Source organism: Halomonas sp. (assembly GCF_033549285.1).
Taxonomy (GTDB): domain Bacteria; phylum Pseudomonadota; class Gammaproteobacteria; order Pseudomonadales; family Halomonadaceae; genus Halomonas.
On the sequence record NZ_JAWSUJ010000017.1, the window covers coordinates 1 to 52,063 of the forward strand.

Genomic DNA, 52,063 nt, shown 5'->3' on the forward strand with positions numbered 1-52,063 from the left:
CAGCTCGACGACGTGATCGAGCCGCTGATCCACGAGTACCAGGCCGAGCAGCTGGCGGCCCTCCAGCAGGACGCCGGATGACCCTCGACGCCCTGCTCGCCCGAGCCGCCCGGCGCCTCCTCGAGGCCGGCTCGCCGAGCGCGCGGCTCGATGCCGAGGTGCTGCTCTGCCACGTGCTGGGCGTCGATCGCACCTGGCTTTACACCTGGGGCGACCGCGAGGCGCCGCCTATCGAGCGGGCCCGCTTCGAGGCGCTGCTGGCGGCGCGCGCCGCCGGCCAGCCGGTGGCCTACCTGACCGGTGAGCGCGAGTTCTGGGGGCTGCGGCTTGCCACCTCGCCGCACACCCTGATTCCCCGTCCCGATACCGAGCGGCTGGTCGAGGCGGCCCTGGCGCATGGCGCGTCGCCGCGGGGCCGGCTGCTGGACCTCGGCACCGGCACCGGCGCCATCGCCCTGGCCTTCGCCAGCGAGCGACCCGGCTGGTCGGTGGTCGGCATCGACCTGAGCCAGGAGGCGGTGGCCCTGGCCCGGCACAATGCCGAGCGCCTCGCCATCGGCAACGTCGACTTCCGCCAGGGCGACTGGTTCACGGCGCTGGGCCACGAGGACGGCGGCGCGCGCTTCGACCTCATCGTCTCGAACCCGCCCTATATCGCCGCGGACGACCCGCACCTGCGGAAGGGTGACCTGCGCTTCGAGCCGCACAGCGCCCTGGTGGCCGCCGAACAGGGGCTTGCTGACCTGCGCCACCTGGTGGTCGAGGCCCGTGGCCACCTGGTGCCCGGGGGCTGGCTGCTGCTCGAGCATGGCCATGGCCAGGGGAAGGCGGTGCGCGATGCTCTCGCCGATGCCGGCTACGGGGAGGTCGCCACGCTTCGCGACCTCGGCGGCAACGACAGGGTCAGCCTGGGACGCCACGTTGAGGGCGGGACTGGAGGGGGGCGGTCGTGATGTGGTACATCTTGGTCAGCAAAAAACGCCACGTCTCGTCGCCTTTGCATTCGTGAAACCCACCGGGGTGCCATTGGTGGGGTGATTTTCAGGTGATCGTGCTGTCGCGACGACGTGAATGGCCCATTCCTATCGGCACGCCCACGACCATGAAAGCCAAGACCCGCTCGCTCGACCGCATCGACCTCAAGATCCTGCGCTGCCTGCAGGAGAACGCCCGCATCTCCTATGTCGACCTGGCCTCCCGGGTCGGCCTCTCCACCACTCCCTGCCTGGAGCGCGTCAAGCGCCTGGAGCGCGCTGGCATCATCCGCGGCTACAAGGCGCTGCTCGACCCCCGGGCACTCAAGGCCAACCTGCTGGTGTTCGTCGAGATCAGCCTGGAGACCCAGTCGCCGGCGGTGTTCGACGAGTTCCGTCGCGCCGTGGCCAAGCTGCCTCAGATCCAGGAGTGCCACCTGGTCTCGGGGCAGTTCGACTACATCCTCAAGTGCCGGATTCCCGAGATGTCCGCCTACCGCCAGCTGCTCGGCGACGTGGTGCTCACCCTGCCCGGCGTGAAGGAGTCCAAGAGCTATGTGGTCATGGAGGAGGTCAAGGAGGACTTCAGCCTCCATGTGCCCGAGATCGAGGAGTTCGAGGAGAAGTGAGCCCCGCGATGGATGACCAGGCCCTGCTGCGCTACAGCCGCCAGATCATGCTCGACCAGGTCGACATCGACGGCCAGGAGCGGCTGCTGGCCGGCCACGCCCTGGTGGTCGGCGCCGGCGGGCTGGGCTCGCCGGTGGCCCTCTACCTGGCGGCCGCGGGCCTCGGCCGGCTGACCCTGGCCGATGCCGACGTGGTCGAGCTCTCCAACCTGCAGCGCCAGATTGCCCACGCCACCGCCGACCTCGGTCGCAACAAGGCCGAGTCGGCCCGGGAGGCGGCACTCGCCCTCAACCCCGGCTGCACGATTCAAGCGATCACCGAGCATCTCGACGGCGCGGCACTGGCGCGGGCGGTCGCCGCGGCGGACGTGGTGCTCGACTGCACCGACCGCTTCTCCAGCCGCTATGCCATCAACGCCGCCTGCCGCACGGCGCGGGTGCCGCTGGTCTCCGGGGCGGCCATCCGCTTCTCCGGCCAGCTCGCCGTCTTCGATGCCCGCGACCCCGACTCGCCCTGCTATGCCTGCCTCTATCCGCCTGGGGGAGGGGAGAGCGGCGAGGGCGACGAGGCGCTCAGCTGCGCCGAGAGCGGCGTGGTGGCACCCCTGGTGGGGCTGATCGGCAGCTTCCAGGCCCTGGAGGCGATCAAGCTGGTCAGCGGCGCCGGCAGGCCCCATCGCGGGCTTTCCACCTTCGATGGCCTGGGCGGCCAGTGGCGCCACTTCCGGGTGCCCCGCGACCCCGCCTGCCCGGTCTGCGGGCCGTCCTGAGGAGGGGGCCGTGAGCGACCACCCGGTAGCCCCCCTGGGCCAGGTCAGCGACTTCGACATCCGCCTGATCCGTGTCTTCAAGGCGGTGGTGGAGTGCGGCGGCTTCTCCGCCGCCGAGGGGGTGCTCGGCGTCGGCCGCTCGGCCATCAGCCTGCACATGAACGACCTGGAGCGTCGCCTGGGGCTGCGGCTCTGCCAGCGAGGCCGCGGCGGCTTCTCGCTCACCGAGGAGGGGCGCCAGGTGTACGAGGCGGGGCTCACCCTGCTGGCCTCCCTGGAGACCTTTCGCACCGAGGTGAACGGCCTGCACGAGAGCCTGCGGGGCGAGCTCAACATCGGCATCACCGACAACCTGGTCAGCATGCCCGAGATGCACATCACCCACGCCCTGGCCGAGCTCAAGGCGCGGGGCCCGGAGGTGCGCATCAATATCGCCATGGAGGCGCCCGACAGCATCGCCCGGGGCGTGGTGGACGGCCGGCTTCACGTGGGGGTCGTGCCCGAGGTCAACCTGCCGTCGAGCCTGGCGAGCGAGGCGCTCTACGACGAACGCTCCCTGCTCTACTGTGCCGACAGCCATCCGCTCTTCGCCGAGGCGGTGACCGACCCGCAGCGCGTGGCGGCCCACGAGGCAGTGGTGCCCGGCTACCCGCTGCCGGAAGCCGCCCGGGCGGCCCATGCGCGGCTGCACGGGGCCGCCATGGCATCGGATCGCGAGGGCGCGGCCTTCCTGATCCTCACCGGCTGCTACATCGGCTACCTGCCCGACCACCTGGCGGCGCCCTGGGTGGCGGCCGGCCGGCTGCGGGCGCTGTGCCCCGACGCCTGCCGCTACCGCATCCCGCTGGTGGCGATCACCCAGCGCGACCGGCGCCCCCATCGCGTGCTGGAGGCCTTCCTGGCCGCGCTCGGCTAGGCGACGATGCGCGTCACGCCAGCCGGTCCAGGGTGGTGGCCACGGCATCGAAGAGCCGCTCGAGCTCCGCCTCCGTGCTGGCGAAGGGCGGGCCGAACTGCAGGGTGTCGCCGCCGTAGCGCACGTAGAACCCCGCCTCCCAGAGCGCCAGGTGGGCATCCCGGGGGCGGATGGTCGGATCCCCGTCGCGGGGCGCCAGCTGGATCGCACCGGCCAGGCCGTGGTTGCGGATATCCACCACATGGGGGCGGCCCCTGAGGGCGTGGAGCTTCGCCTCGAACGCCGGGGCGATGGTCCGCACCTGCGCCGGGAAGTCCTCGCGCTCGAAGAGGTCCAGCGTCGCCAGTGCGGCGGCGCACGCCACGGGATGGGCGCTGTAGGTATAGCCGTGGGGGAACTCGATGGCGTGCGTCGGCCCGCCCCCCGCCATGAAGGTGTCGAAGATCTCCCGGGAGGCGATCACGGCCCCCATGGGCACCGCGCCGTTGGTGAGTTGCTTGGCCACGTTCATGATGTCCGGGGTGACCCCGAAGGCCTCGGCCCCGGTGCGCGCACCGGCGCGGCCGAAGGCGGTGATCACCTCGTCGAAGATCAGCAGGATGTCGTGGGCGGAGCAGATCTCGCGCAGCCGCTCCAGGTAGCCCCTCGGCGGCACGATGACCCCGCCCGAACCGGACATGGGCTCGACGATCACCGCGGCGATGCTGGAGGCGTCGTGCAGGGCGATCTGGTCGAGCAGGGCGTCGGCGAGCTCCGCGCCGCTCTCGGCCTGGCCGCGGGTGAAGGCGAGGGTCGGCTGGAGGGTGTGGGGCAGGTGGGTGACGTCCAGCAGCTGGCCATAGTGCTTGCGGTTGCCGCCGATCCCGCCGAGGCTGGTGCCGCCCACGTTGACGCCGTGGTAGCCCTTGGCGCGGCCGATCAGCCGGGTCTTCTCCGGACGCCCCTGGAGGCGCCAGTAGGCGCGCGCCATCTTCACCGCGGTATCGGCGGACTCGGAGCCGGAGTCGGTGAAGAAGACGTAGTCCAGCCCCGGCGGGGTGAGTGCCGCCACCCGTTCGGCCAGCTCGAAGGCAAGCGGGTGGGCGACCTGGAAGCCCGGGGCATAGTCCAGCCGGCCCAGCTGGGCCGACACCGCCTGCTGGATCTTGGCGCGGTTGTGGCCGGCGCCGCAGGTCCAGAGGCCGGAGAGGGAGTCGAACAGTCGCCGGCCGCGGTCGTCGATGAAGTAGCGTCCCTCGGCGGCGGCGATCACCCGCGGATGGGCATGGAAGTCGCGGTTGGCGCTGAACGGCATCCAGTAGTGGTGGTTGAGCGGGCTGTTGGCCTTGCCGTACTCGACGGCATGGGGGGCAGGGGCAGTCGGCGCCGTCATGGGGATCTCCTCGGTCGGGGCGTGGTCCTCACTGGAGCATGGGGGGTGTCTCGGGTCGTTAAAAGGCTCACCTGCTGACCCTTGCGTGAGTGAACCCTGACGTGAAGGCAGGGTCTCTCATCGTCTCATCCGGGTGGGTGATGGTGATTAATTGACGAGATCTGCCCGGAGTTTCGGGTGCCCGCCTGACCGTCATCGTCCTGTCTGCATCCATGGATGTCTTTTAAAACAGGCTTCTGTATCGGCATGGAGCAATATCGGGCGGAGCCATCGTCAAAGCCACTCGCCAGCAAGGTATTAAATACTTGACAGGTCTTGCGGTGCTGGTGTCAAACTGAAGTGACCTGCCCGGGCGGTTTCACCGGGCGAGGAAGCCAACAACAACCAGCGCACCGCGCATCACAAGACAGGTGTCCCGCATGACGACCCCGCCGCTGGCGCCGCCCGCCTCCTGGTACCGCGATTCCATTGCCGTCGAGCTCGGCGACTGCCCCCCGCTCGAGGGCGAGGTGCGGGCCGATGTCTGCGTGGTCGGCGGCGGCATCACCGGCTGCTCGGCGGCGCTGCACCTGGCCGAGCGGGGCTACTCGGTGGTGCTGCTGGAGGCCGGGGAGATCGGGCATGGCGCCTCCGGGCGCAGCGGGGGCCAGATCCTGCCGGGGCTGGGCACCGACATCGCCACCGTGGAGAAGGCCCTGGGTCGGGAGCGGGCCCGGGATATCTGGGAGATGAGCCGCGAGGCGGTGCGCCTCACCGCCGAGCTGGTCGAGCGCCACGCCATCCCCTGCGAGCTGGCCTGGGGCTACCTGCATGCCGCGGTCAAGCCACGCCACGTGCGCGAACTCGAGGCCTTCCGCGAGCGCATGGCGCGCGACTACGGCTACCCGGCGCTCACCATGCTCCAGGGGGAGGCCCTGCGCGAGCACGTGGTGACCGATGCCTACCCGGCGGCCCTGCACGATGCCGAGGGCGGCCACCTGCACCCCCTCAACTATACCCTGGGCCTGGCCCGGGCGGCCCGCCGCGCCGGGGTGGCGATCCACGAGCAGAGTGGCGTCGTGGAGGTCCGCCATGGCCAGCCGGCCAGCGTGCTCACCGCCGCCGGCCGGGTCACCGCCGACTTCGTGGTGCTGGGCACCAACGCCTACCAGGCCGGCCTCGTGCCCGAACTCTCCGGTCGCATCATGCGCGCCGCCAACTACATGATCGCCACCGAGCCGCTCTCGGCCGAGCGGGCGGCCCGGGTGCTGCCGCACAACGATGCCCTCTCCGATGCCAACTTCGTGCTCGACTACTATCGGCTCTCCGCCGACCGGCGCCTGATCTATGGCGGCGAGGTCAGCTACGATGGCCGGGAGCCGCGGGGCCTCGAGGCGCGCATGGATGCCAAGATCGCGCGGATCTTCCCGGTGCTCGAGGGCGTGCGCATCGACTACCGCTGGGGCGGGGACGTGGCCATCACCCTCGACCGGGCGCCGGACTTCGGCCGGCTCGGCAGCAACGTCTACTATGCCCAGGGCTATTCCGGGCACGGCATGGCCCTGTCGGGGCTGGCCGGCAAGCTGCTGGCCGAGGCCATCGCCGGGCAGAGCGAACGCTTCGACGTCTTTGCCGCCATGCCCCATCGCCACTTCCCGGGCGGCGCCCTGCTGCGCAAGCCGCTGCTGGTGCTGGCCACCAACTTCTACAAACTGCGGGACCGGCTGTGAACCGGGCCATCGAGAACCGAGAGGGCACCCCCATGAACGACACCATCACGGCGGAAGCCATCGAGTCACCGGGCGCGCGACCGGCCGGGGAGGCGACGCAGGGCGAGGTGGCCCGGGAGGCCTCCTCCATCGAGATGCGGGGGCTTCACAAGCGTTTCGGCCGCGATACCGTGGCCCTGGACGGTGTCGACCTGACCATCGAGGGCGGCGAGTTCTTCACCCTACTCGGCCCCTCGGGCTGCGGCAAGACCACCCTGCTGCGCATCCTCGCCGGCCTCGAGGAGGCCGACGACGGCCGCCTGGCCATCGGCGGCAAGGACATCACCGAGGTGCCGCCCCACAAGCGCAGCGTCAATACCGTCTTCCAGTCCTATGCGCTCTTTCCGCACCTCTCGGTGCGCGAGAACCTGGCCTTTGGGCTCAAGATGCGCGGCCTGCCCCTCGAGGAACGCGAGGCCCGGGTGGCGAAGATCGCCGAGTTCATCAAGTTGGGCGATCTGGTGGACCGCCGCGTCGACCAGCTCTCCGGCGGCCAGCGCCAGCGCATCGCCCTGGCCCGGGCCCTGGTCAACGAGCCCGACGTGCTGCTGCTCGATGAGCCGCTTTCGGCACTGGACGCCGGCCTGCGTAGTCAGCTGCAGGTGGAATTGCTGCGGGTGCAGAAGCGCCTCGGCATGACCTTCGTCTTCGTCACCCATGATCAGCAGGAGGCCATGGTGATGTCCGACCGCATTGCCGTGCTCAACGGCGGGGTGATCCAGCAGGTGGGGCCGCCCCGCGAGGTCTACGAGCACCCGGTCAACGCCTTCGTCGCCCGCTTCATGGGCCACGACAATCTCTATCCGGTCACCGCCCGGCAGGGAGGGCGCCTGACCACGCCGCTCGGCGAGCTCACCGCCGAGGACGCCGGGGAGGGCGGCCTGCTCTTGATCCGTCCCGAGACCCTGGATCTGCTGCCCGGCGAGGTGGCCGGTGACAATCATCTGCCGGCCGTGGTGAGCGAACGGCTCTACCGCGGCAGCCATGCCGAGTATCGCCTCGAGATCGGCTCGAGCACCCTGCAGGCGACCCTCAACAACCGGGGCAGGCACCTGCCCGAGGTGGGGGACCGGGTCACGGTATCGGTGGCCCCCGAAGACCTGGTCACCCTGAGCGAGTGAGGAGACGCACATGGCCTACACCGGCGTAACGCCCTCCGCCCGCAGCCGCGGCATGGTGCGCGAGGCGCGGCACCTGCTGTTCACCGTGGCTCCCGGGGCCACCTGGATCGTGATCTTCCTGGTGCTGCCCAGCGCCTACCTGATGGCCGTGGCCTTCATGTCCAACGGGCCCTATGGCCTGCCGGAGATGCCGCTGTCGCTGGAGTCGTTCCGGCGCCTGGCCGGCTTCGGCTTCCTGGGCTGGAGCCCCGGCAACCTCTACACCCTGCTGCGCTCGCTGTGGCAGACGCTGGTCTCCACCGGCCTGGTGGTGATCGTCGCCTATCCCATCGCCTACTACATCAGCACCTGTCGGGCGAAGTGGCGGCCGATCATGCTGCTGCTGGTGGTGGTGCCGAGCTGGACCAACCAGGTGATCCGCACCTTCGGCTGGATGAACCTGCTGGCGCCGGGCACGCCACTCTCCAACCTGGCCGAGGGCCTCGGGTTCATTGCCCCCAACATGGGGCTCTATCCGTCGAACTTCGCGGTGACCCTGGGCCTGGTCTACAACTTCCTGCCGTTCATGGTGCTGCCGCTCTACGCCGCCTTCGAGAAGCTCGACACCGCCCAGGTGGAGGCCGCCCAGGACCTCTTCGCCTCGCCGGTGCGGGCCTTCTGGCACGCCGTCTTCCCCCAGACTCTGCCGGGGCTGCTGGCCGGCATCGTGCTGGTGGCGATCCCCGCCTTCGGCATGTACGTGATCCCCGAGCTGCTCGGCGGCGGCAAGGGCATGATGCTCGGCAACCTGGTGGCCAACCAGTTCGCCGGCGGGGCCAACTGGCCGCTGGGAGCGGCCGGCGCGATCCTGATGCTGATCGCCACCTTCATCGGGCTCTTCGCCATGCGTCGCATCGGCAAGCGCCTGGGTGGCGGCGAGGAGGTGGTGATATGAGAAAGCGCACGCTCAAGCGCGGCCTGACCGGCTTCTGGTGGTTCACCCTGGCCTTCCTCTACCTGCCGCTTGCCGTGGTGGTGCTGTTCTCCTTCAATGCCTCCAACAGTGCGGCCACCTTCACCGGCATCTCGCTGCGCTGGTATGGCCGACTGATGGGCAACGAGGAGATCCTCTCGGCCTTTTCCAACAGCATGATCCTGGCCATCACCTCCTCGGTGATCGCGCTGGGGATCGGCTGTTTGATCGGCTACGGCATGTACCGCCATCGCCACCGCAAGCTGGGCTGGCTGATCGTGCTGATCTACCTGCCCATCGTGCTGCCGGACATCGTCTTCGGCATCTCGGAGATGGCCTTCTTCGTGCAGGTCCATCGCCTCACCGGGCTGTTGCAGCCGGGACTGGTGACCATGATCATCGCCCACGTCACCTTCCAGATCCCCTTCGTGGCGCTGATCGTCTACTCGCGCTTCGTGGGCCTGGACCCCACGCTCTTCGAGGCCGCCAAGGACCTCTATGCCACCCCGATCAAGCGGGTGGTCCACTTCATGCTCCCGACCATCAAGCCGGCGTTGATCTCGGCGTTCTTCCTCTCCTTTACACTGTCGGTGGATGACTTCGTGATCAGCTTCTTCACCGCCGGACCGGAGAGCGCGACCCTGCCCATCTACATCTGGGGAGCGATCAAGAAGGGGGTATCGCCCGAGATCAATGCCATCGCCACCCTGATGATCGGTGCGGTGGCCATCGCCGCCATCATCAGCCTGGTGTTCAGCCGTCGCCGGCAGGCATGAGCCGGCCAAGCCTTCCCTAGGGGAAACGAGGAGAGTCCGAGATGACAATCAACAAGACCGCACTTGCCCTGTCCGTCGGCGCCGCGCTGCTGGCCGGCAGCGTCCAGGCCCAGGAGAACAAGCTCTACCTGTTCAACTGGACCGAGTACATGGACCCCGAGATCATCGAGGCCTTCGAGGAGAAGTACGACGTCGACGTCGTGCAGAACTACTTCAACTCGCTGCCCGAGATGTTCGCCAAGCTCAATGCCGGCGGGGTCTCGCAATACGACATCATCGTGCCGTCCAACTACTACGTGCCGCGGCTGATCCAGACCGGCCTGGTGCAGAAGCTCGACAAGTCGAAGCTTGCGAACCTCGACAATGTCATGGCGCAGTTCCAGGATCCGGCCTACGACCCGGGGGCCGAGTACAGCGCGCCCTACCAGTGGGGCACCACCGGTATCGTCTACAACACCGAGACCTTTCCGGATGCCCCCAAGAGCTGGTCGCTGCTGTTCGACCCCGAGGTCAATCCCGACCACCCCTTCGCCCTGATGGGCGATGGCCAGGTCAGCATGGGGGGCGCCTGCGCCTATCTGGGCCACGGCTACGACTGCACCGACATGAATGCCTGGAAGGAGGCCGCCCGGCTGCTGATCGACACCAAGGGGCGCGACACCTTCAGCGGCTTCTCCGACGGCACGCCGGCGCTGCAGCAGCTGGCCCGCGGCGTCACCCACGTGGGGCTCTCCTACAACGGCGACTACCTCTTCTTCAAGGACGAGGACCCGGAGACCTTCGAGACCCTGGACTTCATGATCCCCGACGAGGGTGCCGAGATGTGGGTGGATGCGATGCTGATCCCCTCCGAGGCCCCCAACCCGGACATGGCGCACAAGTTCATCGACTTCATCCTCGATGCCGAGGTCGGTGCCCAGCTCTCCAACTACAACTACTACGCCAGCCCCAATGCGGCCGCCGAGCCCTACCTGGACGCGGTACTGACCGAACCGCCCGTCCAGCCCAGCGAGGCGGACATGGAGCGACTGCGCTTCACCCCGAGCCTGGAAGGCGATGCCCTGCAGACCTTCCAGCAGCTCTGGTCCGAGGTCCAGTCTCGCTGAGCGCAGGGCCCCCGGCATCGGGCCGGGGGCCCGCCATTCCGAGCAAGGAAATTCCCATGAGTAACCGACAGGAGCAGCCGCTCCTCAACGACTGGTTCCAGAATCACGGCATCACCGAGGTCGAGTGCCTGGTCAGTGACCTGACCGGCATCCTCAAGGGCAAGATCATGCCCGCCGGCAAGTACCTCAACGGCGGGCGTCCGCGCCTGCCCGACTCGATCTTCATCCAGACCGTCACCGGCGGCTATCCCGACGACGAGGATATCCGCTTCTGGAATCCCGCCGAGCGGGACATGGAGCTGGTACCGGACGCGAACGCCATCTACCTGGTGCCCTGGGCCGAGGACCCCACGGCGCAGATCATCCACGACTGCTTCTACCTGACCGGCGAGCCGGTGGAGCTGGCGCCACGCTACGTGCTCAAGCGGGTGCTGGAGCTCTACGCCGCCCGCGGCTGGACCCCGGTGATCGCCCCGGAGGTGGAGTTCTACCTGGTCAAGACCAACACCGACTCCGACTACCCCCTGGAGCCGCCGATCGGTCGCACCGGCCGGCAGGAGAGCAGCCGCCAGTCCTTCTCCATCGACGCGGTGAACGAGTTCGACCCGCTGTTCGAGGAGATGTACGACTACTGCGAGGCCATGAACCTGGACCTGGACACCCTGATCCACGAGGAGGGGGCCGGCCAGATGGAGGTCAACTTCCAGCATGGCGATCCCTTGACCCTCGCCGACCAGGTGGTGATGTTCAAGCGCACCCTGCGCGAGACCGCGCTGCGCCATGGCATGTATGCCACCTTCATGGCCAAGCCCATGGCCAACGAGCCGGGCAGCTCCATGCACATCCACCAGAGCCTGCTCGATGCCAAGGAGGGGCACAACGTCTTCGCCGACGCGGACGGCCAGCCCAGCAAGCTGTTCCACCACTTCATCGGCGGCCTGCAGCGCTACCTGCCCTCGGTGATGCCGCTGCTGGCGCCCAACGTCAACTCCTATCGCCGGCTGATGCGCACCGAGACCAGCGGCTCGGCGCCGATCAACGTGGAGTGGGGCATGGACAACCGCACCGTGGGACTGCGCGTGCCGGTCTCCTCCCCCGAGGCGACGCGGGTCGAGAACCGCCTGGCGGGCGCCGATGCCAATCCCTACCTGGTGATGGCGGCGTCCCTGGCCTGCGGCTACCTGGGCCTGCTGGGACGCCTCGAGCCGCGCCCGCCGATGGTCGGCTCCGCCTGGTCCGGCGGCAACAAGCTGCCCGACGACATCGGCCCGGCGCTGGACCTGCTGCACGACTGCCAGCCCCTGGCCGACATCCTGGGCGAACGCTTCACCCACAGCTACCTGGCGGTCAAGCGCGCCGAGCATCGCGCCTACTTCCAGGTGATCAGCTCCTGGGAACGCGAGCACCTGCTGTTGCGGGTATAGTGCCGGGACGGGGTACGGCCCCGACTCGAGGTTAACCATCATCAGGGAGGGGACGTGATGCTGCTGCGACAGTGGGCCCGGCTGACGGGCCTGGGCCTGGTGGCCGTCAGCCTGGCGGCGACGGCCGAGGAGGGCAAGCTCCGGCTGTTCAACTGGTCGGACTACATGGATCCGGCCATCATCGACGACTTCGAGACGGAAACGGGCATCGAGGTGGTGCAGAACTACTACAACTCGAACGCCGAGCTCTTCTCCAAGCTCACCGCCGGGGGGGATGCCCAGTACGACCTGATCGTGCCTTCGGACTACTTCGTGCCGCGGCTGATCGACGCCGGCCTGATCCGGCCGCTCGCCGCCGAGGGCGAGGGGCTCGAGGGCCACGACAATATCCTCGCCGAGTTCCGAGCGCCGAGCTACGACCCCGAGGGTGACTACACCGTGCCCTACCTGTGGGGTGTGACCGGGGTGGTCTACAACCGGGAGACCTGGCCGGCACCCGAGCCCAGCTGGGGGCTGCTCTACGATCCCGAGGTCAACGCCGACTACCCCTTCGCGCTGCTCAAGGGGGATGCCCAGTTCACCTTCGGCACCCTCTGCGCCTTCCAGGGGCAGGGCTTCGATTGCGTGGGTGAGGCCCCCTGGGTGGAGGCGGCCCGCGGCGTGATCGAGACCCGCCAGCGGGACAACTTCGTCGGCTTCGTGGATGCCACGGCGGCCATCGAACAGGTGGCCAACGGGGTGATCCATGCCGGCATCGCCTACAACGGCGACCTGGCCGGCAAGCGCGCCGAGGATCCCGAGACCTATGGCAAGCTGGGCTTCTTCATCCCCGAGGAGGGCTCCCAGCGCTGGGTGGACGTGCTGGCGATCCCGGCGCGAGCGCCGAACCCGGAGGCCGCGCGGGCCTTCATCGAGTACCTGCTGCGTCCCGAGGTTGCCGCCCGGCTGGCCGACTACAACTTCTACACCACCCCCAACGAGGCGGCCCTGCCGCTGGTCAACGATGCCCTGCGCGAACCGCCAGTGATGCCGGATGCCGCCGCCCGCGAACGGCTCCACTTCACCCCCTCGGTGAGCGGCGAGGAGCTCGAGCTGCTCCAGGAGCTGTGGAGCGAGGCGCGCAGTCGCTGATCCCGGCACCCCTGGGTCGACGCCGCCGGAGGGGCTCCCCTCCGGCGGTTTTTTTTGGTGATTATCCCATAGCGTTTCATTGCCATCTTCGAGATATTACGCCTAATATGGGGTATTAATGTTGAATAAAATTGCCATCAAGGGGGGTCCCATGTCTGTCCCATTCGAGCGCGACCACGCCGCGTCCTGGTACGCCGCCACCGCCAACGACGCCCCCGAGCGTGCCGCCCTCGCGGGCGAGGTGAGCTGTGACGTCTGCGTGGTAGGGGCGGGGTTTACCGGCATCTCCGCCGCCCTGCACCTGGCCGAGCGCGGTTTCTCGGTGGTGGTGCTGGAGGCGGTGAGGGTCGGCTATGGCGCCTCGGGTCGCAATGGCGGCCAGATCGTCAACAGCTACAGCCGCGACATGGACGTCATCGAGGAGCAGTACGGCGCCGATACTGCCCGCGCCCTGGGCGACATGGCCTTCGAGGGCAACCGCATCATCCGCGAGCGCGTCGAGCGCTACGCCATCGACTGCGACCTCAGGGACGGCAACCTCTTCGCCGCCTGCAATGCCAGGCAGATGCAGGGGCTGCGCGAGCACAAGGCGCTGTGGGAGCGCTATGGCTATCGGGAGCTCGAGCTGCTCGAAGGGCAGGCCGTGAACCGCGAGGTCGATACCGAGCGCTACACCGGCGCCCTGGTGGACCACGGCGGCGGTCACCTGCACCCGCTCAACCTGGTGCTGGGCCAGGCCGCCGCCGTCGAGTCGCTGGGCGGGCGCATCTATGAGTACTCGCCGGTCACCGGTGTGGCGCACGGCGAGCCGGTGGTGGTTCGCACCGCCGGCGGGAGCGTGCGGGCCGACCGGGTGGTGATGGCCGGCAATGCCTACCTCAAGGACGTGCTGCCCGAGATCGAGGGCAAGTCGATGCCCTGCGGCACCCAGATCATCACCACCGAGCCGCTGGACGAGGCGCGGGCCCGTGCCCTGATCCCCAATGGCCTGGCGGTGGAGGACTGCAACTACCTGCTGGACTACTACCGTCTGACCCGCGACAACCGCCTGCTGTATGGCGGCGGCGTCAACTACGGCGGCAGCGACCCCGCCGACATCGAGAGCGTTATCCGGCCCAAGATGCTCACGACCTTTCCGTCACTCGACGACGTCAAGGTGGACTACGCCTGGAGCGGCACCTTCCTGATGACGCTCAACCGCCTGCCGCAGTTCGGGGTGGTCAACGACAACGTCTACTATGCCCAGGGCTACTCGGGGCATGGCGTCACCTGTACCCACCTGGCCGGGCGGCTGATCGCCGAGGTGATGACGGGCCGCGAGGAGCGCTTCGATGCCTTCGCCGGCCTGCCCCACCTGCCGTTTCCCGGCGGCCGCCTGCTGCGGGTGCCGCTGTCGGCCATCGGCGCCTGGTACTACGCCATCCGCGATCGCCTGGGCTTCTAGGAAACACTGATTTATTGCTGCGCTCGATATCTTGGCCGCCGCCGGAGCACAGAAACCGGCGGCGGCCAACCTCTCTTCGCTCGCGACATAAATCAGCTGTTCCCCAGCCTCAGTAGAGGCCGACTGTCTCGCCATCCTCGTCGATATCCAGCCGCGTGGCGGCCGGCGAGGGGCCGAGCCCGGGCAGGGTGCGGATGTCGCCGGCCAGGGCGTAGACGAAACCGGCGCCGGCGGAGAGGCGCACCTCGCGCACCGGCAGCCGCCAGCCCGTGGGGGCGCCGATCAGGCTCGCATCGTGGGAGAGCGACATGTGGGTCTTGGCGATGCACACCGGAAAGGCCCCGTGGCCCTGGCACTGCCAGGTCTCCAGTCGCTCGCGGACCCCCGGGGCGAAGTCGACCCCCTCGGCGCCGTAGAGGCGCGTGGCGATGCGCTCGATCTTCTCCGCCAACGGCAAGTCGGCGGGGTAGAGGAAGTGGAAGCCGCTCCCGGCCTCGTCGGCCTCGTCGATCGTCTCGACCAGCGCCTGTGCCAGGCCCAGAGCGCCCTCGCCGCCGTCGCGCACGTGGCTGGAGACCTCGGCGCGCACGCCCACCGAGGCGCACAGCTCGCGGATGGCGCTATGCTCGCTTTGATGGTCGCCGGGGAAGGCATTGATCGCCACCACGGGGGTGAGGCCGTGGGCGCGCACGTTGTCGATCTGCTTGAGCAGGTTGGCCCCGCCTTCCCGGACCTCGTCGGGGGCCTCCCCCAGCAGCGAGGCGGGCAGCGGCTGGCCGGCCACCACCCGGTGACGGCCGCTGTGGTACTTCAGGGCGCGCACCGTGACCACCAGCACCGCGGCGTCCGGGACGAGCCCCGAGGCCCGGCACTTGATATTGAAGAAGCGCTCGGCGCCCATGTCGGCACCGAAGCCCGCCTCGGTGACCAGGAAGTCGCCGGCGTGCAGGCCGATACGGTCGGCGACGATCGAGGAGTTGCCGTGGGCGATGTTGCCGAAGGGGCCGGCATGGATCAGCGCCGGGGCATGCTCCAGGGTCTGCAGCAGGTTGGGCTTGAGCGCCTCCTTGAGCAGCACCGTCATGGCGCCGGCGACGCCGATCTGCTCGGCGGTGACCGGCTCGCCGTCGCGGTCCAGCCCCACGATCAGCCGGCCCAGGCGTCGGCGCAGGTCGGCCAGGGAGTCGGCCAGCGCCAGCACCGCCATCACCTCCGAGGCGGCGGTGATCTCGAAGCCGCCCTGGCGGGGGAGTCCGTCGCCACGCCCGCCGAGGCCAAGGACCAGGTGCCTCAGGGCGCGGTCGTTGAGGTCGATGACACGCTGCCAGCGCACCTCGCGGGGATCCAGCTCGGGGGCCAGGCGATGGTGAAGGTGATTGTCGACCATGGCCGCCAGCAGGTTGTGGGCCGCTCCCACCGCGTGGATGTCGCCGGTGAGGTGAAGGTTGATGCGCTCCATGGGCAGCACCTGGCTGTAGCCGCCGCCGGTGGCGCCGCCCTTCAGCCCCAGGGTGGGGCCCATGGAGGGCTGGCGCAGGGCCACCGTGGCGGTGTGGCCGAGGCGCTGCAGGCCCTGCACCAGGCCGATGGCGGTGGTTGTCTTGCCCTCGCCGGGCGGGGTGGGGGTCATCGAGGTCACCACCACGTAGCGCCCCCGCGGGCGCTCGGCCAGGGGCGCCATGGCCGCCAGGTCGAGCTTGGCGATGCCTCGGCCATAGGGCTCCACCGCCTCGCCGGGCAGGCCCAGGCGATGGGCGATCTCCTCGATGGGCCAGAGGCGCACCGCGCGGGCGATGCTCAGGTTGTCGGCGGGCCGGGACGGGGCCTGTTCGGGCACTTGGGGGGCCATCGCTCTCTCCTCCTGGACGTCGGCGAGTCATGCGGTCCGTTCAGTATCGTGCGCCTTTCGCGGCACTCTTGCCTGCCGACGTCCGTGGCCTTGGGCGCAGCGACACGCCGCGCAAACTCGACGCCCTTGCCGAGAGTCGAAGGGATGGACTATCCCTGAGGACAACGTCGCCCGGCCGTGCGCCGGCTAGAAGGAGACGAGATGGAGGCTCCCGTACCGGCCAAGGACCACCATGACATCGGCTTTTTGCTGATGCCGGGCTTCTCCCAGCTCGCCTTCTCCGCGGCACTGGAACCGCTGCGCATGGCCAACCACCTGGCCGACCGCCCCCTCTACACCTGGCACCTGGTGAGCCGCGATGGTACCCCGGTGACGGCCAGCAGCGGCCTGCCCACGACGGTGGACCAGGCGCTTGAGCCCATGCCGCCACTGGACCTGCTGCTGGTGTGCGGTGGGGTGGACGTGCAGGCGCACTGCGATCGCGCGACCCTCATCTGGCTCCGGCGCCTGGCCGAACGGCGCATCCCCCTGGGCGCCGTGTGCACCGGGGGCTATGTGCTGGCCCGGGCGGGGCTGCTCGACGGCTATCGCTGCACCCTGCACTGGGAGCATATCGGCAGCCTCCACGAGGCGCGGCGCTTCCCCGAGGTGACCTTCACCTCCCAGCTGTTCGTCATGGATCGCGACCGCTACACCTGCTCGGGCGGCATCGCCCCCCTGGACATGATGCTCAACCTGATCGGTCGCCAGCAGGGGCTGGCTCTGGCCGAGGCGATCGCCGAGGAGTTCATCCACGAGCGCATCCGCGGCGTGGGCGATCGTCAGCGCAGCCCGCTGCGGGTGCGCCTGGGTCACAGCCATCCCAAGCTGGAGGAGGTGGCCACGCTGATGGAGGCCAACCTCCAGGAGCCCCTGGCGCTGGACGAGCTGGCCCGCTATGCCGGCCTGTCGCGGCGCCAGCTGGAGCGCCTCTTCCAGCGCTACGTGGGCTGCCCGCCGCTCAAGTACTACCTGGAGCTGCGCCTGGCCCGGGCGCGGCTGCTGCTGCAGCAGACGCGGATGCCGATCACCGAGGTGGCGCTGGCCTGCGGCTTCGTCTCGCCGCCCCACTTCACCAAGTGCTACCACGACCACTTCGGCCACTCGCCGAGCGGCGAGCGCAAGCACCGGCAGCAGCGGCAGGCCGAGCTGGCACTGCCGGACGACCGGCTGCCTTGAGGCTGAGGCCTCAGCCTCGCGGCCGGGCGTTCTCCGGGTCATAGAGGGCTCGGTAGCCGACGGCGGCCACCCGCATCGGGTAGTGCTCGGCGAAGTACTCCAGCAGCAGGGTACGCCCCTCCACGGCGTAGCCAGCGGGCAGGTAGGCCAGGGCAATGTTGCACCCGAGTGAGGGCCCAAAGGCGATGCTGGTCACGTAGGAGCGCCGGCCCAGGGCATCCACCGGCACCTCGCCGCTCTCGGGGTCGAGCAGCGGCGACTGGCCGACCGGGAATCGCGGGGTGCCGGCGGCGTCGTGGTGTGCCTCCATCACCAGGGTGCAGAGCGTGGCCGGCTGGCAGTGCCGTTCGCGCTGCTCCAGGTAGGCGGCCTTGCCGTGGAAGTCCGCGGCCTTGACCCTGGGCCTTGCCAGGCCCGCCTCGTAAAGGTTGTAGTCGGTGAGCAGGTCGACATTCTGCAGCCGCAGGCTCTTCTCCAGGCGGCGGCTGTTGGCGTAGGTCTCGATGCCCACCGGCGTCACCCCGGCGTCGAACAGCCGGTCCCAGAGCGCCAGGCCGTAGCTGAAGGGCACATAGAGCTCCCAGCCCTGCTCGCCCACGTAGGAGATGCGAAAGGCCCACACCGGCAGCCCCTGGATGCGGATCTCGCGGGCGGTGGCGAAGGGGAAGCGGGCGTCGGAAAGGCCCTCGGGATCATCCGCCAGGGCCTGCAGAGTACGCCGGGCGTTGGGGCCCCACAGGCCGAGGGTGGCCAGGCCGTCGCTGCGATCCTCCAGGTGCCAGCGGGTCAGGCCGGCCGCCTCGGCGCGGCGGGTGATCCACATCAGGTCGCGGTGGCCGGTGTCGCCGCCGCAGATGACCCGCCAGGCGTTCGTGGCCAGGCGCACGATGGTGAGGTCCGAGTGGACGCCGCCGGCGGCATCCAGGAAGTGGGTATAGACCCCCTTGCCGACGGGGGTGTCGCCGCCGATCTTGGCCACCGAGAGCCACTCCAGCAGCGCCTCGGCATCGCGGCCCGAGATATCATAGATGGCGAAGTGGGAGAGGTTGATCATGCCCACGTCGTCGGACAGTGCCAGGTGCTCGGCATTGGAGACCCGCCAGAAGTGGCGGGCGTCCCACTCGGCTGGACGCTCGGGCACCCGCTCGCCGTAGCGCTCCAGCAGCGCCTCGTTGGTGGCGTAGCCGTGGGCGCGCTCCCAGCCGGCGGCCTCCATGAAGAAGCCGCCGAGCTCCTTCTCGCGGGGCCAGAAGGGACCACGGCGCAGGTCGCGGCCGCTCTCGAAGGGCTCGCGGGGGTGCACCGGCGGGTCATAGATCTTGCGGGCGATCTCCCGGCAGCGACCCTCGACGTGGTGGGGTGTCTTCTGCACCGGGTAGAAGCGCGCGATGTCGATGCCGCAGGGGTCGGGCTCGGCGCGTCCATGGGTCAGCCACTCGGCGAGCAGCTTGCCCATGCCGGGGCCGTCCTTGACCCAGACGGCCTCGCAGAACCACAGGCCGCGGGTCTCCGGCGACTCGCCCACCAGGGAGCCGCCGTCCGAGGTGACCGAGAGCAGGCCGTTGAAGGAGTGCTTCTCGTCCCACCCCAGCTCGCCGAGCACGGGGGCGAGGTCGATGGCCCGCTCGAAGGCCTCGGCCACCTGGTCCAGCTCCAGGTCGCGCATGGAGGGCGAGAGGCGCGCCCGGTCGCGCGGGAGGATGGCGCGAGGGTTCACCAGCCGCGGCTCGCGGGACTCGTAGTAGCCCCACTCCAGCAGGCCGCCCTCGGTGCTGGTCGGGTCGCCGGTATCGCGCATGTAGGCGGAGTTGCCCTGGTCGCGCAGCAGCGGGTAGCCGATCTCCTTGCCGGTACCGGCGAAGGTCTCGAAGGGGCCGAAGAACAGCAGCGGATGCTCCACCGGCATCAGCGGCAGGGCCGCGTCGCCCATGGCGGCGGGGATCGGGCCCCAGATGCCCGAGGTGACGATCACCAGCGGGGTGGCAACGTAGCCCCTGGGCGTCTCGACGCCGCATACCCGGCCGTCCCGGACGTCGATATCCAGCGCCGGGGTCTCGGCGAAGGCGCGCAGGTGACCGCTTGTCACGGCGCGCTCGATCAGTTCGCCGGCCACCCGCTGGGAGCGCGGGATCACCAGGCCGGCGTCGGGGTCCCACATGCCGCCCAGCACCTGGTCGCGCTCCAGCAGCGGGAAGCGCGCCACCACCTCGTCGGCGTCCACCATGCGGACCTTGGTGCCGAAGGCCTTGCCCGAGGCGACCTTGCGCTGCAACTCGGCGAGCCGCGCCTCGTCGCCGACCCGGGCGATCTCCAGGCCGCCGACCTTGTGGTAGTGCCCCATCGCCTCGTAGAAGCGCTGGCTGTAGGTGGTGGTGTAGCAGGAGAGCCGGTCATGTGAGGTCATGAAGCAGAAGTCGGAGGCGTGGGCGGTGGAGCCGATGTCCGAGGGGAGGGCGGACGTCTCGAGCCCCACCAGGTTCGTCCAGCCCTGCTCGATCAAGTGATGGGCCACCGAGGCGCCGACGATGCCGCCCAGGCCGATGATCACCGCGTCTGCCTGCGAGGGGAGTGTCGCCATGGTCGTCCTCCTCACGTCGAGGGTTTCCCGCAGGATAAGGCAGGCCTCGGGCGGCACGCTGTCCCGCGGCGACGCCCCCTTGCCTGGCGGCGACAGGCCGCGGCCGGCCCTGTCGCCCACGCCAAAGAGCTCGACGCCCACAGCGAGATCAGCGCTCGGCCCAGGGGCTAGTGTCCAAGGCAAGGGCGGCCGGCGGGTGCCGGTCCCCCGGCACAATGACAGTGGAGGGAGGCGGTCATGTCCCAGGCCATCGAGAACATCCAGAGCTCTCAGAACACCCCATCGGCGCCGGAGATCCTGCTCTATCCGCGTATCCGCAAGTCACCGTTCTTCTACGCCTCGCGGCGGCACGGGGTGCGCAAGTACAGCGTCTATAACCACCACTACCATCCGCGCCTCTACACCGACCCGGTGGACGAGTACTGGGCCCTGGTGCAGGGCGTGACCCTGTGGGACGTCGGCGTCGAGCGCCAGATCGAGATCGCAGGCCCCGACGCCTTCGCCTTCACCCAGCGCCTGGTCCCCCGCGACATGCGCCACTGCCAGGTGGGGCAGTGCAAGTACGTCTTCGTCACCGCCCCCGACGGCGGCATCCTCAACGACCCGGTGCTGCTGCGCGTCGAGGAGAACCGCTTCTGGCTGTCGCTCGCTGACAGCGACATCCTGCTGTGGTGTCAGGGGCTCGCCGTCAATGCCGGGCTCGACGTGACCATCAAGGAGGTGGACGTGGCGCCGGTACAGGTCCAGGGGCCGAAGGCCAAGGCGGTGATGGTGGACCTGTTCGGCGAGGCGGTGCTGGGCATGCCCTACTACCACCTGATGGAGGCCGAACTCGACGGCATGTCCGTGGTGATCTCGCGTACCGGCTACTCCGGGGAGATCGGCTACGAGATCTACCTGCGCGAGGCCAGTCGCTTCGGCGAGGCGCTCTGGCAGCGGGTCTTCGAGGCCGGCCGGCCCCACGGCATGCAGGTGATCGGCCCCTGCCACATCCGCCGCATCGAGGGCGGCATCCTCGCCTTCGGCTGCGACATCTGGTACGACACCAACCCCTTCGAGGTGGGCATGGGCTACGACTGGATGGTGGACCTGCGCGGCGACGACGACTTCATCGGCCGCGCCGCCCTGGAGCGCATCAAGGCCGAGGGCGTGTCGCGCAAGCTGGTGGGGGTGGAGATCGACGGCCCGAGCGTCGGCTACTTTACCGACGGCGCGATGATCGACGTCTTCCCGGTGTTCGACGCGGGGGGCGCGCCTATCGGCAAGGTGACCTCGTCCACCCGCTCGCCGCGCCAGGAGCGCAACATCGGCTACGCCATGGTGCCGGTCGAATATGCCGAGATGTGCACGGCGCTGCGCATCGAGGCCAATACCGGCCTGCAGGAGGCCAGGGTGGTGGAGAAGCCCTTCCACGACCCCAGCAAGGAAATACCCAAGGGGTGAGAAGGATGACGGCGACCCGCTTCGAACTGCTGCCTATCGCGGGCCTGAAGGAGGCGGCCCGGGAGCTGCCGCCCGGCGCCGTGGTGACAGTGACCTGCTCGCCGCGCCACGGGCTGGAGCGCACCCTGGAGGCCAGCGAGTGGCTGGTCGGAGAGGGCTTGCGGGTGGTGCCGCACCTCGCCGCCCGGCTGGTGCACGACCGCGCCCACCTGGCGCAGGTGCTGGGGCGCCTCGCGGCGCTGGGTATCGACGATGCCTTCGTGGTGGGCGGGGATGCCGAGCGCCCGGTGGGGGCCTATCCCCACGGACGGGCGCTGCTCGAGGCCATGGCCGGGCTCGAGCAGCGCCCGGCGCGCCTCGGCGTGCCGGCCTATCCGGAAGGCCATCCGTGGCTGACGGAGGCGGAGCTGCAGCGCGACCTGGAGGCCAAGGCGGCGCTGGCCGACTACGCCGTTACCCAGCTGTGCTTCGAGGCGACCCCGCTGCTGACCTGGCGCGAGCGGCAGCGGCGGCTCGGCCTGACGCTGCCGGTGCTTGCCGGCACTCCCGGGGTGATGGAGCCCAGGCGACTGCTCGCCATCGCCCTGCGCCTGGGGCTGGGGCCGTCGGTGCGCGCCCTGCGCCGCCAGTCGGGCTGGTGGGCACGGCTGCTGCGGCCTGGGGCCTACTGCCCCGATGCCCTCCTGGAGGGGCTGGGGCCAATGCTGGGCGACCCCGCTGCCGGCTTCGCCGGCCTGCATCTATTCACCTTCAACCGGGTCGCCGACACCCGCCGCTGGCTGGAGTCGCGTCAGCACCCGATGGTCGAACGGCCAGCGGGCGACTCGCCGGAGGCCCCGCTCGTCATCTCCGCCGGCGAGCCCCTGGCCTGAGCGCCTGGATCGTCGCCATTCGGTGACAACAGGTCAGCAAATGTGAAACCCGCGGAATCCCCCTGATGTCCTGCATCGCGAGGCTTATACTGGGGGCGATTCCCGAGAGGCGCAGGATGCGCCCTCACCATCGCCCCTTTTCCGTCACGCATCTCCCGGAGCCTCGTGATCATGAAGAGGCGCGGCAGCGTCCCCCAGGAGGTGCAAGATGAGCAAGTCGATCGTGATAGGTTCCACCCTGGCCGTGCTGGGGCTGGGCGGGCTGGCCTTCGGTGCCTGGCAGATCCAGGACCAGCAGCGCGGCCCCGAATACGCCCAGATCACCAACGTCGAGACTCTGACGCGCACGGTGGAGACCCCCCGCGAGGTCTGCGAGGAGGTGGTCGTGCAGCTGCCGCCGGAAGCCCCGACGGGGCAGGGCGCCAGCCGTGATCCCCATCGTGTGGTAGGCACCGCGGCTGGGGCCATCGTCGGCGGCCTGCTCGGCAACCAGGTCGGCGGCGGCAGCGGCAAGAAGATCGCCACGGTGGCCGGTGCCATCGGCGGCGGCCTGGCCGGGCGCGAGGTCCAGGAGCGCGTGGAGGCGCGCCAGCATGCCCAGGCGGCGCAGTCCCAGCCGCGCACCACCACCCGCCAGGAGTGCCGCACCGTGGTCGACACCCGCCAGGAGACCGAGGGCTACGAGGTCACCTGGCGCCACGGCGAGACGGTGGAGACCAGTCGCCTGGACAGCCCGCCCCAAGGCGACCGGGTCCTGCTCGAGGAGGGGCAGCCGCAGTGGAATGCCGTCTCCTCGCAAGGTGGCTGAGCAAGCTTCATCTCGTCATGAAAGACAGCGCCCCGGCCATTAGTGGCCGGGGCGCTGTCGTCGAGGGTGTGCGATCGGCTCAGGTCAGCAGGTAGCCCAGTGCCAGGAAGCCCGTTGCAGTGATGCCAGCCCCCATCAGGGCGTAGGGGAACTGTGTCAGGGCGTGCTGCATCGGCTGGCAGCCGCTGCCCTGGGAGGAGAGGACCGAGGAGTCGGAGAAGAAGCAGGCATGGCTGCCGAAGCTTGAGGCAGAGAGCAGTGCACCAACGACCAGCGGCATCGGAGCTCCCATGCTCTGCGCGATGGGTACCACGATGGGGATCGAGATCACGAACACCCCCCAGGATGAGCCGGTTGCAAAGACCACCACGGCCATGGAGAGGAACACGATGGCCGGCAGCAGAGCGACCGTCAGGTAGGGCGTCAGAGCGTCGATCATGAAGGCGGTCATGCCCAGCTGGTCATTGATCTCGCGTAGCACGAAGCCCACCGCGACGATGGCCAGCGGCAGCATCATGGTGCGAAAGCCGTCCATGATGGCATCCATCAGGGTGGCAAAGGTGGCCAGGCGCTGTATCAGGTAGAGCAGGATGGTGAACATGACCGCCACGATCACCCCCTTGAGCAGGTCGATCTCGAACCAGGCACTGGCGCCAATGAGTACAGCCATAGGCGCCAGGAAGTTGACCACGCCGACCCTGGATTGGGTACGAGGGACATCGTCCTCGCCGAGCTCGATATCGGGTGCTCCGTCGGGGACCGGCTGGCCGCCCCGGGCGCGGGCTTCGGCGGCCTTCATCGGTCCGATGTCCGGCATGATCCCGCTGGCCACCAGGAGGACCAGGCCCATGGCCACCCAGCCATAGAGCATGAAGGGAATCGACTGGATGTAGAGCCACATGCCTGATGTCTCGGTGGCTCCGTTTGTCTCGAGCAGCTCGGCGAAGTAGACCGCCCAGGTGGAGAGCGGCACCAGAATGCAGATCGGGGCCGCCGTGGAGTCGACGATGTAGGCGAGCTTCTCGCGTGAGACGCCGAAGCGGTCGGTGAGACGCTTCATGGCTGCCGAGGTGGCAAGGGCGTTGAGGTAGTCATCGATGAAGATCAGCACTCCCAAGGCGGCGGTGCTCAGCAGCGACTGGCGGCGTGTCCTCACCAGGCGGGTCATGAAGTGGCTGAAGCTCAGGGTACAGCCCGATTTCTCCAGCATGGCGATGAAGCCGCCCATCAGCCCGCAGACCAGGATCAGCCAGGCAATGGTCTCGTCCATCATCACCGTCAGCGAGATGTCGGCCAGCTCGCCGACGAAGTCCTGGGGCTGGAGCAGGATCAGGCCAGAGATCGCGCCGATCGCCAGGGCCTCGAGGGTGCGGTGGGTGGCGATGGCCACTACCAGCACGATCAACGAGGGGACTAGGCTGATCCAGCCATAGTCGCTTTCGGCAGGATGGGTGAGGGTCAGGCCGACGACCGTGGTCATGATCAGGCTGAACAGCAGCAGGGTGCGTCCCGAACCGCGCCGGTCCGGAAGCGAGGGGGCAAAGGGATGGGCAGGATGGCTCATGCTTGGCTTCCTTGGAGGTCTTGTTGGAAGTCTGGGGAGTCAGGTGGGGGCCTTGTACGGAGAGGGCCCCGTGTGGTCCGTTCACACGTGGCGCAGGTACCAGTCGTACTCGAGCTTGCTGACCGCCTGCATGGCCTGGTCCCGCTCGGCACGGCGGTTGGCCAGGAACACCGCGAGGAAGTCCGCGCCCAGTGCCGCGGCCAAAGGCTCGCTCTGTTCCAGCAGGTCCAGGGCCTGGCACCAGCTGTTGGTCAGGCTGGGCGCGACCTGGTCATAGGCGTTGCCGGTGATGGCGGGCGGTGGCGTCAGCTGCCGCCGTAGCCCGTGGTCGATGGCGCCGAGCAGGGTCGCCAGCAGCAGGTAGGGATTGACGTCGGCGCCGGCCACCCGGTGCTCGATGCGCCGCGCCGCATTGGGCCCGGAAGGGATGCGCAGCGCCACCGAGCGGTTGTCGTAGCCCCAGGTCGGGGCCATGGGCACATAGAGCCCGGGCTGGAAGCGACGGAAGGAGTTGAGGTTGGGGGCGAAGAGCGCCATCGAGGCCGGCATCAGCTCGAGCAGCCCGGCCACGGCGTGCTGCATCCGCGGCGTGCCGAGCGGGGCGCCGTCCTCGGCCGCGAAGACGTTGTTCCCCGCCTCGTCGAGCAGGCTGATATGGACATGGGTGCCGTTGCCGGCCTCCTGCCCATAGGGCTTGGCCATGAAGGTGGCTTCGAAACCATGGTGCAGGGCCACGCCCTTGATCAGCCGCTTGAGCAGCACCGCGCTGTCGCAGGCCGCGAGGGCATCATCGCAGTGGATCAGGTTGATCTCGAACTGTCCCGGGGCGCACTCCTTGAGGGCAGTGTCCAGCGGCAGCCGCTGGGTCCGGGCGGCGGCATGGATCTCCTCGAGCAGTTCGGCATACTCGTCGAGCTCGTTGATCGAGTAGAGCTGGCTCTGCGCGGCGCGCTCGCCGGTCGCCGGCGAGCAGGGCGGCTGGACCATGCCCAGGGCGTCCCGGCGGCGGTCGACCAGGCTGAACTCCATCTCCACGGCCACCACCGGCGTCAGCCCGGCGCGACGCAAGCGCTCCAGCACCCGGGCAAGCACCTGGCGGGGGTCGGCGAAGAAGGGCGCCCCGTCGGCCTCGGTCATGGTCATCAGCAGCTGCGCCTGGCGGGCATCGCGCAGCCAGGGGCTCGGCATCAGGCTGCCCGCCACCGGGCGGCATACCCGGTCGCTGTCGCCGATCGAGAGGCCCAGGCCCGTGGACTCGATGGTGTTGCCCAGGATATCCAGGGCGAACACCGAGGCCGGCAGGTTGACCCCGTCCCGGTAGGCCTTCTCGAGGTTGTCTCGGGGGATGCGCTTGCCGCGCAGCACCCCGTTCAGGTCGCTGATCAGCAGGTCGACGCTGTCGACGTCGGGATGGCGGTCGAGGAAGTCGCGGGCTTCGTCGGCTGGGGAGGGCATGGGGCCACCTATCGGCTTCGGTTCATTGTTCGATGGCTGTCATCTTTGAAGCACACACCCATGTTGTCAAATCTTTTACGTATTTCGCCAGCTGCTGGTGGCCATTGATATCTTGTTGGTTCAATTTTATTCAATTATTACAGATGTCTGGGGAGTAATGGCGGTGGCGGGGTGTCGATGGGGGTTGGCAAGGTTAATCAACGGCGATATGTTGAGCAAAGCATAACAATCATCCTGCTTTCCAAGGAGACCGCCATGCGCACCCGACCCCTGGTAGGCGTGATCGCCTGCCGGCGCGAGGTGGAAGGCCACCCCGCTCACATGGTCACCGACAAGTACCTCTCCGCCCTGCGCGACTATGGCCTGGCGCCGGTGATCCTGCCGGTGTGGGAGGACGCGGTGGAGAGCGAGCTGCTGGCGTCGCTCGACGGCCTGCTGCTCACCGGCAGCTACACCAACGTCGAGCCGCAGCGTTACGGTGCCGAACGTGCTCCGGAGAACACCCGGGATGACCCCCATCGCGATGCCGCGGCGCTGGGCTGGATTCCCGCCGCCCTGGACCTGGGGCTGCCGCTGCTGGGCATCTGTCGCGGCTTCCAGGAGCTCAACGTGGCCTTCGGCGGCACCCTGCACCAGGCGGTGCAGCGGGTGCCGGGCATTTTCGACCATCGTGAGCCGGAGGGCGACCGCGAGGCCAAGTATGCGCCGAGCCACGACATCACCCTGGTGCCCGGCGGACGGCTCGCCGCGCTCCATCCCGAGCCGGCGTCCCGGGTCAATTCGCTGCACCAGCAGGGCATCGCCGAGCTGGGACCGGGGCTCGTCGCTGAGGCCCTGGCCCCGGACGGGCTCGTCGAGGCGATCTCGGTCGCCGGTGCCCCTGGCTTCGCCCTGGCGGTGCAGTGGCATCCCGAATGGAAGCCCCGCGAGCACCCGCTCTACGACGCCCTGTTCCGGGCCTTCGCCGCGGCCTGCCAGGCCCATCGCGGTGCCCGCATCCCGTCACCCGCCGTCGACGCCTGAGGCCGTCGCCCCACCCGGAGGAGCATCATGTCGCATTCGCTTCAGGCATTGGACCGTGCTCACCACCTGCACCCCTTCACCGACTTCAAGGCGCTGGGCGAGGAGGGTAGCCGCATCATCGAGCGTGCCGAGGGGGTCTACATCTTCGACGCCGAGGGCAACCGGATCCTCGACGGCATGGCGGGCCTGTGGTGCGTCAACCTGGGCTACGGTCGTGAGGAGCTGGTCACGGCCGCCGCCGAGCAGATGCGCCAGCTGCCCTACTACAACAACTTCTTCAAGACCACGCACCCGCCGGCAGTGAAGCTCGCCGAGAAGCTCTGCGCGCTGGCGCCGGCGCACCTCAACCACGTCTTCTTCACCGGCTCCGGTTCCGAGGCCAACGACACCGTGCTGCGCATGGTGCGCCGCTACTGGGCGCTCAAGGGCAGGCCCGAGAAGCAGTGGGTGATCGGCCGCGAGAACGGCTACCACGGCTCCACCGTGGCCGGCATGAGCCTTGGCGGCATGGCGCCCATGCACGACCAGGGCGGGCCCTGCGTGCCGGGCATCACCCATGTGCGTCAGCCCTGGTGGTTCGGCGAGGGGCGCGATCAGGATCCCGAGGCCTTCGGCCGAAAGTGCGCGACTGCCATCGAGGAGAGGATCCTGGAACTGGGCGAGGAGAAGGTCGCGGCCTTCATCGCCGAGCCGGTGCAGGGCGCCGGCGGCGCCATCATGCCGCCGGAAAGCTACTGGCCGGCGGTCAAGGCGGTGCTGGCCAAGTACGATATCCTGCTGGTGGTGGACGAGGTGATCTGCGGCTTCGGCCGCCTGGGCGAGTGGTTCGGCAGCGTCCACTATGATCTCGCCCCCGACCTGGTGCCCATCGCCAAGGGGCTCTCCTCCGGCTACCTGCCGATCGGCGGGGTGCTGGTCGGCGACCGGGTCGCCGACACCCTGGTCGAGGAGGGCGGCGAGTTCTTCCACGGCTTCACCTACTCCGGCCACCCGGTATGCGCCGCGGTGGCGCTGAAGAATCTGGAGCTCATGGAAGCCGAGGGCGTGGTCGAGCGGGTCCGCGACGAGCTGGGGCCCTACCTGGCGCGCCGCTGGGCCACGCTTTCCGACCATCCCCTCGTCGGCGAGGCCCGCTCGCTGGGGCTGATGGGCGCCCTGGAGCTCATCGACCCCGCCAGCGGCGAGCGCTTCGACAAGGCCCTGGCCGCCGGCAACCTGTGCCGCGACATCAGCTTCCGCCGTGGCCTGGTGATGCGCTCGGTGGGTGATACGATGATCATCGCCCCGCCCCTGGTGATCACCCGCGAGCAGATCGATGAACTGGTGACCCTGGCCCGCGAGGCGCTGGACGAGACCGCCCGTCGCCTGGCGCCGAGGGTCGCCGACGAACCGCAACCCGAGGAGAGACCCGAATGAGCCGTCCCGTACCACCCAAGACCCTGGCCGACTGGCAGGCCCTGGCCGCCGGCCTGACCCTCGAGTCGCGCGCCTTCATCGACGACGCCTTCGTCGAGGCCGCCAGCGGCGAGACCTTCGACACCCTAAACCCGGCCACCGGCGAGCGCCTGGCCCGGGTCGCCAGCTGCGATGCCGCCGACGCCGAGATCGCCGTGGGCCATGCCCGGTCGGCCTTCGACGGCGGCGCCTGGTCGCGCCTGGCGCCGGGGCGGCGCAAGAAGGTGCTGCTGCGCCTGGCCGACCTGATGGAGGCCAACAAGCACGAGCTGGCGCTGCTCGACACCCTGGACATGGGCAAGCCGGTGAATAGCTCGCTGGGCGACATGGCCGGGGCCATCGGCTGCATCCGCTACCAGGCGGAGTGCATCGACAAGCTCTACGGCGAGGTGGCGCCCACCGGGGAGGAGACCCTGGCGCTGGTGCTGCGCGAACCGCTGGGCGTGGTGGCCTCCATCGTGCCCTGGAACTTCCCGCTGATGATGACCGCCTGGAAGATCGCCCCGGCGCTGGCCGCCGGCAACAGCGTCATCTTGAAGCCCTCGGAGAAGTCGCCGCTCTCGGCGCTGCGCCTGGCCCAGCTGGCCCGCGAGGCGGGGCTGCCCCGCGGCGTCTTCCAGGTGCTGCCGGGCTTCGGCCACACCGTGGGCAAGGCGCTGGCGCTCTCCATGCAGGTCGACTGCCTGGCCTTCACCGGCTCCACCGGCGTGGGCAAGCAGCTGATGCAGTATGCCGGCCAGTCCAACCTCAAGCGCCTCTACCTGGAGTGCGGCGGCAAGAGCCCCAACCTGGTCTTCGCCGACTGCAAGGACCTGGACAGGGTCGCCCGCCATGCTGCCGAGGCGATCTTCCACAACCAGGGCGAGGTGTGCATCGCCGGATCCCGCCTGCTGGTGGAGAACTCGATTCGTGAGGCCTTCGTCGACAAGGTGCTGGCCGCCGCCGAGGAGATGCAGCCCGGCGACCCGCTCGACCCCGAGAGCTTCATGGGGGCGATCGTCGACGAGACCCAGCATCGGCGGATCCTCGACTATATCCGCCAGGGCGTCGAGGAGGGGGCCAGGCTGCGTTGCGGGGGCGAGGCCCTGGAGGGCCAGGGGCTCTTCATCCCGCCCACGGTGTTCGACGGCGTGACCCCGGCGATGGCCATCGGCCGCGAGGAGGTCTTCGGCCCGGTGCTCTCGGTGTTCGGCTTCGACCGCGAGGAGGAGGCCATCGCCATGGCCAACGACAGCGACTTCGGCCTGGCAGCGGGCCTGTGGAGCCAGGATATCGACCGCATCATGCGCGTGACGCGTCGGCTGGCCTCCGGCCAGGTGTTCGTCAACAACTGGGCCGGCGGCGACCAGACCATGCCCTTCGGCGGGGTCAAGCAGTCCGGCAATGGCCGCGACAAGTCCCACCACTCCCTGGAGGAGTACTCCGACCTCAAGAGCGTGTGGATGTCGCTCGCCACCTGACCCGCGCTCATCGGCATGAAAGCGGTGAGGCCGGCACCCCGGGGGTGCCGGCCTCGTTTTTTTGTACTGTTTTAAATAATTGTACAGTTATTGCATAGCATTCTGCCCGCCGGGCGAGTAGCCTGAGGGGACATTCCCGGCAGGAGACAGCGCCATGTTCGGACTCTTCAAGAGCGACCCGTCGAAGAAGCTGCAGAAGGCCTACGAGCATAAGCTCGAGCAGGCCATGCTGGCCGCCCGCAACGGCGACATGCGCGCCAACGCCTCCCTGACCGAGGAGGCGGAGGCACTGCGCGAGGAGATCGAGAAGCTCAAGGCGTCCTGAAACGCCGGGTCAGAAGGTCCGCGCCGGGGTCGCGCAGCTGACCAGCCGGCAGGGCTCGCGGCCGGGGTTGCGGAAGCGGTGGGGCACGTTGGTCTCGAAGTAGTAGGCCTCGCCGGCGCCCAGCACCCGGGAGTCGGCGCCAATGGTGATCTCGATCTCGCCCTCCAGCACCACCCCGGCCTCCTCGCCCTGGTGGGCAATCATCTCGCGGCCGGTGTCGGCCCCGGGCGGATAGGTCTCGATCATGAAGGCCAGGGCGCGATCGCGGCGGTCGGCGCCCACCAGCTTGTAGATGACGTCGCCCGAGCCCACGTCGGCCAGCTCATCGGCCGAGTAGAACACCCGCCGGCCGTTCTCCAGGTCCATGGTGAAGAAGTCCCCGACGCTCATGGGAATGGCGTCGAGGATCTTCTTCAGCGAACTGACCGAGGGGCTCACCTTGCCCTGCTCGATCAGCGACAGGCTGGAGTGGGTGACCCCGCAGCGCTTGGCCAGTTCGCGCTGGGAGATGCCCTTCAGGGTGCGCAGGGCGCGCAGTCGCGCGCCGACATCATCCGACATCCGGTTCTCCTTCCCTCAGCGCGGGCTCAGCACAGCGCGTCGAGCTTCTCTTTCAGCAGGGCATTCACCTGCTGGGGATTGGCGGTGCCCCGCGAGGCCTTCATCACCTGGCCGACGAAGTAGCCGATCATCTTGCCGCGCTTTTCCGGCTCGGCGTCCCGGTACTGGGCCACCTGGGCGGGGCTGTCCGCGATCACCTGGTCGATCATCGCCTCGATGGCGCCGGTGTCGGTGACCTGCTTGAGCCCCTTGGCCTCGATCACCTCGTCGGCGGACTGGCCCTCGCCGTTCCACAGCGCCTGGAAGACCTGCTTGGCGGCCTTGCCGTTGATGGTGTCGTCCATCACCCGGCTGACCAGCTCGCCGAGCTGGGTCGCCGAGACCGGGCTGTCCTGGATCGGCAGGCCCTCGCGGTTCAGGGCCCCGGAGAGCTCGCCCTGGACCCAGTTGGCGGCCAGCTTGGCATCGCCGCAGGCCTCCTTGACCGCCTCGAAGTATTCGGCCATCTCGCGGCTCGCCGAGAGCACCCCGGCGTCGTAGGCGGAGAGGCCGAGCTCGTCCTGGAAGCGGGCGCGCTTGTCGGCGGGCAGCTCCGGCAGGGTGTCGCGCAGGTGGTCGACGTAGGCCCGGTCGAGCACCACCGGCAGCAGGTCGGGGCAGGGGAAGTAGCGGTAGTCGTTGGCCTGCTCCTTGGTGCGCATGCTGCGGGTCTCGTCCCGCTCGGGGTCGAACAGGCGGGTCTCCTGGACCACCTCGCCGCCATCCTCGAGCAGCTCGATCTGGCGCTCCACCTCGAAGGCGATGGCGCGCTCGACGAAGCGGAAGGAGTTGACGTTCTTGATCTCGGCGCGGGTGCCGAAGCTCGCCTGCCCCCTGGGGCGCACCGAGACGTTGACGTCGCAGCGCATCGAGCCCTCGGCCATATTGCCGTCGGAGATGCCGAGATACGTCACGATGGAGTGGATCGCCTTGAGATAGGCCGCGGCCTCCTTGGCCGAGCGCATGTCCGGCTCCGAGACGATCTCCAGCAGCGGGGTGCCGGCGCGGTTGAGGTCGATCCCGGTCATGCCGTGGAAGTCCTCGTGCAGCGACTTGCCGGCATCCTCCTCGAGGTGGGCGTGATGCACGCGGATGCGCTTGGTCGCGCCGTCCTCCAGGGTGATCTCCACCTCGCCAGGACCGACGATGGGGTGATACATCTGGCTGGTCTGGTAGCCCTTGGGCAGGTCCGGATAGAAGTAGTTCTTGCGGTCAAACACCGAGACCTCGGGGATCTCGGCGTGGATCCCCAGCCCGAACTGCACGGCCATGGCCACCGCGGCCTCGTTGAGCACCGGCAGCACGCCGGGCAGTCCCAGGTCCACGGCGCAGGCCTGGCTGTTGGGTTCGGCGCCGAAGGCGGTGGAGGCGCCGGAGAAGATCTTCGACTTGGTGGCGAGCTGGACGTGGACCTCCAGCCCGATCACGGTTTCCCATTGCATCACAGGGTCTCCTCGGCAAGCGCGGGACGACGCAGGTGCCAGTCGGTGGCCTGCTGGAACTGGTGGGCGACGTTGAGCAGCCGCGCCTCGGCGAAGTGGGTGCCCAGTATCTGCAGGCCTACGGGGCGGCCTTCCGCGGGGCGGCCTTCCGCGGGGCGGCCTTCCGCGGGGCGGCCTTCCGCGGGGCGGCCTTCCGCGGGACGGCCCCCGACGAAGCCGGCCGGCACGCTGATGCCGGGGATGCCCGCCAGGTTGATGGCGATGGTGTAGATGTCCTGAAGGTACATGGAGACCGGGTCCTTCTTCGCCCCCAGGTCGAAGGCCGGGGTCGGCGAGGCCGGCCCCATCAGCACGTCGACCTCGTCGAAGGCGTCGAGGAAGTCCTGGCGGATCAGACGGCGGACCTGCTGGGCCTTCTTGTAGTAGGCATCGAAGAAGCCCTCGGAGAGGGTGTGGGTACCCATCAGGATGCGCCGCTTGACCTCCTCGCCGAAGCCCTCGGCCCGCGAGCGCTTGTAGAGGTCGGTCAGGTCGGCGGGGGCCTCGCAGCGGTGGCCGAAGCGCACCCCGTCGTAGCGCGAGAGGTTGGAGGAGGCCTCCGCCGGGGCGATGACGTAGTAGGCCGGGATGGCGTAGTGGGTGTGCGGCAGGCTGACCTCGCGCACCGTGGCGCCCAGCGACTCGTAGACGCGGATCGCCTCGCGCACGGCCTCCTCCACCGCGGGGTCGAGCCCCTCGCCGAAGTACTCCCGGGGCAGGCCGATCTTCAGCCCGGCCAGGGAGGCGTCGAGCTCCTCGGTGTAGTCGGGCACGCCGCGGGCCACGCTGGTGGAGTCGCGCAGGTCATGGCCGGCGATGGCGGTGAGCAGGCGGGCGCAGTCCTCGGCGGTGCGCGCCATGGGGCCGGCCTGGTCGAGGCTCGAGGCGTAGGCGATGATGCCGTAGCGCGAGACCCGCCCGTAGGTGGGCTTCAGGCCGGTGATGCCGCAGAAGGCGGCCGGCTGGCGGATCGAGCCGCCGGTGTCGGTGCCCATGGCGGCGGGCACCAGGCCGGCGGCCACGGCGGCGGCGCTGCCGCCGGAACTGCCGCCCGGCACGGCGCCCAGGTCCCAGGGATTCTTCACCGGCCCGAAGAAGCTGTTCTCGTTGGATGAGCCCATGGCGAACTCGTCCATGTTGGTCTTGCCCAGGCTCACGGTGCCGGCGGCCCTGAGCTTCTCGACCACGGTGGCGTCATAGGGGGCGACGAAGTTGTCGAGCATCTTCGAGCCGGCACTGGTCTTGACACCCTGGGTGCAGAAGATGTCCTTGAGCGCCAGGGGCACACCGGTCAGCGGGCCGGCGTTGCCGGCGGCGCGGGCGGCATCGGCCCGATCGGCGGCCTCGAGGGCCTGCTCGGCGGTCACGGAAATGAAGCTGTTGAGGTCGCCGTCGAGGCGCTCGATGCGCGCGAGCAGCGCCTGGGTGAGCTCGCGGCTGGAGAACTCGCCGGTGGCGAGGCCGGCGGCGAGTTCCGTCAGAGTCTTGTCATGCATGGGCCCTGGGCTCCGTGATGGCTTGCCGGAAACGGATGGGAGTGGCACGGGTCATTCGACGACCCGCGGGACCAGGTAGAGGCCCTGTTCCACCGCCGGGGCGCAGCGCTGGAAACGCTCGCGCTGGTCGGTCTCGGTGACCTCGTCGGCGCGCAGCCGCTGGGTGGTCTCCAGGGGGTGGGCCAGCGGGGCGACCCCCTCGGTGTCCAGGGTCTGGAGCTGGTCGACCATCGCCAGGATGCGGCCCAGGTCGTCCAGGTAGTGGGCGGCCTCGTCGTCGTCCAGGCCGAGCCGGGCCAGGTGGGCGGCCCTGAGAACGTCTGCGTGTTCAAGCGCCATGATCGGATGTCCTCGACAGGCAGTGGGGTCTGGGAAATGACCGCAGAAGGTATCACATCCGTCGCCTCGCTGGCAGGGCCGGGAATGCCGCGCGCCGCGGGACTTTGCTTGCTGCCGGTAGGCCGCGGTGATACCGTTTGCGTCCGCACAGGGTTCCCGGACTGCACTAGGTAACGACTCCATGTTCAAACGCTTGAGGGGGCTGTTTTCCAGCGATCTGTCGATCGATCTGGGGACGGCCAATACGCTGATCTATGTCCGCGGTCGCGGCATCGTGCTCGATGAGCCATCGGTCGTGGCGATTCGCCAGTCCGGCAACATGCGCAGCGTGGCCGCGGTAGGGGCCGATGCCAAGCGGATGCTGGGCCGGACCCCCGGCAACATCACCGCCATCCGTCCGATGAAGGACGGCGTGATCGCCGACTTCACCGTCACCGAGCAGATGCTGCAGTACTTCATCCGCAAGGTGCACCAGAGCACCTTCCTGACGCCTAGCCCCCGCGTGCTGGTCTGCGTGCCCTGCATGTCAACCCAGGTCGAGCGCCGCGCCATCAAGGAGTCCGCCGAGGGCGCCGGGGCCCGCGAGGTGTTCCTGATCGAGGAGCCCATGGCGGCCGCTATCGGCGCCGGCCTGCCGGTGGAGGAGGCCCAGGGCTCGATGGTCGTCGACATCGGCGGTGGCACCAGCGAGATCGCCATCATCTCGCTCAACGGCGTGGTCTACTCGGAATCCATCCGCGTCGGCGGCGACCGCTTCGACGAGGCGATCATCGCCTACGTACGCCGCCACTACGGCAGCCTGATCGGCGAGGCCACCGCCGAGCGGATCAAGGAGGAGATCGGCTGCGCCTATCCGGGCGGCGAGCTGCGCGAGATCGACGTGCGCGGCCGCAACCTGGCCGAGGGCATCCCGCGCAGCTTCACCCTCAACTCCCACGAGATCCTCGACGCCCTCCAGGAGACCCTCGGCTCCATCGTCGCCGCGGTGAAGAGCGCCCTCGAGCAGTCGCCACCCGAGCTCGCCTCGGACATCGCCGAGCGCGGCCTGGTGCTGACCGGCGGCGGGGCGCTGCTGCGCGACCTCGACAAGCTGATCGCCGAGGAGACCGGCCTGCCGGTGATCGTCGCCGAGGACCCGCTGACCTGTGTGGCCCGGGGCGGCGGCAAGGCCCTGGAGATGATCGACCAGCACACCTTCGAGCTGCTTTCCAGCGACTGACTCGGGGGGACGCCCTATCAAGCCGCTGTTCTCGCATGGACCGCTGCCGGGCTATCGCATGCTGCTGTGCGTGATCCTGGCGTCGGCGCTGATGTTCGCCGATACCCGCTTCACCCGCATGGAGCCCGTGCGGGCCCAGCTCTCCACCCTGGTGGCGCCCATCCAGTGGCTGGTCAGCCTGCCCAGTGACGTCCTCAACTGGGCCTCGCTGGCGCTCTCCGACCAGCGGGCCCTGGTGGACGAGAACCGCCGCCTGCGCGAGCAGATCCTGACGCTCTCCCACCGCGTGCAGCGCATGGCGAGCCTGACCGCCGAGAACGTGCGGCTGCGGGAGCTGCTCGCGGCCACCCGCCAGCGCGACATGCCCTACATCACCGCCGAGCTGCTGTCGCTGGACCCCGATCCCTTCACCCACCAGATGGTCATTGACCGCGGTCGCCGGGATGGCGTCTACGTCGGCCAGCCGGTGCTGGATGCCTCGGGGCTGGTCGGCCAGATCACCGCCACCTCGGCCTACTCCAGCCGGGTGCTGCTGCTGGCGGATGCCAGCCACGCCCTGCCGGTGCAGGTCAACCGCAACGGGCTGCGCTTCGTCCTCCAGGGGGCGGGCAGCTACGAGGCCCTCAACGTCACGCATGTCCCCGACACCGCCGACATCCGCGAGGGCGACCTGCTGACCACCTCGGGGCTGGGCGGGCGCTTCCCGCCGGGCTACCCGGTGGCCAGGGTCGCCGAGGTGGTCCATGACCCGGGCCAGCCCTTCGCCCGGGTCACCGCCGCGCCGGTGGCGCAGTTGCAGCGCTCACGCCACTTCCTGCTGCTCTTTCCGCCCGCGCCGCCCGCCGCGCCCCCCGAGGGCGAACTGGCCGCCCCGGCCCTCGAGGCGGCCCGTCGCATCGGCTCGGCGGCGACCGACGAGGAGGCGCCCTGATGGCCACGTCCCCGCCTGCCAACCTGCTGTGGATCTGGGTGACCCTGCTGCTGTCGCTGTGCCTGCAGGTGATGCCGCTGGCCGATGGCTGGCAGGTGTGGCGCCCCGACTGGCTGGGCCTGATGCTGATCTACTGGTGCATGCGCGAGCCGCTGCGGGTCGGTGTCTTCCACGGCTTCGTGCTGGGCCTGCTGTTGGATCTCATCGAGGGTGCGCCGCTGGGGCAGAATGCCCTGCTGCTGTCGCTGCTGGCCTTCCTCTGCGCCCTGGTCTATGCGCGTTTCCGGGCCTATTCGCTGGTCCAGCAGGCGGTGCTGATCTTCGTGCTGCTGGGCATGGTCCAGCTGGCCGAGCAGTGGCTGAGAACCCTCTTCGGGCCCGCCTCGATGCACCTCTCCTTCCTGCTCTCCGCGCTGATCGGGGCGGTGCTCTGGCCCTGGCTGACCACCCTGTTCGAGGCGCTGGGGCGCCGCCTCGCCCGCGACTGATCTCATGCCACCCGACGAGGAGCCGCCATGACCCTCGATCCCGTGCTCTGCCTGGCCTCGGCCTCGCCGCGCCGCCGCGACCTGCTCGCCGCCATCGGCGTAGCGGTGGAGGTGCGCCCCGTGGACATCGACGAGACGCCGGGCGCCGGCGAGGCGGCGCACCACTATGTGCGCCGCCTGGCCCGGGAGAAGGCACTGGCCGGTGCCCCCCGCTCCGCGCTCCCCGTCCTGGGGTCGGATACCGCCGTGGTGTGCGACGGCGAAATCCTCGGCAAGCCCGAGGGGCCGGCGCAGGCCGCGGCCATGCTGCGAGGGCTTTCCGGCCGTGCCCACGAGGTGCTCACCGGGGTGGCGGTCACCGGCCCCGCCGGGCTGCTGACGGCCTGCGTGACCACCCGTGTCTTCCTGCGCCCGATCAGCGACGCGGAGCTTGCCGCCTACTGGGCCACCGGCGAGCCGGCGGACAAGGCCGGCGGCTATGCCATCCAGGGCCTGGCGGCGGTGTTCGTCGAGCACATCGAGGGCAGCCACTCGGCGGTGGTGGGGCTGCCGCTCTTCGAGACCGCCGAACTTCTCGGCCGGCAGGGCGTGCCGCTCTGGAACGGGGCGCTCCCGAGCGGGCCTATGTCATAATGGCCGCAGACTTTTCTGGACAAGGATTTCCGCATGAGCGGTGAAGTACTCATCAACCTGACGCCGATGGAAACCCGCGTCGCCGTGGTGGAGAACGGCGTGCTGCAGGAGGCCTTCATCGAGCGGGCCCGGCGTCGGGGCATCGTCGGCAACATCTACAAGGGCAAGGTGGTACGCGTGCTGCCGGGCATGCAGGCCGCCTTCGTCGACATCGGCCTGGACCGTGCCGCCTTCATTCACGCCCACGAGGTGATGCCCCCCGGCACCCCGGCCGACGAGCAGGTCTCCATTGCCCAGTTGCTCCACGAGGGCCAGGCCCTGGTGGTGCAGGTGACCAAGGACCCGATCGGCTCCAAGGGGGCGCGGCTGACCACCCACCTCTCGGTGCCCTCGCGCTACCTGGTCTACATGCCCGATTCGCCCCACCACGGGGTCTCCCAGCGCATCGAGGACGAGATGGAGCGCGAGCGCCTGCGCGGGCTGGTGGAGGCCGCCGGGAACGAGCAGCAGCTGGAGGTGACCGGCGGCTTCATCGTGCGCACCGCCGCCGAGGGCGTCGGCGTCGAGGAACTCGCCGCCGACATGCACTTCCTGCTGCGCCTGTGGCGGCGGGTCAGCGAGCGCAAGGTGACCGCGCCGGCCCCCAGCGTGGTCTACGACGACCTGCCGCTGTTCATGCGCACCCTGCGCGACGTCATGCGCGACGACATCGAGAAGGTGCGCATCGACTCCCGGGAGAACTACGTCAAGCTGATCGAGTTCGCCCAGGAGTTCATGCCCGCGGCGGTGGAGCGCATCGAGCACTATGCCGGCGAGCGGCCGATCTTCGACCTGTTCAGCGTCGAGGACGAGATCCAGAAGGCGCTGGGGCGCAAGGTGCAGCTCAAGTCGGGCGGGTATCTGGTCATCGATCCCACCGAGGCGATGACCACCATCGACGTCAACACCGGCGGCTACGTGGGCCATCGCAACCTCGAGGAGACGATCTTCAAGACCAACCTCGAGGCCGCCACCGCCATCGCCCGCCAGCTGCGGCTGCGCAATCTCGGCGGCATCATCATCATCGACTTCATCGACATGGACGACCCGGAGCACCAGCGCCAGGTGTTGCGCATGCTTGAGAAGTCGCTGGAGCGCGACCATGCCAAGACCAAGTGCACCGGCGTCACCGAGCTGGGCCTCGTCCAGCTGACCCGCAAGCGCACCCGGGAGAGCCTCGAGCAGACGCTGTGCGAGCCCTGTCCGACCTGCGCGGGTCGCGGTACCCTCAAGACCCCGGAGTCGGTCTGCTACGAGATCTTCCGCGAGATCCTGCGCGAGGATCGGGCCTACAGCGCCGAGACCTATGCCGTGCTGGCCTCCCAGGCGGTGGTGGATCGCCTGCTCGACGAGGAGTCCGCCGCGGTGGCCGACCTGGAGGAGTTCATCGGCAAGCCGATCCGCTTCCAGGTGGAGACCCACTACTCACAGGAGCAGTACGACATCGTGCTGATGTGAGCCCATGTCCTTGACCCGCCTGGTCGCTCGCTGGCTGTTGACCCTGGTGGCGCTGCTGCTGGCGCTGCTGGCGGTGCTGACCTTGGTCCTGCGCCTGCTGCCGGTGCTGCTCGAGACGCAGGCCCCGCGGCTGGAGCGCCTGCTCTCCGCGCGCTTCAATGCGGTGGTGGAGGTGGACGCGCTGACGGCCGGCCTGCAGCGCTACGACCCGCACCTGGCCATCGACGACCTGCAGATCCGCTCCCGGGAAGGGCTTGGGCATGTCCCGCTGCTCGAGGTGCAGCAGGCCGAGCTGCGCCTGGACAGCCTCGCCAGCCTGGCCGCCGGCGTCCCCCTGGTGGCCGATGCCCGGGTGCAGGGCGTGACCGTGCACCTCTACCAGGACGAGGCCGGGCGCTGGCACTGGCCGGCCCCCGCGGAGCTTCCCCCCGAGCTGGTCCCCGAGACCGCCTTCGACCTCGAGCGCCTCGACTTCTGGGTCGGCATGCTGCTGCGCCAGAGCGCCTGGGTCGAGGAGGTCAGCCTGGTGCTGCATGGCCGCAAGGAGCGTGCCGTGCTCAAGGCGCCCCGCCTGGTGATGACGGGGGATGCGCGGCGTACCCACCTGGAGGGCGAGGTGCTGGTGGAGGGGCAGCGCGAGCAGGCCATCCGGGCGGTGATGGAACTGGTCCCCGGGCCGTCCGGGCTGCGCGACTTCAGCGCGGCCCTGCAGGCCGAGATGCGGCTCGACAGCCTGCTGGGGCTCTCCGAGGTGCTGGGCTATGGCGATGCCCTGCGCCTGGAGGCCGCCAGCGGCGAGGCGCGCCTGTGGGGCCGCTGGCATGCCGGCCGGCTGGCCGACCTGCGACTCGACGTCGATGCCCCGCTGCTGGCCCTTGCCCAGCCCGAGTCCGCCACCGACGAGGCGTCGCCACCGGCCATCGTGCTCAACCGGGTCTCGGCCCGTGGCCAGTGGCTGCGCGAGGGGTCGGGCTGGCAGGCCTGGCTCGAGGGCGATGCGCGCAGTGCCGACTGGGCCCGACCCGAGGAGGATGGCGAGGCGACGGCCACGGGGCCGGCCGTGCCTCGCTACTGGCATGCCCGCAGCCGTGACGATGGCTGGTGGCTCAACACCAGTGAGTTCGACCTCGGGGCCCTGGCCGCCTGGCGCGACCGGCTGCCGCTGCCGGAAGCCCTGACGCGGGTCATCGACAGCCTCGACCCGCGCGGCCAGGTCACCGGCCTGGGGCTGGGCCGCGAGGGCGGCGACTGGGTCGCCCGGGCCTCGGCCGCCGAGGTGGCGGTGTCCCCCTGGGAGCATGCCCCCGGAGGCGGCCCCCTGGATGTCTGGGTGACTTCCCGGGACCTCAGGGGCCACGTCGAGTTCGCCGGGCGCGACACCACGCTGCACTTTCCACGGGTGTTCGGGCCGCCCATGGCGCTCTCCCGGGCCAGCGGCGTGATCGACTGGGCCTACGATGGCCCGCGCAGCTTCGTCAGCGGGCGCGAGCTCGAGGTCGAGTGGAACGGGGCCCGGGTCGAGGGTGGCTTCGGGCTCTCGGTGGGCGGTGGGCAGCGCGGCGGCTTAGGTCTCCAGCTCGACCTGCACGACGTGGACGCCATCGAGACCCCCTTGGTCGACTGGCTTCCGATAGGCGTACTGGGGCCGGAGCTCACCGACTGGCTGGTCGACGGGGTCGCCGGCCGCGTGCCCGAAGGCTCGCTGCGCCTCCATGTGCCCCTGAGTCGTGAGGGGGTTAAGGTCGAGCCGGCCCTGCAGCTGGCCCTGGCGGTGGAGGAGGGGCGCCTTTCCTTCGCGCCCGGCTGGCCGGCCCTCGAGGGGGTCGGCGGGCGACTCCAGATGGCCGACGGGACCCTGACGGCGGAGGTGGACCCCGCCGAGAGCCTGGGGGTCGAGGCACGCGGCGGCGAGGTCCGTCTGGTGGACGAGCGACTCGCGGTGAGCGGCGAGCTCGAGGCCTCCGCCGAAGCGCTGCGCCGCTACCTGCTGGCGCTGCCCGTGGAGGGCATGGCGGCAGTGGAGGCGTGGCAGGGCGAGGGCCGGGCCTCCGGTACCCTGGACCTGGCCCTGGCCCTGGGCGAGCCCGGCTCCCTGGAACTGGACATCGCCACCGAGGCGGACTTCCCGAGGCTCGTCCACGCCCCCCTGGAACTGGTCTTCCGTGACCTCCAGGGCCCGCTCGCCTGGCGCCAGCGCGGCGAGGAGGGCGGCCTGGAGGGGCGCCTGGCCGGGCGACTGCTGGGCGGGCCCGTGAGCAGCGAGATCGACACCCTGGCCGGCGGGCTCGACCTCGCCGGCACGGCCGGGGCACAGGCCATCGCCGAGTGGAGCGGCATGCCGGGCCTCGGCGGCCTGCTGGAGGGCCAGCTGCCCTGGCAGGGGCGCCTGGCGCTCGGCGAAGCGGGCGCCTCGCTGCGCCTCGACAGTGGCCTGGAGGGGCTGGCCATCGCCCTGCCAGAGCCGCTTGGCAAGCGGCGTGAGGCACGCCTGCCCCTGCAGCTGACCTTCGACCTGACCGGGGGGCGCCTCGATGGCCGCCTGGGCGACCGGCTGGGCCTGCGCTGGCGCGAGCTTGACGGTGGCGCCTCCGGGCAGGGGCAGGCATGGCTGGGGCGCCGGCCGGACGCCTGGCCCCGTGAGCCCGGCTGGCGCGTCGACGCCTACCAGCCACGCCTGCCGGTGGCCGACTGGGCCCGGGCCCTGTCGCCGCTGGTCGCCCGGGGCGGCCGCGAACAGGGGAGCCGTGGCGCGCCGGCGGCGCTCTCCTCGCTTTCCATCCGCACCGACTGCCTGCAGGTGCAGTCACGCTGCCTGGGGTCGCTGGTCGTGCAGGGCGGGACCCGTGGCGGGGGCTGGGAGCTGGACCTGGACGGCAGCCTGGCCAGCGGCCGCCTGTCGTATCGACCCGCCCTCGAAGCCCCCCTGGATATCGCGCTGGAACGGCTGGCGCTGGACGCCCTGGTGCCGCCGGCGAGCGGCAGCGGCCAGCTGCTGGACGAGCTCGATGTCCCGCCCGATGCGACCCCGCTGCCGGAGGATCTCGACGCCTTGCCCGATGGGCGGCTGCGGATCGCAGAGATCGCCTGGCAAGGGCAGCGACTCGGCCCCTTCAACGGGCGCTGGCGCGCCTCGGCCGGCCGGCTGGTGGTCGATCCCCTGGGCCTGACGCTGGGGGAGATCAGTGCCCATGGCAACCTGGTGTGGGAGGCGAGCGGGGCCGGCGACAGCCTGACCCGGGCTCGGCTCGATCTGGACGGCCGGGACCTGGGCACCGCCCTGGCGGCGCTGGGCCAGCCGGTGGCGGTGCGCAGTGCCGAGACCCGGGTAACGAGCCAGCTGGCCTGGCCCGGGGCGCCCTGGCAGTTCGCCCTGGCCCGCTCCCGGGGCAGTCTCGAGGTGGCGCTGCGCGATGGGCGCTTCGTCAACATCGAGTCCCCCTCGGCGCGGGTCGTGGGCCTGCTCAACGTCGACAACCTGCTGCGCAGGCTGCGGCTCGACTTCTCCGACGTCACCGGCCAGGGGACCGCCTTCGATCGTGTCACCGGTGCCGCTACCCTGTATGGTGGAGTGCTGGAAACCCGCGGTCCGGTGGAGATCGAGGGGCCGGCGACCCGCTTCACCCTGGACGGCAGCGTCGACCTGGCGCGTCGGGAACTCGACCAGCGCCTGGCCGTCACAGTGCCGGTGAGCAGCAACCTGCCGCTGGCGGCGGTACTGGCCGGCGCCCCGGTGGTCGGCGGTGCCCTGTTCCTCGCCGACAAGCTGTTCGGAGAAGCCATCGACCGCGTGACCCGAATCCACTACCGCGTGCAGGGCCCCTGGACCTCACCGCGGATCTCACTGGAAAGTGCCGAATGACATCACAGACTCACGCCATGCTCGACGAGGCCAGCGCTATCCTGCTGACGCCGGGCGGCCTCGACCTCGCGGCCCTGGATGACGGGCTCGGCCACGCCATGGGCCCGGGCATCGACTATGCCGACCTCTACTTCCAGCGCAGCTGGCACGAGGGCTGGGTACTCGAGGACGGCGAGGTCAAGGAGGCCAGCTACAACATCGACGGCGGCGTCGGGGTGCGCGCCCTGGCCGGCGAGAAGACCGGTTTCGCCTACTCCAACCAGATCACTGGCGATGCCCTGGCCGAGACCGGTCGCACCGCCGCCGGCATCGTGCGCCGCGGCGAGCGGCTGGCGGTGGCGCCGGGCGTGGCGATGGCGAGCCAGGCCCGCTACGCCGGGGTCGACCCGCTCACCGGCCTCACCGCCGAGGAGAAGATCGCCATGCTCAAGCTCGCCGACCGGGTCGCCCGGGCGGCGGACCCCTCGGTGGCCCAGGTCAGCGCCTCGCTCACCGGGGTCCACGAGGTGGTGCTGGTGCGCGCCAGCGACGGCACCCTGGCGGCGGACATCCGCCCGCTGGTGCGCTTCAACGTCAGCGTGATCGCGGTGCGCAACGGGCGCCGCGAGCGGGGCAGCGCCGGCGGTGGCGGTCGCTACGCCATGTCGCGGCTGCGTGACGAGAACGTCGCCGAGCGCTACGCCAAGGAGGCGGTGAGGCAGGCACTGGTCAACCTGGAGGCCGTGGACGCGCCTGCCGGCCAGATGCCGGTGGTGCTGGGGCCGGGCTGGCCGGGCATCCTGCTCCACGAGGCGGTGGGCCATGGCCTGGAAGGCGACTTCAATCGCAAGGGCAGCTCGGCCTTCGCCGGTCGGATGGGCGAGCGGGTCGCCTCGCCCGGCGTCACCGTGGTCGACGATGCCACCCTCGCCGACCGGCGCGGCTCGCTCTCCGTCGACGACGAGGGAACCCCGGGACAGAGCACCACCCTGATCGAGGACGGCATCCTGACCGGCTACATGCAGGACAAGCTCAATGCCCGGTTGATGGGCATGGCGCCCACCGGCAACGCGCGGCGCGAGTCCTTCGCCCACCTGCCGATGCCGCGCATGACCAATACCTACATGCGCGCCGGCAGCGACGACCCGGCGGACATCCTGAAGAGCGTGAAACGAGGCCTCTATGCGGTGAGCTTCGGCGGCGGCCAGGTGGACATCACCTCCGGCAAGTTCGTCTTCTCGGCAAGCGAGGCCTACCTGATCGAGGACGGCCGGATCACCGCGCCGGTGAAGGGGGCAACCCTGATCGGCAACGGCCCCGAGGCCATGGGCCGGGTCTCGATGATCGGCCACGACATGGAACTCGATACCGGCATCGGCGTCTGTGGCAAGGAGGGGCAGGGCGTACCGGTGGGCGTGGGCCAGCCGACGCTGAAGCTCGACGAGCTGACCGTGGGCGGCACGGCATCCTGAGTGAACGTGCCTGCGCTCGCCCATACGGCGTTGGCGCTCGGCTCGCCATGCTCATTTAGGGCCCCTAAACTCCGCTGGCTCGCCGATCGCCGCCGGTGACCCACAGGGATGTGGGAAATGCGTAGGCCCGTAGGGAACGGGTCTAGCCCTGGCCTTCGCTCGGCGACGTTCCGCGAGTGGGGGAGGCTTACAGTCCAGCGGTATCGCGAATCAGCCGGAACAGCCGACGGGCGTTGGTCGGGGGCTTGCCCTGCTCCCGCTCGCGGCGGGCATTGCGGATCAGCTGGCGCAGGGCCTGGCGGTCGACCGCGGGGAACTCCTCGACGAAGGCCTCCACGGCCGTGTCGCCCTGGGCCACCAGCCGGTCGCGCCATGCCTCCAGGCGGTGGAAGGCATGGTCACGGCGCAGCGTCTCGTTCTCGATCTCATCGAACACCGCCTGGATGCCGTCGAGGTCCTCGCCGCGCATCAGCTTGCCGACGTACTGCATGTGGCGCCGGCGGGCCTCGCGGGCCTTGATGCGCCCCGTCTCCTCGATGGCCCTCAGCAGGTCATCGGAGAGCGGGAAGCGGGCACGCTGGGCATCGCTCATGGCGATGATCTGCTCGCCGAGCTGCTGCAGGGCCTGCATCTCGCGCTTGAGCTGGGACTTGCTGGGCCGCTCGTCGGCCGGGGAGAGGTCTTCCTGGGTCATGCCGGTTCCACTTCCGTCGGGATCGAATTGCGCGACAGTATATCAGCCCGCGGCACGGGGCTGGACAATGCACCATCGACAGGGCCGGCCCGACGGCCGGCCGAGTGAGGAGAGACGTTCATGACACAGGCTTTCGATGCCGCCGCGCAGCAGGCCCTGCTGGAGAGTCGCGCCCGGATGGCCCTGGAGCTGGCTCGTCAACTGGGGGCCGATGCCTGCGAGGTGGGCGCCAGCGTCGACCAGGGCGTCGGCGTCAGCGTCCGCGAGGGCGAGGTGGAGACGGTCGAGCTGTCCCGCGACCAGGGGATCGCCGTGACCGTCTATGTGGGACAGCGCAAGGGCAGTGCCTCCTCCAGCGACGCCGGCGAGGCTTCGGTGCGCGCCGTGGTCGAGAAGGCCCTGGCGATCGCCCGCCACACCGGCGAGGATCCGGCCTCGGGCCTTGCCGATGCGCGCCTCATGGCCACCGAGCTGCCGGATCTCGATGTCCACCATCCCTGGCCGCTGACCATCGACGAGGCCACCGACCTGGCGCTGCGCTGCGAGTCGGCCGGTCGGAGCATGGCAGGCATCAGGAGCTCCGATGGCGCCAGCCTCTCCAGCGGCGAGGGGGTGCGCGTCTACGCCAACAGCCACGGCTTCCTGGGCAGCCAGTGCGGCAGCCGCCACTCGCTCTCCTGCATGCTGATCGCCGAGGACGAGAACGGCATGCAGCGCGACTACGACTACACCAGCGCCCGTGCGCCCCGCGACTTGGCCGCCGCCGAGGCGGTTGGCGAGAGTGCCGCCCGGCGTACCCTGCGGCGCCTGGGGGCCCGGCGACCGGCCACCGGGCGGATGCCGGTGCTCTTCGACCCGACCCTCGCTAGCGGCCTGGTTGGCCACCTGATGGGGGCGATCGCCGGCGGCGCCCTCTATCGCCAGGCCTCCTTCCTGTGCGATCGGCTGGATACCCCCCTCTTTCCCGAGTGGTTCAGCCTCGGCGAGCGGCCCATGGCGGTCGGCGCCATGGCGAGCTCGCCGTTCGACGGCGACGGGGTGCAGACCCGCGACAATGTCTTCGTGCGCGATGGCCGCCTGGCCAGCTACATGCTCTCGGCCTACAGTGCCCGGCGGCTGGGCCTCGAGACCACCGGCAACGCCGGCGGGGCGCGCAACCTGCGCATCACCGCGCCGCTGGAGAGTCGCGAGGCGTTGCTCGCCCGCATGGGCCGCGGCGTGCTGGTCACCGAGCTGATGGGACAGGGGGTCAACGGCGTGACCGGCGACTACTCCCGTGGCGCCGCCGGCTTCTGGGTCGAGGACGGCGAGATCCGGCACCCGGTGGAGGAGTTCACCATCGCGGGGAACCTGGAGACGATGTTCCAGGGCCTGGTCGGTGTCGGGGATGATACCGATACCCGCGGCAGCATCCATACCGGCAGCTGGCTGGTCGACGAGATGATGGTGGGCGGCAGCTGAGCGTCAGCCGTCCTCGTCGAAGCGGGCCTCGAAGAGCGCGGTGATCGCCTCGATGGCCGCCTCGGCATCCTCCCCCTCGGTGCAGACCTCGAGCTCGGTGCCGCAGGGGGCGGCCAGGATCAGCAGCGACATGATGTTGCCGGCGTCGGCCTGCTGGTCACCGCGGCACACCGTGACCCGGGCGTCGAAGGGCTGGCAGCACTGCACCAGCTTGGTGGCGGCGCGGGCATGCAGGCCGCGACGGTTGGTCAGGGTCAGCTTGCGACTCGGCACGCGTTCAGGTTCCTTCCTGGGCGGGATTTTCCGCGGCCATCTCCTGGCCGGCGGGGAGGGTGATCTGCACCCCCAGTTCACGATGGCGCAGCCGCACCCCGTCCTGCCGACTCGCCAGCCGGTCGGCCAGGCGCTCGGCCAGGTAGACCGAGCGGTGCTGGCCGCCGGTGCAGCCGATGGCCACGGTCAGGTAGCTGCGCTGGCTGGCCCGATAGTGCGGCAGCCAGCGCTCCACCCAGGCGAGGATGTCGTCGAGCATCTCGCCGACGATCGGGTAGCCGTCGAGGAAGGCGATGATGCTGGGGTCGCGTCCCGTGGCATCGCGCAGCGCCGGATCCCAGTAGGGGTTGGGCAGGCAGCGCGCATCGAAGACGATGTCTGCGTCCAGCGGGACGCCGCGCTTGAAGCCGAAGGACTCCACGGTCAGGGTCATCCGCTCGGCCCGGTGGCCGGCGACCTGGTCGGTGATGCGCCCGCGCAGCTCGTGCACCGAGAGGCGCGTGGTGTCGATCACCAGGTCGGCGAGGTCGCGGATCTCGGAGAGGGACTGCTCCTCGGTATCGATCGCCTCGGCGAGGGTCATGTCGCTGCCGCGCGTCAGGGGATGCCGGCGTCGGGTCTGGGAATAGCGCTCGAGGAGAATGCGCGCATCGGTGGTCAGGTAGACCACCTGGCAGTCGACCTGGCGGCCACGCAGTTCCTCCAGCAGCTCGGGAAAGCGCTCGAGGGCGGCGGGCAGGTTGCGGGCATCGATGCTGACGGCGATCGAGGAGCGCAGCGAGCGGTCATCCTGCAGTTCATCGACCAGCGGGCCGAGCAGCATGGCCGGCAGGTTGTCGATGGCGTAGTAGCCCAGGTCTTCCAGCGCCTGCAGCGCGATCGACTTGCCGGAGCCTGACCGGCCACTGATGATCACAAGCTGCATGCGGGTCTCCTGGTCGTGGGGTGGCCGGGCAGGCCCGAGTCGGGAGGGTCAGCCTCCCTGGCCGCCGGCCGGGGCCTGTCGTCGGATCGCCTCGGTGAGGCGCTCATGGAGTTCGCGCTGGCTGGTGCTGTGGCGCAGCCGAGCACGGGTATCGGCATCGTTCATCACGCCGGCCACCTGGCCGAGCAGGGCCAGGTGGGCCTCGTCGGCTTCCTCAGGCACCAGCAGCACGAACACCAGGTCCACCGGCTCGCCATCGATGGCGTCGAAGTCCACCGGCTCGGCCAGCTTGAGGAAGCCGGCGATGGGGGCCTTGCAGTGAGGGTTGCGGGCATGGGGAATGGCGACCCCATTGCCGATGCCGGTGCTGCCCAGCCGCTCGCGTCCGATCAGCCGGCTGAAGACCTCCTGGCTGTCGAGGCTGGGGGTGTTCTGGGCGATGAAGGTGCTGAAGAACTCCAGCACCCGTTTCTTGCTCCCCCCGGGCACATCGAAGAGGGTGCGCTCAGGGGGCAGGATGGCGTCCAGTGTCATGACGGATCAGCGGGCGCCGGCGCCCTGGGCGCGGGCCTGGGCCTTTTCCTTGTGCTTGACCAGCTGGCGGTCGAGCTTGTCGGCCAGGGCATCGATGGCGGCGTACATGTCATTCTCCATGGCCTCGGCATGGAGGTCGGCACCGGCAGCATGCAGGGTGCAGGCCGCCTGCTGGCGCTCCTTCTCCACGGAGAGGGTGACCTGCACGTTGGTGATGTTGTCGTAATGGCGCTCGACGCGGGCGAGCTTCTCTTGCACATAGTCACGCAGGGCGTCGGTCAGTTCCACATGATGGCCGGTGATATTGACTTGCATGACACGCTCCTTGCTCTTTCGGGTTATGGGTCGATTGTAACCCTTTTTGCTGCCCTGCATACCCCCTCGGTCGAGGGGATATGCAGGGCGCATGACCGGCGTCATTTCAACCGCTTGCGTCCGCGAGAGAGGAGCAAGTCCGGCGGCTGCGGAAGCGCCAGCGGTGGGCGTCAACGCAGCCGCTTGCGCTCGCTGGAGGAGGGGATGCCCATCGCCTCGCGGTACTTCGCGACCGTGCGCCGCGCGACGCCGATGCCGGCCTCGTCGAGCAGGGCGACCAGCTTGCTGTCGGAGAGCGGCTTGCGCGGGGGCTCGTCCTGGATCAGCTTGCGGATGCGCGCCCGGATGGCGGTGCTGGAGTGGGCATCCCCCTCGCCGCTGCCGCCCCCCACCTGGCTGGAGAAGAAGTACTTGAGCTCGAACATCCCGCGCGGGGTGTGGATGAACTTCTGGGTGGTGACCCGCGAGATGGTCGACTCGTGCATCTCTACCACCTGGGCGATGTCGGCCAGGATCAGCGGTTTCATCGCCTCCTCGCCGTGCTCCAGGAAGTCGAGCTGGCGCACCATGATCTCCCGGCCCACCCGCAGCAGGGTGTCGTTGCGACTGGAGAGGCTCTTCATCAGCCAGCGAGCCTCCTGCAGGTGGTCCTTGAGGAACTGGTTGTCCTCGCTCTTGTCGGCCCGCCGGATCAGGGCGGCATAGTCGGGCTGGATGCGCAGCCGCGGCATGGCCTCCGGGTTGAGCTCCACCTGCCAGCCATCGCGAGTATGGCGGGCGATGAGGTCGGGGATGACATAGGCGCCATCGCTGTCGGTGAAGCCGCTGCCGGGGCGGGGGTCCAGGGAGCGCACCAGCGCGATCACCGTGTCCAGGGCGTCGTCGTCGAGGCCGAGCCGGCGCTTGAGCAGGCGGCGGTCGTCGCCGGCGAGCGCCTCGAGGAACTGGCGGACCAGGCGGCGCGCCTGGGGCAGCAGCGGGGTGTCGTCGGGCAGGGTGGCCAGCTGCAGCATCAGGCACTCGCGCAGGTCGCGGGCGAAGACCCCGGTGGGCTCGAACTGCTGCAGGCGCAGCAGCACCTGCTCGACCTCGCGGGTCTTGAGACCCTCGAGGCCCTGGGCCCTGAGGCCGTCACGGAGCTCCTCCAGGGGCTGGGTCAGGTAGCCGTCGCCGTTGACGCCATCGATCAGGCTCTCGGCGATGCGCTGCTGGCGCTCGTCCAGGTCGGTCATGGCGAGCTGCCAGGCCAGGTGGCCCTGGAGGCTCTGGCCCGTGGCCTGGCGCTCGAAGTCCGGCCCCTCGCCGCTGCCGCCGGCGGGCGCGGTACCCAGGTCCTGGTAGGTGTCGGACCAGTCGCTGTCGGTACTGAGCTGGTCGGGGATCTCGCTGGCCCACTCCTCGTCGGGGGCCTCGCTCACCGCCTGCTCGCCGAAGTCGTCCTCGACCTCGAGCATCGGGTTGGACTCCAGCGCCTGCTGGATCTCCTGGCGCAGGTCCAGGGTCGAGAGCTGCAGCAGGGCGATGGCCTGCTGCAGTTGCGGGGTCATGGTCAGCTGGGTGCCGACGCGCAGTTGCAGGGACGCCTTCATGGCCATGAGAGGAGTGCCCTCGACTTGCCGAAAACCCCAACCCTAGCCGCTGGTCGGGGACCTTGCAAGCGCAAAAACTGCAATAATCGTGCCATGCGCAATCTTCATGCCGTCGCGGAATAACGACAGACATATCAGGTGATTGCGGTCAGAGGCGGAAGTCCTCGCCGAGGTAGACCTCGCGTACCCGCTGGTTGGCGAGGATCGCCTCGGCATCGCCCTCGGCGATGATGCGCCCGTCGCCGACGATATAGGCGGTGTCGCAGATGTCGAGGGTCTCGCGGACGTTGTGGTCGGTGATCAGCACCCCGATGTCGCGGGCCTTGAGCTGGCGGATGATGCCCTTGATCTCGCCCACCGAGATGGGGTCGACCCCGGCGAAGGGCTCGTCGAGGAGGATGAAGGCGGGTTCCGTGGCCAGCGCCCGGGCGATCTCCACCCGGCGCCGCTCGCCCCCGGAGAGGCTCATGCCGAGGTTGTCGCGGATATGCGTCACGTGGAAGTCCTCGAGCAGCTGCTCGAGCCATGCGCGGCGCCCGGCGCGGTCGAGGTCCCTGCGGGTCTCGAGGATCGCCATGATGTTGTCGGCGACCGACAGCTTGCGGAAGATCGAGGCCTCCTGGGGCAGGTAGCCGATGCCGGCCCGTGCCCGCTCGTGCATGGCCGCCGTGGAGAGGTCGAGGTCGTCGATATGGACCTCCCCGGCGTCGGCCCGCACCAGCCCCACGATCATGTAGAACGAGGTGGTCTTGCCGGCGCCGTTGGGGCCGAGCAGCCCGACGATCCGGCCCTGCTCGATGGAGAGGCTGATGTCCTGCACCACCCGGCGGCGCTTGTAGCTCTTGGCCAGATGGAGGGCGCTCAGGGTCTTCATCACTGGCCGTCCTGCTGCTCGGGTTCCAGGGTCATGCGTACGCGCTGACGCTCCTCGACGCCCTCGGCATCCGAACGGGCCTGGACCACGCGACGGTCGAGGAAGTACTCCAGGTAGCCGCCGTCGAAGGTGTCGCCGCCCTGGTGCAGCTCGGCGCGGTCGATCAGCTCGATGCGACGCTCGGCGACATGGTAGACGATGGTGCGCCCCCAGCCGCGGACCAGGGGCTCGTCCGGGGCGGGCTTCTGCTCGATGTAGGCGCGCTCGCCGGTGGCGGTGGCGCGGGTCAGCTGGCCCTGGTCGTTGCGCCGGATCTCCACCCGGGCGCCGGTCAGCTGCATGCTGCCCTGGCGGATGTCCACGTCGCCGGTGTAGACGGCGGTGCCGGCACGGTCGTCGAGGTCGAGACGGTCGGCCTCGACCTCGATCGGGGCGCTGGCGTCGCCCTCCAGGGCCAGGGCCGGGGCGCTGCCCAGCAGCAGGCCGATGACGCCGAGGGTCAGCAGGGGGGCGAAGGGGGGGCGCGTCATGACTCGGGCTCCTCGCGGGTGTCGGGCGGATGGTGGCCGCGCACATTGTCGGTCAGCCGGGCGCGGTTGTCATGGATCCAGGCGTCGAAGCGCTCGCCGCGCATCCGCTGGGGCGGCTGGCGCAGCAGGGCAGGGGTGTCGCTCCAGGCATGGCCGCTGTCGGCGTCGAAGTGGAGCACCTCGGTATCGAGCTGCCAGCGCTCGGCGGGGGCCAGGAGTCGTGCGTCCCCGGTGAGGGTCAGCGGGTTGCCGCCCGCCCCCAGCATGCCGCGCTCGCCGCTGGCCAGCCAGACCCGCTGCGAGTCGTCCAGCAGGCGTCCCTGCGGCTTCTCCAGCCGGGTGACGTCGTCATGCGGGGTGTGGGTCAGGCGCGGCGTGTCGAGCCGCTGGTGGGGGCGCCCCCCGGCATCGAAGCGGGTCAGCCGGGCGTCCTCCAGGTAGTAGTCCGGCTCGCCGGCCTC

The 52,063-nt window shown here is 69.7% G+C and carries 46 protein-coding genes; 28 read left to right on the top strand and 18 right to left on the bottom strand.

From position 1 onward, the window contains the following. Positions 1-77 precede the first annotated feature (77 nt). The 4 genes from prmC to SCI24_RS05735 all read left to right on the top strand — a co-directional run bounded on the left by prmC (position 78) and on the right by SCI24_RS05735 (position 3,289). Entirely contained in the window at positions 78-953 is an 876-nt protein-coding gene (gene prmC, locus SCI24_RS05720) for a peptide chain release factor N(5)-glutamine methyltransferase (protein ID WP_318724463.1), read from the top strand. Between the two features lie 149 nt (positions 954-1,102). Then, positions 1,103-1,603, top strand: a complete 501-nt coding sequence (locus SCI24_RS05725) for an Lrp/AsnC ligand binding domain-containing protein (RefSeq protein WP_106229103.1) — start codon at positions 1,103-1,105, stop codon at positions 1,601-1,603. A gap of 8 nt (positions 1,604-1,611) precedes the next feature. After that, positions 1,612-2,373: a molybdopterin-synthase adenylyltransferase MoeB gene (locus tag SCI24_RS05730; RefSeq protein WP_318724464.1), complete on the top strand. Its 762-nt coding sequence runs from the start codon at positions 1,612-1,614 to the stop codon at positions 2,371-2,373. Positions 2,374-2,383: 10 nt separating this feature from the next. Continuing rightward, positions 2,384-3,289 carry a LysR family transcriptional regulator gene (locus tag SCI24_RS05735; RefSeq protein ID WP_318724465.1) on the top strand — a complete coding sequence of 302 codons (906 nt, stop codon included), beginning with the start codon at positions 2,384-2,386 and terminating at the stop codon, positions 3,287-3,289. Positions 3,290-3,302: 13 nt separating this feature from the next. Here SCI24_RS05735 and SCI24_RS05740 read toward each other — a convergent pair whose 3' ends face one another. Continuing rightward, complete coding sequence (locus SCI24_RS05740) at positions 3,303-4,661, bottom strand: aminotransferase class III-fold pyridoxal phosphate-dependent enzyme (RefSeq protein ID WP_318724466.1); 1,359 nt, start codon at positions 4,659-4,661, stop codon at positions 3,303-3,305. A gap of 419 nt (positions 4,662-5,080) precedes the next feature. Between SCI24_RS05740 and SCI24_RS05745 the strand changes: the two genes are divergently transcribed. From SCI24_RS05745 to SCI24_RS05780, 8 genes are all read left to right on the top strand, one after another. Continuing rightward, complete coding sequence (locus tag SCI24_RS05745; protein ID WP_318724467.1) at positions 5,081-6,370, top strand: FAD-binding oxidoreductase; 1,290 nt, start codon at positions 5,081-5,083, stop codon at positions 6,368-6,370. Between the two features lie 32 nt (positions 6,371-6,402). Beyond that, the gene (locus SCI24_RS05750; protein ID WP_318724468.1) at positions 6,403-7,530 is read left to right on the top strand and encodes an ABC transporter ATP-binding protein; all 1,128 of its coding nucleotides are present in this window, start codon (positions 6,403-6,405) and stop codon (positions 7,528-7,530) included. Between the two features lie 10 nt (positions 7,531-7,540). Next, a complete protein-coding gene (locus SCI24_RS05755) occupies positions 7,541-8,464 on the top strand; it encodes an ABC transporter permease (protein WP_318724469.1) in 924 nt (307 codons plus the stop codon). Further along, positions 8,461-9,258 carry an ABC transporter permease gene (locus SCI24_RS05760; RefSeq protein ID WP_318724470.1) on the top strand — a complete coding sequence of 266 codons (798 nt, stop codon included), beginning with the start codon at positions 8,461-8,463 and terminating at the stop codon, positions 9,256-9,258. The genes SCI24_RS05755 and SCI24_RS05760 overlap by 4 nt, the downstream gene beginning before the upstream one ends. Before the next feature lie 41 nt (positions 9,259-9,299). Beyond that, positions 9,300-10,364 carry a spermidine/putrescine ABC transporter substrate-binding protein gene (locus tag SCI24_RS05765; RefSeq protein WP_318724471.1) on the top strand — a complete coding sequence of 355 codons (1,065 nt, stop codon included), beginning with the start codon at positions 9,300-9,302 and terminating at the stop codon, positions 10,362-10,364. 56 nt (positions 10,365-10,420) lie between these two features. Further along, on the top strand, positions 10,421-11,788 hold the full coding sequence (locus tag SCI24_RS05770) for a glutamine synthetase family protein (protein ID WP_318724472.1): 1,368 nt from the start codon (positions 10,421-10,423) through the stop codon (positions 11,786-11,788). Positions 11,789-11,845: 57 nt separating this feature from the next. Next, positions 11,846-12,919, top strand: coding sequence for a spermidine/putrescine ABC transporter substrate-binding protein (locus SCI24_RS05775; protein ID WP_318724473.1), 1,074 nt, complete (start codon positions 11,846-11,848; stop codon positions 12,917-12,919). Between the two features lie 151 nt (positions 12,920-13,070). Beyond that, positions 13,071-14,363 (top strand): FAD-binding oxidoreductase, encoded by a 1,293-nt coding sequence (locus SCI24_RS05780; RefSeq protein WP_318724474.1) that lies wholly within the window; start codon positions 13,071-13,073, stop codon positions 14,361-14,363. 109 nt (positions 14,364-14,472) lie between these two features. On the opposite strand, the gene SCI24_RS05785 is transcribed toward SCI24_RS05780, so the two are convergent. Then, positions 14,473-16,212 (bottom strand): formate--tetrahydrofolate ligase, encoded by a 1,740-nt coding sequence (locus SCI24_RS05785; RefSeq protein WP_318724475.1) that lies wholly within the window; start codon positions 16,210-16,212, stop codon positions 14,473-14,475. A 201-nt stretch (positions 16,213-16,413) separates the two neighbouring features. Between SCI24_RS05785 and SCI24_RS05790 the strand changes: the two genes are divergently transcribed. Then, the gene (locus tag SCI24_RS05790; RefSeq protein WP_318724476.1) at positions 16,414-17,430 is read left to right on the top strand and encodes a GlxA family transcriptional regulator; all 1,017 of its coding nucleotides are present in this window, start codon (positions 16,414-16,416) and stop codon (positions 17,428-17,430) included. A 10-nt stretch (positions 17,431-17,440) separates the two neighbouring features. Here SCI24_RS05790 and SCI24_RS05795 read toward each other — a convergent pair whose 3' ends face one another. Beyond that, positions 17,441-20,008, bottom strand: a complete 2,568-nt coding sequence (locus tag SCI24_RS05795) for an FAD-dependent oxidoreductase (protein ID WP_318724477.1) — start codon at positions 20,006-20,008, stop codon at positions 17,441-17,443. 237 nt (positions 20,009-20,245) lie between these two features. Between SCI24_RS05795 and SCI24_RS05800 the strand changes: the two genes are divergently transcribed. The 3 genes from SCI24_RS05800 to SCI24_RS05810 all read left to right on the top strand — a co-directional run bounded on the left by SCI24_RS05800 (position 20,246) and on the right by SCI24_RS05810 (position 23,131). Next, positions 20,246-21,451 carry a glycine cleavage T C-terminal barrel domain-containing protein gene (locus SCI24_RS05800; RefSeq protein WP_318724478.1) on the top strand — a complete coding sequence of 402 codons (1,206 nt, stop codon included), beginning with the start codon at positions 20,246-20,248 and terminating at the stop codon, positions 21,449-21,451. Between the two features lie 5 nt (positions 21,452-21,456). Further along, positions 21,457-22,323: a methylenetetrahydrofolate reductase gene (locus SCI24_RS05805; protein ID WP_318724479.1), complete on the top strand. Its 867-nt coding sequence runs from the start codon at positions 21,457-21,459 to the stop codon at positions 22,321-22,323. A gap of 208 nt (positions 22,324-22,531) precedes the next feature. Next, positions 22,532-23,131: a glycine zipper 2TM domain-containing protein gene (locus tag SCI24_RS05810; protein WP_318724480.1), complete on the top strand. Its 600-nt coding sequence runs from the start codon at positions 22,532-22,534 to the stop codon at positions 23,129-23,131. Positions 23,132-23,210: 79 nt separating this feature from the next. Here the strand turns inward: SCI24_RS05810 and SCI24_RS05815 are convergent, their stop codons facing one another. Beyond that, positions 23,211-24,695: a Na+/H+ antiporter NhaC family protein gene (locus SCI24_RS05815; RefSeq protein WP_318724481.1), complete on the bottom strand. Its 1,485-nt coding sequence runs from the start codon at positions 24,693-24,695 to the stop codon at positions 23,211-23,213. Between the two features lie 81 nt (positions 24,696-24,776). Then, a complete protein-coding gene (locus tag SCI24_RS05820) occupies positions 24,777-26,150 on the bottom strand; it encodes a glutamine synthetase family protein (protein WP_318724482.1) in 1,374 nt (457 codons plus the stop codon). A 255-nt stretch (positions 26,151-26,405) separates the two neighbouring features. Between SCI24_RS05820 and SCI24_RS05825 the strand changes: the two genes are divergently transcribed. The 4 genes from SCI24_RS05825 (at position 26,406) to SCI24_RS05840 (ending at position 30,413) form a co-directional block, all read left to right on the top strand. Continuing rightward, positions 26,406-27,173 carry a gamma-glutamyl-gamma-aminobutyrate hydrolase family protein gene (locus tag SCI24_RS05825; RefSeq protein WP_318724483.1) on the top strand — a complete coding sequence of 256 codons (768 nt, stop codon included), beginning with the start codon at positions 26,406-26,408 and terminating at the stop codon, positions 27,171-27,173. A 27-nt stretch (positions 27,174-27,200) separates the two neighbouring features. Beyond that, a complete protein-coding gene (locus SCI24_RS05830) occupies positions 27,201-28,589 on the top strand; it encodes an aspartate aminotransferase family protein (protein WP_318724484.1) in 1,389 nt (462 codons plus the stop codon). After that, positions 28,586-30,088, top strand: a complete 1,503-nt coding sequence (locus SCI24_RS05835; RefSeq protein WP_318724485.1) for an aldehyde dehydrogenase — start codon at positions 28,586-28,588, stop codon at positions 30,086-30,088. The genes SCI24_RS05830 and SCI24_RS05835 overlap by 4 nt, the downstream gene beginning before the upstream one ends. Positions 30,089-30,242: 154 nt before the next feature. Beyond that, positions 30,243-30,413 (top strand): DUF6435 family protein, encoded by a 171-nt coding sequence (locus SCI24_RS05840; protein ID WP_318724486.1) that lies wholly within the window; start codon positions 30,243-30,245, stop codon positions 30,411-30,413. A gap of 9 nt (positions 30,414-30,422) precedes the next feature. Here the strand turns inward: SCI24_RS05840 and SCI24_RS05845 are convergent, their stop codons facing one another. From SCI24_RS05845 to gatC, 4 genes are read right to left on the bottom strand one after another with little or no spacing between them, the layout of a single operon-like run. Next, positions 30,423-30,974, bottom strand: a complete 552-nt coding sequence (locus SCI24_RS05845) for a cupin domain-containing protein (protein WP_318724487.1) — start codon at positions 30,972-30,974, stop codon at positions 30,423-30,425. 26 nt (positions 30,975-31,000) lie between these two features. Beyond that, complete coding sequence (gatB, locus tag SCI24_RS05850) at positions 31,001-32,455, bottom strand: Asp-tRNA(Asn)/Glu-tRNA(Gln) amidotransferase subunit GatB (RefSeq protein ID WP_318724488.1); 1,455 nt, start codon at positions 32,453-32,455, stop codon at positions 31,001-31,003. Beyond that, positions 32,455-33,990, bottom strand: a complete 1,536-nt coding sequence (gene gatA, locus SCI24_RS05855; RefSeq protein ID WP_318724489.1) for an Asp-tRNA(Asn)/Glu-tRNA(Gln) amidotransferase subunit GatA — start codon at positions 33,988-33,990, stop codon at positions 32,455-32,457. The genes gatB and gatA overlap by 1 nt, the downstream gene beginning before the upstream one ends. 51 nt (positions 33,991-34,041) lie before the next feature. After that, positions 34,042-34,329, bottom strand: a complete 288-nt coding sequence (gene gatC / locus SCI24_RS05860) for an Asp-tRNA(Asn)/Glu-tRNA(Gln) amidotransferase subunit GatC (protein ID WP_318724490.1) — start codon at positions 34,327-34,329, stop codon at positions 34,042-34,044. A 181-nt stretch (positions 34,330-34,510) separates the two neighbouring features. Here gatC and SCI24_RS05865 point away from each other — a divergent pair, with 181 nt between their 5' ends. Genes SCI24_RS05865 through tldD form a run of 7 tightly spaced genes read left to right on the top strand, consistent with a single transcriptional unit; the run spans position 34,511 to position 44,407 of the window. Beyond that, a complete protein-coding gene (locus SCI24_RS05865) occupies positions 34,511-35,548 on the top strand; it encodes a rod shape-determining protein (RefSeq protein ID WP_089846023.1) in 1,038 nt (345 codons plus the stop codon). A 58-nt stretch (positions 35,549-35,606) separates the two neighbouring features. Further along, on the top strand, positions 35,607-36,479 hold the full coding sequence (gene mreC / locus SCI24_RS05870; RefSeq protein WP_412929132.1) for a rod shape-determining protein MreC: 873 nt from the start codon (positions 35,607-35,609) through the stop codon (positions 36,477-36,479). Further along, positions 36,479-36,967: a rod shape-determining protein MreD gene (gene mreD, locus SCI24_RS05875; RefSeq protein ID WP_318724491.1), complete on the top strand. Its 489-nt coding sequence runs from the start codon at positions 36,479-36,481 to the stop codon at positions 36,965-36,967. Before mreC ends, mreD begins: the two co-directional genes overlap by 1 nt. 27 nt (positions 36,968-36,994) lie before the next feature. Continuing rightward, complete coding sequence (locus SCI24_RS05880; RefSeq protein ID WP_318724492.1) at positions 36,995-37,600, top strand: Maf family protein; 606 nt, start codon at positions 36,995-36,997, stop codon at positions 37,598-37,600. Between the two features lie 33 nt (positions 37,601-37,633). Beyond that, complete coding sequence (rng, locus tag SCI24_RS05885; RefSeq protein ID WP_318724493.1) at positions 37,634-39,097, top strand: ribonuclease G; 1,464 nt, start codon at positions 37,634-37,636, stop codon at positions 39,095-39,097. Positions 39,098-39,101: 4 nt separating this feature from the next. After that, complete coding sequence (locus SCI24_RS05890; RefSeq protein ID WP_318724494.1) at positions 39,102-42,956, top strand: YhdP family protein; 3,855 nt, start codon at positions 39,102-39,104, stop codon at positions 42,954-42,956. Further along, on the top strand, positions 42,953-44,407 hold the full coding sequence (gene tldD, locus SCI24_RS05895; protein ID WP_318724495.1) for a metalloprotease TldD: 1,455 nt from the start codon (positions 42,953-42,955) through the stop codon (positions 44,405-44,407). The genes SCI24_RS05890 and tldD overlap by 4 nt, the downstream gene beginning before the upstream one ends. A 187-nt stretch (positions 44,408-44,594) precedes the next feature. On the opposite strand, the gene yjgA is transcribed toward tldD, so the two are convergent. Continuing rightward, complete coding sequence (gene yjgA, locus SCI24_RS05900; RefSeq protein ID WP_318724496.1) at positions 44,595-45,101, bottom strand: ribosome biogenesis factor YjgA; 507 nt, start codon at positions 45,099-45,101, stop codon at positions 44,595-44,597. Between the two features lie 120 nt (positions 45,102-45,221). On the opposite strand from yjgA, the gene pmbA reads away from it, so the two are divergent. Continuing rightward, positions 45,222-46,562: a metalloprotease PmbA gene (pmbA, locus tag SCI24_RS05905; RefSeq protein ID WP_318724497.1), complete on the top strand. Its 1,341-nt coding sequence runs from the start codon at positions 45,222-45,224 to the stop codon at positions 46,560-46,562. A gap of 3 nt (positions 46,563-46,565) precedes the next feature. On the opposite strand, the gene SCI24_RS05910 is transcribed toward pmbA, so the two are convergent. The 8 genes from SCI24_RS05910 to lptC all read right to left on the bottom strand — a co-directional run. Beyond that, entirely contained in the window at positions 46,566-46,835 is a 270-nt protein-coding gene (locus SCI24_RS05910; protein ID WP_318724498.1) for an HPr family phosphocarrier protein, read from the bottom strand. Between the two features lie 4 nt (positions 46,836-46,839). Continuing rightward, a complete protein-coding gene (gene rapZ, locus SCI24_RS05915; RefSeq protein WP_318724499.1) occupies positions 46,840-47,760 on the bottom strand; it encodes an RNase adapter RapZ in 921 nt (306 codons plus the stop codon). Positions 47,761-47,808: 48 nt separating this feature from the next. Beyond that, complete coding sequence (gene ptsN / locus SCI24_RS05920; protein WP_318724500.1) at positions 47,809-48,294, bottom strand: PTS IIA-like nitrogen regulatory protein PtsN; 486 nt, start codon at positions 48,292-48,294, stop codon at positions 47,809-47,811. Between the two features lie 6 nt (positions 48,295-48,300). Continuing rightward, positions 48,301-48,609: a ribosome hibernation-promoting factor, HPF/YfiA family gene (gene hpf / locus SCI24_RS05925; protein WP_250061520.1), complete on the bottom strand. Its 309-nt coding sequence runs from the start codon at positions 48,607-48,609 to the stop codon at positions 48,301-48,303. A gap of 170 nt (positions 48,610-48,779) precedes the next feature. Then, positions 48,780-50,204 carry an RNA polymerase factor sigma-54 gene (locus SCI24_RS05930; RefSeq protein WP_318724501.1) on the bottom strand — a complete coding sequence of 475 codons (1,425 nt, stop codon included), beginning with the start codon at positions 50,202-50,204 and terminating at the stop codon, positions 48,780-48,782. A gap of 142 nt (positions 50,205-50,346) precedes the next feature. Then, complete coding sequence (gene lptB / locus SCI24_RS05935; RefSeq protein WP_318724502.1) at positions 50,347-51,072, bottom strand: LPS export ABC transporter ATP-binding protein; 726 nt, start codon at positions 51,070-51,072, stop codon at positions 50,347-50,349. Continuing rightward, entirely contained in the window at positions 51,072-51,602 is a 531-nt protein-coding gene (gene lptA / locus SCI24_RS05940) for a lipopolysaccharide transport periplasmic protein LptA (RefSeq protein ID WP_318724503.1), read from the bottom strand. The genes lptB and lptA overlap by 1 nt, the downstream gene beginning before the upstream one ends. Then, positions 51,599-52,063 (bottom strand): LPS export ABC transporter periplasmic protein LptC (gene lptC, locus SCI24_RS05945; RefSeq protein WP_318724504.1); only part of this gene is annotated, 465 nt, incomplete at its 5' end. The genes lptC and lptA, both read right to left, overlap by 4 nt.

Bases quoted from the DNA above. Each gene is read 5' to 3' on its own strand.
- rng (WP_318724493.1), top strand. From the start codon at position 37,634: ATGAGCGGTGAAGTACTCATCAACCTGACGCCGATGGAAACCCGCGTC.
- SCI24_RS05800 (WP_318724478.1), top strand. From the start codon at position 20,246: ATGTCCCAGGCCATCGAGAACATCCAGAGCTCTCAGAACACCCCATCG.
- SCI24_RS05745 (WP_318724467.1), top strand. From the start codon at position 5,081: ATGACGACCCCGCCGCTGGCGCCGCCCGCCTCCTGGTACCGCGATTCC.
- gatC (WP_318724490.1), bottom strand. From the start codon at position 34,329: ATGGCGCTTGAACACGCAGACGTTCTCAGGGCCGCCCACCTGGCCCGG.
- SCI24_RS05890 (WP_318724494.1), top strand. From the start codon at position 39,102: ATGTCCTTGACCCGCCTGGTCGCTCGCTGGCTGTTGACCCTGGTGGCG.
- lptB (WP_318724502.1), bottom strand. From the start codon at position 51,072: ATGAAGACCCTGAGCGCCCTCCATCTGGCCAAGAGCTACAAGCGCCGC.
- pmbA (WP_318724497.1), top strand. From the start codon at position 45,222: ATGACACAGGCTTTCGATGCCGCCGCGCAGCAGGCCCTGCTGGAGAGT.
- SCI24_RS05830 (WP_318724484.1), top strand. From the start codon at position 27,201: ATGTCGCATTCGCTTCAGGCATTGGACCGTGCTCACCACCTGCACCCC.
- SCI24_RS05865 (WP_089846023.1), top strand. From the start codon at position 34,511: ATGTTCAAACGCTTGAGGGGGCTGTTTTCCAGCGATCTGTCGATCGAT.
- SCI24_RS05815 (WP_318724481.1), bottom strand. From the start codon at position 24,695: ATGAGCCATCCTGCCCATCCCTTTGCCCCCTCGCTTCCGGACCGGCGC.
- gatB (WP_318724488.1), bottom strand. From the start codon at position 32,455: ATGCAATGGGAAACCGTGATCGGGCTGGAGGTCCACGTCCAGCTCGCC.
- yjgA (WP_318724496.1), bottom strand. From the start codon at position 45,101: ATGACCCAGGAAGACCTCTCCCCGGCCGACGAGCGGCCCAGCAAGTCC.
- rapZ (WP_318724499.1), bottom strand. From the start codon at position 47,760: ATGCAGCTTGTGATCATCAGTGGCCGGTCAGGCTCCGGCAAGTCGATC.
- tldD (WP_318724495.1), top strand. From the start codon at position 42,953: ATGACATCACAGACTCACGCCATGCTCGACGAGGCCAGCGCTATCCTG.
- SCI24_RS05845 (WP_318724487.1), bottom strand. From the start codon at position 30,974: ATGTCGGATGATGTCGGCGCGCGACTGCGCGCCCTGCGCACCCTGAAG.
- SCI24_RS05725 (WP_106229103.1), top strand. From the start codon at position 1,103: ATGAAAGCCAAGACCCGCTCGCTCGACCGCATCGACCTCAAGATCCTG.
- SCI24_RS05780 (WP_318724474.1), top strand. From the start codon at position 13,071: ATGTCTGTCCCATTCGAGCGCGACCACGCCGCGTCCTGGTACGCCGCC.
- SCI24_RS05770 (WP_318724472.1), top strand. From the start codon at position 10,421: ATGAGTAACCGACAGGAGCAGCCGCTCCTCAACGACTGGTTCCAGAAT.
- SCI24_RS05810 (WP_318724480.1), top strand. From the start codon at position 22,532: ATGAGCAAGTCGATCGTGATAGGTTCCACCCTGGCCGTGCTGGGGCTG.
- SCI24_RS05820 (WP_318724482.1), bottom strand. From the start codon at position 26,150: ATGCCCTCCCCAGCCGACGAAGCCCGCGACTTCCTCGACCGCCATCCC.
- prmC (WP_318724463.1), top strand. From the start codon at position 78: ATGACCCTCGACGCCCTGCTCGCCCGAGCCGCCCGGCGCCTCCTCGAG.
- SCI24_RS05790 (WP_318724476.1), top strand. From the start codon at position 16,414: ATGGAGGCTCCCGTACCGGCCAAGGACCACCATGACATCGGCTTTTTG.
- SCI24_RS05765 (WP_318724471.1), top strand. From the start codon at position 9,300: ATGACAATCAACAAGACCGCACTTGCCCTGTCCGTCGGCGCCGCGCTG.
- mreC (WP_412929132.1), top strand. From the start codon at position 35,607: ATGCTGCTGTGCGTGATCCTGGCGTCGGCGCTGATGTTCGCCGATACC.
- ptsN (WP_318724500.1), bottom strand. From the start codon at position 48,294: ATGACACTGGACGCCATCCTGCCCCCTGAGCGCACCCTCTTCGATGTG.
- hpf (WP_250061520.1), bottom strand. From the start codon at position 48,609: ATGCAAGTCAATATCACCGGCCATCATGTGGAACTGACCGACGCCCTG.
- SCI24_RS05760 (WP_318724470.1), top strand. From the start codon at position 8,461: ATGAGAAAGCGCACGCTCAAGCGCGGCCTGACCGGCTTCTGGTGGTTC.
- SCI24_RS05730 (WP_318724464.1), top strand. From the start codon at position 1,612: ATGGATGACCAGGCCCTGCTGCGCTACAGCCGCCAGATCATGCTCGAC.
- SCI24_RS05840 (WP_318724486.1), top strand. From the start codon at position 30,243: ATGTTCGGACTCTTCAAGAGCGACCCGTCGAAGAAGCTGCAGAAGGCC.
- SCI24_RS05775 (WP_318724473.1), top strand. From the start codon at position 11,846: ATGCTGCTGCGACAGTGGGCCCGGCTGACGGGCCTGGGCCTGGTGGCC.
- mreD (WP_318724491.1), top strand. From the start codon at position 36,479: ATGGCCACGTCCCCGCCTGCCAACCTGCTGTGGATCTGGGTGACCCTG.
- SCI24_RS05930 (WP_318724501.1), bottom strand. From the start codon at position 50,204: ATGGCCATGAAGGCGTCCCTGCAACTGCGCGTCGGCACCCAGCTGACC.
- SCI24_RS05785 (WP_318724475.1), bottom strand. From the start codon at position 16,212: ATGGCCCCCCAAGTGCCCGAACAGGCCCCGTCCCGGCCCGCCGACAAC.
- SCI24_RS05880 (WP_318724492.1), top strand. From the start codon at position 36,995: ATGACCCTCGATCCCGTGCTCTGCCTGGCCTCGGCCTCGCCGCGCCGC.
- SCI24_RS05755 (WP_318724469.1), top strand. From the start codon at position 7,541: ATGGCCTACACCGGCGTAACGCCCTCCGCCCGCAGCCGCGGCATGGTG.
- SCI24_RS05835 (WP_318724485.1), top strand. From the start codon at position 28,586: ATGAGCCGTCCCGTACCACCCAAGACCCTGGCCGACTGGCAGGCCCTG.
- lptA (WP_318724503.1), bottom strand. From the start codon at position 51,602: ATGACGCGCCCCCCCTTCGCCCCCCTGCTGACCCTCGGCGTCATCGGC.
- SCI24_RS05795 (WP_318724477.1), bottom strand. From the start codon at position 20,008: ATGGCGACACTCCCCTCGCAGGCAGACGCGGTGATCATCGGCCTGGGC.
- SCI24_RS05805 (WP_318724479.1), top strand. From the start codon at position 21,457: ATGACGGCGACCCGCTTCGAACTGCTGCCTATCGCGGGCCTGAAGGAG.
- SCI24_RS05825 (WP_318724483.1), top strand. From the start codon at position 26,406: ATGCGCACCCGACCCCTGGTAGGCGTGATCGCCTGCCGGCGCGAGGTG.
- SCI24_RS05750 (WP_318724468.1), top strand. From the start codon at position 6,403: ATGAACGACACCATCACGGCGGAAGCCATCGAGTCACCGGGCGCGCGA.
- gatA (WP_318724489.1), bottom strand. From the start codon at position 33,990: ATGCATGACAAGACTCTGACGGAACTCGCCGCCGGCCTCGCCACCGGC.
- SCI24_RS05740 (WP_318724466.1), bottom strand. From the start codon at position 4,661: ATGACGGCGCCGACTGCCCCTGCCCCCCATGCCGTCGAGTACGGCAAG.